Source organism: Nostoc sp. PCC 7524 (assembly GCF_000316645.1).
GTDB lineage: Bacteria > Cyanobacteriota > Cyanobacteriia > Cyanobacteriales > Nostocaceae > Trichormus.
On the sequence record NC_019684.1, the window covers coordinates 4557672 to 4615342 of the forward strand.

Here is a 57671-nt window from a genome sequence, read left to right on the forward strand (position 1 = left end):
ATGCTGGATGAGCGCACCTACAGAGGGCGAAATACTCCCAATAATCAGCCAGTACCAGGGCCAGACACCGATATGCTCGGTAGTAAACAAGTGCAATGGATAAAACGTCAATTGCTGACATCCAAAGCTACATGGAAAGTGATTTCTAGCGATATGCCATTAGGATTAATAGTTAGAGATGGCAGTAGAGACTTTGAAGCTTGGGCTAACGCAGATAATGGTGTACCTTTAGGCAGAGAATTAGAACTAGCTGACTTACTCCGATTTATTAAACAGAGAAATATCAAGAATGTTGTGTGGATAACTGCTGATGTCCACTACGCAGCCGCCCACTATTATGACCCCAACAAAGCACAGTTTCAAGATTTCAAACCTTTCTGGGAGTTTGTCGCAGGGCCTCTCAACGCTGGTACATTTGGGCCCAATCAATTAGAAAATACTTTTGGCCCACAGTTGATATTCCAAAGCTTACCTCCTGGTACAAGAGCAAATCGACCTCCAAGCGAAGGTTTACAATTCTTTGGTGCAGTCAAAATAAATGCTGCTACAAAAGTGATGACTGTATCATTGCGTAACTTGGTAGGAGAAACTGTTTACAGTATAGATTTGCCACCAGAAGCATAAATTGTTAAGCGTTGAGTAAATTTTCGCCAGTTAGATAGAGTAAGTCTGTCTACTGGCTTTGTTGTTTATTGGCTGGGATAATTAGAATTAATTCAGTAAGTGATATGAAGCGCAGAGTAAGGCGGAGGTTAGCGCAGAGGAACGCAGAGTTTTAGTTAAATGTGTGATTCGATGCGTTATGTTTTTATGCAATTTGTATTAATGTTATCTAAATAGAAAAATAACACTTTAGAGTTTTGGAGTGGGTTATGCTTAAGCAACTCATCCTGGAAAATTGGAAAAGTTTCCGTTATGCGGAACTTCCTCTTGACCCTTTGACGGTTCTGATTGGTACTAATGCTAGTGGTAAGTCTAATGTGGTTGAGGCTTTGGAGTTTTTACAAAGAATAGCTAAAGGTGAAAATATTGACGCAGCTTTAGCAGGAGATAAAACTCTTGCATCTATTCGTGGTGGTGTAGAGTGGGCTGCACGGAAACCTGAAACTGAATTTACATTAAAAGCATTAGTTCAGGGTGAGGATGAACAAACTGATTATTTGTATGTTATCAAAATACAAACAATACCTGAAGTAAGAGTTATACAGGAATATATTGAATATGAAAAATTCTATGAAAATAATGATAAACGCAAGAAAAAAATTAACCTTAAACACTATAGGTTTCCAACTAAAATTGGATTAAAAAGCTCAGGATATATTCTTGATGCAAATAACTTAGTAGAATTGAAAATAGAAGATAAAGAAATACAACCCGGTGTAAGTATTACTGAAATATTTAAAAATACAGTTTTCGCGGAGATAGATAAAGTTAAATCTTGTGTAATTTCAAATCTAGAAAATATTTTAATCTTAAATCCCATTGCTGCCAATATGCGTAATTACTCACCTCTTTCAGATACACTAGCAAATGATGCTTCAAACATAGGGGGTGTATTAGTAACGTTACCAGATGACCAAAAGGCAGAAGTGGAATTAAAACTCTCTACTTATATCAAAGATTTACCAGAAGGAGATATTAAAAAAGTATGGGCAGAAACAGTAGGTAGATTTGGCACAGATGCTATGCTTTACTGTCAGGAAGAATGGAAACCAGGTGAAATTACAGAAATTGATGCTAGAAGTATGTCAGATGGAACTTTACGGTTTCTAGCAATTCTGACAGCTTTACTCATCAGACCAGAGGGTAGTCAAATTGTCATCGAAGAAATAGACAATGGTTTGCACCCTTCCCGTGCTAAATTACTGGTGAAAATTTTACGTGAAATTGGCAGCCAAAGAAATATTGATATTTTATTGACTACTCATAACCCAGCTTTGCTTGATGCCTTAAGCCCTGAAATAGTACCATTTGTAGTTGTTGCACACCGTGATTCAGAAACAGGAGAAAGTAAACTTACACTGTTAGAAGATATTGATAATTTTCCTAAGTTGTTCGCATCCTATTCTTTAGGCGAAATGACAACTAAGGGCGCAATTGAAAGAAGTCTTTCTCATGGTGAATAGTTACTACTATGATGAAAGTGCTACTAATTGATACTTCGCTTTTATGTGTTTGGTTAAAAGTTCCAGGTAAAGAAATTGCTGGTAATGATGAGTGGAATTTTGAACTTGTAGATAAGAAAATACAAGAAGAAATTAACCAAGGAACAACGCTGGTACTTCCTCTAGCTACTGTTATAGAAACAGGTAATCACATTGCACAGGCTAAAACAAATACAAACAATAAGTATCCAACGGCTCAAAAGTTTGCTGAAATTATTACTTATGCTGCTGACGAAACAAGCCCTTGGGCTGCTTTCCGTGACCAAATTGTGCTTTGGGAGGCGGAAGAACTAAAAAAATTAGCGTCTCAATTTCCTACTCAAGCCATACAAGAGACTTCTATGGGTGATGCCAGTATTGTGACATTGGGCTTGTATTATCATCATAAGGGCTTCCATGTAGAGTTTCTCACTGATGATGATCAGTTGAAATCCCAGGAACCACCTCCACCATCACCACCTACACGCCGTAGTAGTCCCCGGAAAGCATAAAAAAATTGTAACAAGTCTAATTAGGCAAATAGGAGAAGCTAATGGATGGCAAAAGATTTATTCACAAATTGCGATTAAAAAACTTCCTTTCTTATGGAAGTGAAGGGGAAGAAATTGAACTACAACCATTAAATGTATTAATAGGGGCAAACACATCTGGTAAGTCAAATTTAATTGAGGCAATTGGAATTTTAAAAGCAACACCTACAGACTTACTTGCTCCATTTCGTCAAGGTGGAGGAGTTAGTGAGTTTCTTTGGAAAGGTGCTGAGGGAATTCCATTAGCAGAATTACAAGCTATTGTTGGTTATCCCAAAGGATTACAACCTCTACGCTATAAGTTAAATTTTACTGCATCTGCTCAAAGAGTTGAGATAGTAGATGAAGTTATAGAAAATCAATATCCAAATGAGGGAGAACGTGAAGCACATTTTTATTATCGTTTTGATGATGGTGGTCATCCAGTTTTTAGAGTTAGAGAAGAAGGTCCTTGGGCAGGAATATATAATGAATTTTGGACAACTGAATCACCTCGTATAAATCAATCTATACTATCTCAATTACAGGAAGCACGTATATATCCAGAAATAACTTATCTCCGCAATCAATTCGCCAATATTGCTCTATATAGAGATTTTCCTATGGGTCGCCACGGAAAATTAAGAGATATGCAAAAAGCTGATTTACCTGAACACCCTCTTTTAGAAGATGGAAGTAATTTAGGATTAGTTTTAAATAACTTACAATACCAAATAGGAAATAGACAAATTATTGAGACTCTCAAAAAATTTTATGATAATGCTGAAGAACTGAGTGTCAGAATATATGGCGGTACTGTACAAATATTTATTCGTGAAGCAAATCTTATTCAACCTATTCCCGTAAATCGTTTATCTGATGGTACGCTTCATTATTTATTTTTAATAGCTCTACTATTAGATCCAACTCCACCACCACTTATTTGTATTGAAGAACCAGAAATTGGTTTACATCCAGATATTTTACCTACTATTGCTGAAATGCTAATTGAAGCATCTCAGAGAACACAATTAATTGTCACAACTCATTCTGATGCTTTGGTTTCGGCTTTAAGCGAATATCCTGAATCAGTAATAGTTTGTGAACGAGATTCTAAAGGTAGCCATCTCCATCGTCAGGAACCTGATAGATTGAAAAAATGGTTAGAAAAGTATACTCTTGGCGATCTCTGGCGGATGGGACAAATTGGTGGAAATCGTTGGTGATGGATATTTATATTTACATTGAGGGTGCAGGAGATGAAGATGATATTGAACTGCTTCCTAGACAACGCCCTGGCTTTCGTAGTGGGATTAGAAGTGGAAAAGAAACTACCACTGGACTACGCGCTGGTTTTAGAAAGTTTTTTGAGGAACTATATAATATTGCTGGTGAAAACCATAAAATATTTCTAGTTATGTGTGGATCAAGGCGTGATGCTTATGAAGACTTTAAAACTGCTTTGGAGTCTCAACCAGAAGCTTTCAATGTTTTATTAATTGATTCTGAATCTCCCGTTTCTTCTACTATGACACCTTGGGAACATCTTAGAAATAGAACAGAAGATCAGCCTTGGATTTTAGATGCAATTAATTTCGATAATGAGCAGTGTCAATTAATGGTACAAACGATGGAAGCATGGTTTATCGCTGATATTGATGCTTTAAGAACATTTTATGGGCAGAAATTCAGAGAAGATACAATCCATCAAGGAATGGCGCGCTATTCTAGCGTAGAACAAGTGTCTAAAGGTACTTTGAGAGTATGGCTTAGTGCTGCTACTCGTCGTACAGAGAAGAAAACATATCATAAAACAAACCATGCTCCAAAGCTTCTAGAATTACTTGATGTCACTACTGTTCGTCAAGCTTCACCGTATTGCGATCGCCTATTCGCCACGCTACAAGATATCATAAAAAAACCTTGAGCGATCGCCCGGAAATTTCCACAGCACGTTATCATCGGATCTTGTGGCTATTCTGTGCGTAACTCTTAGCATCTATCCTATGACCGTTTCTCACTCTGACCTTCAGCCAACAGAACCCAATAATTCTACTGCGCCTCATACCGATACGCGACAGGTAGACCGCAGTAAGCTGAGTAAGATGTATCAGCATTATGTTGAGGTCAAAGATAAGCATCCTCATGCGCTGTTGCTGTATCGGGTGGGAGATTTCTTTGAAACGTTTTTTCAAGATGCGGTGACGGTAGCCAGAGAATTAGAATTAGTCCTCACCAGTAAACACGGCGGTGAAATTGGTCGTGTGGCTATGACTGGTGTACCCCACCACGCTTGGGAACGCTACACAACTCAACTGGTGGAAAAAGGCTATGCTGTGGTGATTTGCGACCAAGTGGAAGATGCTTCTGAGGCGGTGGGTTTGGTGCGTCGGGAGGTGACACGCATTCTTACCCCTGGGACTTTGCTAGAAGAAGGAATGCTTAAATCTAGTCGCAATAATTACTTGGCGGCTGTGGTAATTGCGGGGAATCATTGGGGTTTAGCTTATGCAGATATCTCCACGGGGGAATTTCTCACTACCCAAGATAGTGATTTAGAACATCTCACCCAGGAACTCATGCGTTTGCAGCCTTCTGAGGTGTTAGTTCCCACAAATGCGCCGGATTTGGGTAGTTTGCTGCGTCCAGGGGAGAGTTCGCCCCATTTACCAGAGTGTTTACCACCATCATTTTGTTATAGTTTGCGATCGCAAGTCCCCTTTTCTCAAGGTGAGGCTAGGAATAAATTATTGCAGACATTCAAAGTGCGATCGCTCGAAGGTTTGGGTTGTGACCATCTCCCCTTGGCTGTGCGGGCGGCTGGTGGGTTGTTGGAATATGTGGAAGATACCCAAAAAGAAAACCGCGTCTCTCTACAAAGACTCCGCACCTACACCATCACCGACTATTTAATTGTTGACCAGCAAACCCGCCGCAACTTAGAAATTACTCAAACCGTCCGTGATGGCACTTTTCATGGTTCGCTACTTTGGGCGTTAGATAGAACTAGCACCGCAATGGGTAGCCGTTCTTTGCGGCGATGGTTACTGCAACCGCTACTGGATATTAAAGGTATTCGCGCTCGCCAAGATACAATTCAAGAATTAGCTGAAAATACGCCTTTGCGTCAGGATTTGCGGCAATTATTACGGCAGATTTACGACTTAGAACGCCTCACAGGTAGAACCAGTTCCGGGACAGCTAACGCCAGAGATTTAGCAGCTTTGGCTGATTCTCTATCGCGCTTACCAGAATTAGCCCGCTTAGTTGCCGATGCGCGTTCGCCCTTCCTCAAAGCTTTGCAAAAAGTCCCGCCGATTTTGGAAGAATTGGCGCAGAATATTCACGCCCATATTGTAGAGTCACCACCGATACACCTCAAGGAAGGCGGCTTAATTCGTCCAGGGGTAAATCCCCAATTGGATGAGAGAAAGGCGACGGTGGAAGCAGACCAACAATGGATTGCTAATTTAGAAGTAGATGAAAGAGCTAGAACAGGTATCCCCACCCTCAAGGTAGGATTTAATAAAACCTTTGGTTACTATATTAGTATTTCCCGTGCTAAGGCTGACCAAGTACCCAATAATTACATCCGCAAGCAAACCCTCACCAATGAGGAAAGATACATCACCCCAGAACTGAAAGAACGGGAAGCGAGAATTCTGACAGCACGGGATGATTTGAATCAGTTGGAATATGAGGTGTTTGTTGCCCTACGGGAAGAAGTAGGAACACAGGCGGAAGTAATTCGTACCCTTTCTCGCGCCGTCGCTGCCGCCGATGTGTTGTGTGGTTTAGCTGAGTTGGCGGTACAGCAAGGTTATTGTCGCCCTGAGATGATACCCGGACGGGAAATCGAAATTATCGACGGTCGCCATCCTGTAGTAGAACAGTCTTTACCTGCGGGATTCTTCGTCCCCAACTCAACAGAATTAGGGAGTCGGGAATTGGGAGTCGGGAATAGTGAAACTCCCCCACTCCCCACTCCCCACTCCCCACTCCCTGACCTGATTATTTTGACTGGGCCAAACGCCAGTGGTAAAAGTTGCTACTTGCGTCAGGTAGGATTAATTCAGTTAATGGCGCAAATTGGGAGTTTTGTCCCAGCTAAATCAGCGAAGTTGGGAATATGCGATCGCATTTTCACCCGTGTTGGTGCAGTTGATGATCTAGCTACGGGTCAATCTACCTTCATGGTAGAAATGAATGAAACAGCCAATATTCTTAACCACGCCACCGCGAGATCCCTAGTTTTACTAGATGAAATCGGTCGAGGAACAGCTACCTTTGATGGACTTTCCATTGCTTGGGCGGTAGCAGAATATTTAGCCACAGAAATCACAGCCCGGACAATTTTTGCCACACATTATCATGAACTAAATGAATTAGCAGGAATGTTACCCAACGTTGCTAATTATCAAGTGACAGTGAAAGAATTACCCGACCAAATTATCTTTTTGCATCAAGTCCAACCGGGAGGCGCAGATAAATCCTACGGTATTGAAGCCGGAAGATTAGCCGGTTTACCGTCGGTAGTAATTCAACGAGCAAAGCAAGTCATGGGGCAAATTGAGAAACACAGTAAAATTGCCATTGGCTTAAAGAATTTGGAGGATGTTTGAAACGTCCCTATTGGTGTAGATCCCAATTCTCTGATGTAAATAAAATAAAGATGTACTCAAAACTGAGGAACGGGAAATCAATCATGCTAAATTACAATCCATTAGCTTGCTTGCCATCATCAGAGGAACTACCAGACTCAGACGATACCCCCGTGGATAATGAATTACAAGATTTGATTCCTGGTTTACTGAAGACGCTTTTGGCAATGGCATGGCCAGAGCGCATGGATTGGTTTTTTGGTGTAGATATGGGTATCTATTATGACCCAGACTTACCAGCGATCGTCCCAGATGGGTTTTTGAGTTTGGGTGTAGAACGATTCTACGATCAAAATCTCCGTCCTAGTTATGTGCTTTGGGAAGAAAAGAAACTACCAGTATTAGTGCTAGAGGTAGTATCTCAAACATATCGTGGCGAATATTCAACCAAAAAAGCAGAGTATGCCAAATTAGGAATTTTGTATTATGTGGTTTACAATCCATTGCGTCGCCGCAAGCCACGGTTAGAAGTATACAAATTAGTGAACAATGTTTATGAATTACATGATGGAAATCCGGTTTGGCTACCAGAAATCGGTTTAGGAATTGGTATAGAACAGGGAACTTATCTCGGTATTCCCCGTGAGTGGATGTATTGGTATAACCAAGAAGGGCAAAGGCTTTTAACACCACAAGAACAAGCACAACTTGCTCAACAACAAGCACAACTTGCTCAACAACAAGCACAGCAAGCACAGCAAGAAGTTCAATTATTACGAGAACGATTAAGATCGCTCGGCGTAGATCCTGATTCTCTAGACTGATTGTAAAATGCGATCGCCTCCAGTGGGACGGCGCATCTTACTGATTTTTGCAGTTAACTATGCAGCAAAGATGCGATCGCATTTTACCAGCACATCCTGAAAATGCTTTGGTAGAAGAGTTTCATCAATTACTATAATATTGACTAATTATAGTTAAATTTGCTTAGTTATACTTATGCGCGATCGCGGAATATGATGGTAAATGGTTGTCAAGACGCGATCAATTTCATCTTATTTTGTCAATATATTGCTTTTTATGTTGGAACAACAACCTGAGAATTTACGCCAGAAAGTGCAAGAGTTAGCATCTGAAGCTATTAATAAATCAGAACCAACAGCATGGTTTGAAGTGTTATATGCTTCAGCTAATGGTGATGCTGAACAAATCCCTTGGGCAAAGTTAACTCCACATCCCTATCTCCAAGATTGGTTAGATAATCATGAATTATCAACTGAAGGGAAAAAAGCTTTGGTAATTGGTTGTGGCTTGGGAGATGATGCGGAAGCTTTAGCTAAATTGGGATTTGATGTTACAGCTTTTGATATTTCTCCTACTGCTATTAATTGGTGTCAAAAGCGATTTCCTAATTCTCCAGTTAATTATCAAATTGCTGATTTGTTAGCTATTCCTCAGCAATGGTTTCAGGCTTTTGATTTTGTTTTTGAATGTCGCAATATCCAAGCTTTACCTTTGAGTCTACGCTCTGCGGTTATCGCCTCTGTTGCTTCGCTAGTTGCTCCTAGCGGCACTCTATTGTTAATTACTCGTGTGCGTGATACAGAAGCTGAACCATCTGGCCCTCCTTGGCCATTATCTCAATCGGAACTAGCACAGTTAGAAAGTTTAGGATTACAAAAAATCGAGGAGCTATTGTTTTTAGAATCCCAGGAAACAGACGTTAAACAAATGCGGATTGTGTATCAAAGAAAGGAGGAATAATAGCAGGTGATAGGTTACAGGTTACAGGTTACAGGTGATAGGTGATAGGTTGCACGGGGTATCCCTGAATATTGGATTATTGACGTAAATCAAGCTCGAACTACCCTGCTAACTCTGGCAGATTGTGTACACCGTAGAGGCTTTAACTTTTCCCCCTTCCCTAGTAGGGAATGGGGTTAGGGGGTTAGGTTTTGCATTAACTTTTCTACATGACGTGAAGTCAGGATTATCTACCGCGATCGCGTTCTAAATCATCAATAACTTTTTGCATATACCATTCTTCCGTCATCCCTGGGTAATAATCTTTTTTCTGTTCAATTAATCTTTGAGCTAGTTCCCAATATCCCCCAACTAGGCGTAAAAGTCGTTGACGCAAAATGTTAGATTTTTGCTGCTTGGCTTCAGGAACAGACTTCTGAATTAGTTTGAGGCTATCTAAAACTTGTTGATGATTTTCCCAGTCTTCTTGTTCACAAAAAATACTGATGGCTTTTTGATAATCTGCTACAGCATTTTGCATCTCTTCTAAAAAAGTATAAGTAATGCCGCGATTGTAGTAAGCTTGCCCATCATTGGGGTTAATTTGCAAAGCGTAGCCATAGTCAGCGATCGCACCAAGATAATTACCCATTGCTCGATAGGTGTTACCTCTGGCAACATAATTTAAAGCATCTTGGGGTTGCATTTGGATGGCTTGCTGAAAATCCGCGATCGCACCTTGATGATCCCCTAATAGCGAACGGGCTTTACCTCGGTTACGATACACAATGGCATCTTGAAAGTTTAATTGTAAGGCTTGGTTAAAATCTGCGATCGCTTCTCGATAATTGCCCATTTTGCACCGCACCACGCCCCGACAACAATAAGCCTGTGCATCCTGGGAGTCAGCTTGCAATATCCAATTTAAATCCGCCATAGCTTGGCGGGTGTCTCCTTTTTCGGCTTTTTCCAGTAATTGGCTAAAATATTCATTCACAGATATAATCGGCGCACTCTTCGCCACTACTGGCTGTGTAACTGGTTTTGGCGGTGGTTGTAGTTGCTTAATTCGTTCTAAGCACAGACGACAATTTTCTGTATCTTTTTGCTGTAAATATAAATCTGCGGCTTTTTTAAAACTAGCGATCGCATCTTGAATATACCCTTGTTTGCGCCGCACTATCCCCCGCAAATCATGGGCAGCCGCATAATTAAAATTTAAATAAATCGCCTTGTCTACATCTTCCAACGCCCCTGGTAAATTTTTCAGTGCTAACCTGGCTAATGCACGACAGTAGTATGTTTCTACACTCTCAGGATTTATCTTGAGAGCTTCCGTGTAATCTGAAATAGCCTGAAGAACTGCCCCTGAATCATAATATGCTAAACCCCGTTTTAAATAAGCTTCGGCATAATAAGGAGTTAGTTGTATCGCCCGGCTAAATTCCTCAATTGCTCCAGCGTAGTCTTTTTGTTTGGCTTTTTCTAGTCCCTGATTGTAAAAATCGTTATTCATTACTGTTGTTTACCCAACTCAGCTATTTCTTAGCCCTATATCTTAAATATTCACTGCGAATTGCAATTATTCCTAATCATTTAGAAACTTAAACTATGAAAATTAGAACCATCACTACAGGTATAACACTTGAATCACCGCAAGAAACAGACAAACTCAAAATAGCAGATGATTTTAATCAACAAGCGCAGATAATTTTTGAGCAACAAGGTTACGAAGTACAAACTACAAGAATTTCTACTAACTCCTGGGAAGAATATCTTGCAGGTTCTCAGTCTGAAATTATCAATCAGGTTAAAAATTTAGAAGAATTTTGTCAAAGTTTAAATATCAGCTTTTTTAATATTGGTTACGCTAGCACTCCTGAAACTGTAGATTTAATTCCTAACATCAACAAAAACACCTCCATAGTTTACTGCTCCAGTAAAATTGGCAATCATTTTGAAAATGCTCAAGCATCAGCCCAAGCGATTAAACGCATCTCCCAAGAGAGTGAAAATGGCTATGGTAATTTTCGCTTCTGTGCTGGTGCAAACTGTCAGTCAGGTATCCCATTTTTCCCGACATCTTACCATGTAGGCGAAACTTCTTTTGGGATTGGTTTAGAGTTGTCTGACTTGGTAATGCCAGCATTTACTGTGGCTGATAATATCCAAGATGCTGAAAAAAAGCTGCAAATAATTTTAGAGGAAGAAGTTAAGAAAGTTGAGGCGATCGCTAATCAAATTTCTAACCAATTTCAAATAAACTTTCATGGTATAGATACATCTCTTGCACCATCTTTAGATAAAGAAAATAGTATAGCTTTCGCCTACGAAAAATTACTAGATGGCAAATTTGGTAATCCTGGAACGTTAGCAATTTCTGGAATGCTAACGCGAGTTTTAAAAAGCATCCCCATCAAAACCTGTGGTTATTCTGGTTTGATGCTACCAGTTTGTGAAGATATCGGTTTAGCAACTAGAGCCAATGAGCAGACTTATGATCTTACAAATTTATTATTATATTCAGCCGTTTGTGGTTGTGGATTAGACACTGTACCGATTCCTGGCGATATTTCCATAGAAAAAATTACAGCCATATTAATAGATATGACAACATTAGCATTTAAGCTTAACAAACCTCTTTCCGCCCGGTTATTTCCTATCCCCAATAAAAAAGCAGGGGAAATGACTAATTTCAATTCCCCTTATCTTGTAGATTGTCAAATATTTGCAGTCAATTGATTGCTGTTAGCGAAAGCGGCGCGATGAGCCGTGTGATGAGTTCTGAGACTTTAATCAGTCAACAAACTAGGAGAAGTCAGCACAAACACATCCCTAAATCCTTGGGCTTCAGTTTGCGGTTTAATTGGCGTGGTAAAGTGGAAAAAATCATGGTCGTTGACTAACAACAATTCTCCTGAATGCAGAATCTTACTAAATACTGGCTTCTCTTTTTTAGCCGTATATAAATGTGTTTCTCCACCTTGAATATTGTCTCTATTCACAGAGAAGATACCAATAAAATCAGTACCGTCTTGATGGATACCTTCAGGTGCAGGATTACCAAAACTTTCAGGAGAACAAATCGTTCTGATTTGATGCACCCCAATTTCAGCTTCGGGATGCAGTTTACAAGAATCACTAAATGCCAAGATTAACTTTCTAAAACTATCAAGTTCAATCATGGCATCTTCTAATTCAGCAAACTCTCTTCTAACATCACCTAACAATGGATTATATTCTTTACTTTGAAAAAGATATCCATGAGGTAGTTTAATTAATTTCTCTCCCGTTACCGTAAACCGTGAAAGTCTTCTTAAACGATATTTGCCTTTAATATAAGGGTCAACGGGCAAATTATTAAAAAATGCTTTAAAATCTTCTACATTAATTGAATTTACCTTTCTCAAAGTAAACAGAAAGGCATATTCTAATTCTGTCATTCCCCCGACTTTTTGCATAGGAATTTTCTCCTTGCAGTGGTATTTCTCCCCATTTTTTCTTTGTGGGAAGCTTATACCACCGAGTATATGCTACTTTTTATTAAAGTGTCGTCAAAATAACTACAAAAATTGACAAATTGTGATAGAAGCTTGACCGAAGAAAGGCAGAGGGCAGGAGGCAGAAGGCAGTCCCAATGAAAAAATTTCATCACCATGAATGAAAATGTGGTAACTTCCAAGATAAGGCTGATACAAGCGAGGTTGTTTCCTTATTAGAGCATCAGAGCCTGAAGGGCAGTCTAACCTGGATATCGAGAGGAATTACCAATTGTCGCCACTGAGCAATTTTTTGGTTTTAGTGAGCACGCAAGTCAGAATCTACTATTTAGATATCCACGTATTAGCCCCCTATCAATTTTGAAAGTTGTAGTAGCTCAAGAGATATGCAGGTAGTCTACAATCGTTGTGCAGGACTAGATGTACACAAAAAGACGGTGGTAGCTTGTGTAATTACCCCGAAGTCTTCGTCCGGATGGCACAAGGAAATACGCACATTCACTACAATGACTCAGGACTTGTTAAAACTTTCTGACTGGTTAACAAGTCACAATTGTACTCATGTAGCAATGGAGAGTACTGGAGAGTACTGGCGACCTGTATTTAATATCCTAGAAGGAAACTTTGAAGTTATGTTAGTTAATGCCCGTCATATAAAAGCGGTGCCAGGACGCAAAACAGACATCAAAGATTCGCAGTGGATTGCCGAACTACTACAACATGGGTTGTTACGTGCGAGTTTTATTCCCCCTGTGGAGCAAAGAGATTTGCGCGATTTAACTCGTCATCGTAGCAATTTTATTCGCGAAAGAGTTAACTTAGTGAATCGAGTCCAAAAAGTGCTGGAAGCTGCTAATATCAAACTTGCCTCAGTTGCCAGTGACGTAATGGGTGTGTCAGGACGAGCAATGCTAGCTGCGATTGTTGAAGGTAGCGCTAGTCCTGAACTGATGGCGGACTTGGCAAAAGGAACCATGCGAAAAAAGCACGATTTACTGATTCAAGCACTTGAGGGTAGAGTTCGTCCTCATCAACGATTCATTCTTGCACAGCTACTGTGTCAAATTGATAGCATAGACGAAACAATTAAATGTTTTGACCAACAAATTGAGGAATATTGCCGCCCTTTCGACCAAGCGGTTGAGTTAGTTGACACCATACCTGGTGTTGCTCGTCGAACTGCTGAGATCATTGTCTCGGAAATTGGCACGGATATGAGTCGCTTCCCAAGTGCCGAACATTTGGCTGCTTGGGCTGGGGTTGCCCCTGGAAACTATGAAAGTGGCGGTAAGAAGCTTTGTGACGGCACTCGCAAAGGTAATCGAGTTTTACGAACTATTTTGGTTCAAGCTGCCCATGCTTTGGCTCGAACTAAAACTTACCTTGCTGCACAGTTTCGTCGTCTGTCGGCACGACGCGGAAAAAAACGCGCTGCGGTTGCTGTTGCACATTCTATTTTAACGATCGCTTACCATCTCATATCACGTCAAGAACCTTATAAAGATTTAGGAGCTGATTATTTCGACAAACATCGACATGTAAGTGTCAAGAAACGTTTGATTAAACGCCTAGAAAAACTTGGTTATCAAGTTAGTGTTGAACCTGTTCCGGTCGCAATTTAAACCTGTAATCAATATTTTGTTTCGGCTGTGTCGCCATTCAACGACAATAGCCACATACTTTCTTTAGTTTTTTACCAAAGTTTGATTTTCAAGTCAGAAGGAAAAAGCAAAAATAATTCTTTCCTCTGCCAAAAGGGTTGCAAGCCCACGCCAGTTTGCTCAAGTCGGGAAACCCGCCCACACAACTGGCTCCTAAATTTATTGATGAACAAAGAGAAAAAATGTATTTTGAGCCGCGCAGCGCAAAAAATACAGCGTCCTGATTAAATCCCTTCAATTTATTGATGGAGATTACCTCCTGCCTCCTTAAGTAAATTCTGTCTAATGATTTATCGAAAAGATTTATGGAGTGGGGTTAAGTGTATATTGAGGTTTCATCGACTTACTAACCAATCCCCGAAAAAATGACTGATTGGCTCTACCGTTACCCACCCCTATATCCTGGTATTCTACTCAAACGCTACAAACGCTTTTTTGCTGATGTGCAACTAGCTAGTGGGGAAGTAGTTACAGCCCATTGTCCCAATACTGGCCCCATGACTGGAGTATCAACCATTGGTAGTGCGGTACAACTTTCCAAAAGTGATAACCCTAACCGTAAATTAGCTTATACTCTAGAACTAATTCAAGTAAACGATAACCAACCGACATGGGTAGGAGTGAACACAGCTTTACCCAACCGGATAGTAAAGTTAGCCTTAGCAAAACAGTTATTTCCAGAATTGAGTAACTACAGCCAAATTAAAAGCGAAGTAGTTTACGGACAAGATAAAAAAAGCCGGGTAGATTTCTTGTTGACAGGGAACGATACAGAACGCCCAATTTATTTAGAAGTAAAAAATACCACTTGGTGTGACGGCACATTAGCACTATTCCCCGACACCGAAACCACCAGAGGGCAGAAACACCTACGAGAACTCATGGCATTATTACCCACAATGCGAGCAGTCATGCTGTACTTTATCAATCGTGGTGATTGTACCGAATTTGCCCCTGGCGATACTACTGATCCTATATATGGTAAATTATTGCGTGATGCGATCGCCCTAGGTTTAGAAGTCCTCCCCTGTCGCTTCGACATTTCCCCAGAAGGCATTCGTTATCTAGGTTTAGCCAAACTTAAAATTTAACCTCAGCGTACCTCAGCGTTACCTCAGCGTACCTCCGCGTTAAAAAAATGATTATTCTTGTCATGGGCGTATCCGGTGCCGGCAAAAGCACCATTGCCCAACTCCTAGCCGATTCCTTGCACTGGGAATTTCAAGACGCAGATGATTTCCACTCACCAGAAAACATCGAGAAAATGCGCCAAGGAATCCCCCTAGATGATACCGATAGAATACCTTGGCTACAAGAAATCAGAAATGCGATCGCGCAATGGTTGCAAGAAAATAAAAATGTAGTGTTAGCCTGTTCCGCCCTCAAAGCCAGCTATCGCCATTTTCTCGTACTAGATAACAGAGTCAAAATAGTTTATCTCCAAGGCTCATTTGACATCATTCAAAAACGCCTAAAAGAGCGACAAAACCACTTTATGACCGAAAAGCTCCTCAAAAGCCAATTCGATGCACTTGAGGAGCCTGATGACGCTGTATGCGTAGATGTTTCACAGCCATCTACAGATATTGTGCAAACCATTAAAACGGCTTTAGAACTTTAAGTGAGTCTATCAGGGAAATGTGCTAAGTAATAGTATCATGTAGTGATACTATATAATGGAACTTAACAGTAAACATCAAAAAACACTTGATGACATTTTTGAAAATCCTGTTAGATCAAATATCGCTTGGAGTGATATTGAGTCTATGCTGGTTGCCCTTGGTGCAGAAGTGTCAGAAGGAAAGGGGTCAAGAGTAAGAATAGCTCTTAATGGTGTCAGGGCGACTTTTCACAGACCACACCCAGAAAAAGAAACTGATAAAGGTGCGGTTAAGTCGATGCGGCGATTCTTAACAGAAGCCAATGTTAAAGAATACAAGCACACAGGAGGACTCAACGACAATGAAATATAAAGGATATGAAGCAGTCGTTGAATTTGATGATGAAGCTGAAATTTTTCATGGCGAAGTAATTAATATTCGAGATGTAATTACATTTCAAGGCGACAGCGTAAAAGAATTAAAGCAAGCCTTTTACGACTCAGTTGATGATTATTTAGAATTTTGTAAAGAACGTGGCGAAGAACCTGAAAAGCCATTTTCAGGTAAATTCATGCTCAGAATTAACCCTGAGTTACATAAAACAATCGCCATCAAAGCCAAGAAAGAAGGCCAAAGTCTTAATTCTTGGATAGAGAAATGCTTGAGTAGGTATGCGAGCTAATAGTAAGTTGCGTTTTACAAGAATAGTCAGAATTTATGCCATTTTCCAGTGAGGAGTATCAGCCAATTGTAGCCGATACTCCTACACAGTGTATTACCGCCTAAATTTAATGGGAAGCGAGAAAAGATTCAACTTCAGCTGGGGTAGGTTGAGAAGCGATCGCACCTGGTTTAATGGTAGTTAACGCCCCTACTGCACAAGCATAGGTAATAATCCTTTTGGCAGTGTCGGCATCATTCAAGCTGTGAATACCATGTTTACTGAGTTGGTGGATGAACCCTGCTAAAAAGCTGTCTCCTGCACCGGTGGTATCAGCCACTGAAACATTAAAAGCAGGTAACTTACCCTCATTCTCACCTAAGCAATAGGCACAGCCGTTTTCACCATCTGTCACCAACACCCCTTCAATCGAACCTAAACGGTAAGTGATAGCACCGGGGTCTGCGGTATCAAATAACCATTCTGCCTCTTCTTTCGAGAGTTTGAGAAAATCAACCCGCTTAAATATTTCCTGAATTTTTTGCCGTGCGATGTTTTCATCTTGCCAAAAAACAGGTCGCCAGTTGACATCTAGCACAATTTTCAAATCATACTGTTCTGCCAATTCCAGAGCGCGATGAGTCGCTTTTTCACTGTCGGGGTAGGCTAATTCCAAAGTCCCCAAAACCAGAAAATCTGCATCTTGAAACAGCAACTCTGGTAATTGCTTGGTTTGCAGATGAGTATCAGCAAACTCAGAAGTATCATACTGCCCAAAGCCAGCAAAATTGCGATCGCCTGCCAAATCCCGCACTACATAAACTTGCCGCGTTGGCGCAGTAGGATGACGTTGTACACCCGTTGTATCTACACCTACTTCTTGTAATAGCTTAACCAGCTGATTGCCTGGTTCATCTTCCCCCACCGCGCCAATAAACCCGGCGGGAGTCCCCAACTTCACCAAAGCACAAGCAACATTAGCTGGTGCGCCTCCTGGGTAGGGAGTCCAAGACTTCACCTCTTCCAACTTTAGCCCTAACTGGTCAGCTAAACAATCAAATAAAATTTCACCGAGACACAAAACACGGGGATTACTCATCTCATTTTTAGTCTTTCAGAGGGATGCTCATCCCATTTTAAATTTTTGCCTTGGGATTAGTAATCTAAAATTTCCCTATCACCCATCTTGAACAACAATTACATAGGAATTTTTGCTACACACCATCAGCTACAGAAGCTGATTTTCTACGTGTTATTTCTTTCCGAGTTTAAGTATATTCACTGGGTATGTAAAACTATATAATACCTAAAGCTTAAAATTAACCAAATTACTCTCAACTCATCAAAGAAAAAAAATATTGTCAATCGTATTGCAGGTAACACTTGAAATCCCTATAGACAGAAGAATCTTTGTAGAATTAAGAAAGTGATAAGTACATATACCAACGGAGGAGAAAAGAACTCATGGCTGGTGGCGAGTCTCAGACCCCTGTTAGTCTGTCAGACAGAGAACTGCAAATTATCGACTTAGTGGCCGCTGGCTTAACTAACCAAGAAATTGCAGCGAAACTGGAAATTAGCAAGCGCACCGTTGATAACCACATCAGCAACATTCTCGACAAGACCAGAACGGAAAACCGCGTTGCTCTTGTTCGCTGGGCTTTACAGTGGGGTAAAGTCTGCTTGAATGATGTTAATTGTTGTCCTCTACCCAACCAGAACGAATAAACCCTTTGCCAACGCGATTTCGCGCATCCCGCATCGTGATTAGTTTTTTCTGGTATGCAACACAAAACGGCTAATTTTGACGGTTTACTCATTGTTTACTCCTCACGCTTTTTTCATGGTGAACCTCTAGCGCAAATCTTACACGCGTCAAAATCAAGCAGAACGTAACTCTTGGCTGTTTAGTTATTGTGGGTCGCTATTTCCCCCGTTGATACAGTTTCTCCAAAACTGTATCAACAGTAAATTTCACAGAAGACGCGAAGGAGCTGATCCCTCAAAGGGGTGGTAGAACTCTCCTAACGCTGTTTTGGGTATAGGGTATGGGGAAGAAATACCATGCCCTATTCCCAGCCCACATCCTAAATTTCTTTTGTCTGTATTTCAATAAACAAAAATTAGCAACAATCCGTTGCCTCAAGCGTTACATTGGTAGGAAATCTCTATTGCTCCATCAGCTTGGAGAGCAGTGTTTCTATGAATACTTCTACTTCTTTTATTGATAACTCGTCTCCCTTTAATTTTTTTAATTTCGACTTGACAACACCCCAATCCACACAAGATGCTGATTTACTTAAGCAGCTATCTTTTGTACCTGGGTTGAAAGAAATTTTGATGCTGCGGCAAGTTCACGCCCTCGAACACGCTACTGTTTGGGTTTTGAGCGAAACTAGAAATACTCAATCTGCCACAGTTAGACCAAGCAAAATTCAAGTTGATAATGAATTACTGGGTGGCTTATCTACAGACCAAGGATTTTACCTCTATGGTGAAGTGAATATCAGTGATTTGCGCCGAGCTGTTAACCTGGCTTTACACCGCCTGACTCATGGTGAATGGGATTTAGCTGTACACCCCCGTTGCGGCACAAATTTATCAGTGGCCATGTTGTTGACGGCGGGAATGGCAGTAGGCGTGACGATGATGTTACCATTCCGCCCGATTGAGCAATTAATAGGCTTGGGATTAGCCGCCACCACCGCAGCTGAAATAGCCCCAGATTTAGGTTCGATCGCACAGCGATATGTTACTACTGCTATTCCTTTTAACCTAGCAGTGGAAAATATCACTATTTCCCGTGATGTTTGGGGTCGTCAGGGGCATTTTGTCAAGGTAAACTGGCGAGAAAATCATTCGTAATTAATCATGCGAAAACTTTACTTTTTAGTGCCAGGAACTGGTGGCAAATTTGCTTGTGGTGGTTTATGGGCTGAGTTAAAGGCGTTTAAATTGGCTCAACAAGTTTGTCATGCAGATGTGGTTACATATAAACAACGGGAAACAGATAAATCCTTTTTAGATGACTTACTGCAAAAACCAAATTTAGATGATGCTATTTTTGTGATTAGCTGGGGATTTGATATAGCTAAATTAGCGGTCAAACTCCAATCATATAATGTTGTTTATCATGCTCATAGCGCGGGTTATAAATTCCATTTACCTGCCAGTATTCCCATCATTACAGTCAGTCGCAACACAATGGGTTATTGGGGTCAAAAATCTCCCAACTCCTTGATTTATTATTTACCTAATGAAATTAGTCCCGATTTTAGGAATTTACATCTAGAACGAGATATTGATGTTTTAGTCCAGGCAAGAAAATCTTCTGATTATTTATTAAAACAATTAATCCCCGCTTTGCAGCAAAGATGTAAAGTAGAGGTGGTTAACTCCTATGTTGAGGATTTACCTGGATTATTTAATCGAGCCAAAGTTTATCTGTATGACTCTGCGGAATATTGGGCGCAGCAGAATGTCAGCGAGGGTTTTGGGTTGCAACCAATGGAAGCTATGGCTTGTGGTTGTCAGGTGTTTTCTAGTGTCAACGGCGGACTTTCCGATTACTTAGATCCTGGATTTAATTGTTATAAAATTGCCGGTTATTCCCAGGAATATGATGTGCAAAGGATTTTGAAGGTGATAGACTCTACCATATCACCTAGTTTATCGGAAGATTTCTTTGCTGAGTATCGCTCTGAAAATATTATTAAGCGTCTAGGAATAATTCTGGCAGAATTAAACGAGTTTTTTGACCACAAACAGCATCATCCGGGTAATATTTCCAGTTTGACAAGAGGGCGTTTATTGCAGTTATTTATACAGAAAATTAATAGTAAATTTCGCAAGAAATACTTTCAGGGTTTGTAGTGCGGTATTAAGAGACTAGCAGATAAAAGAATATCCAAAATGTAGGGTGCGTCAGTATGAATAATTTCTTGGTTTAGTTAGGTTTTATCGCACTGACGCACCCTACTAACTTGTTAACTTGAGATAATTTTACAGAGGGCTAAAGCCCTTACTACAAACTTTACCAGTTGGCGACAGCTTGCGCGATCGCTTCCTTAGCTGCGGTTAACGATTTTTGACGTGCATCGTCACCCATATTGAGGTTCTCAGCGTGGATAAAGGTAATATCTGTCAGTCCGATAAAACCTAAAATAGCGCGAAGATAGGGTTCTTGATAATCGTAAGCAGCCGCAGGGGTTCCTGGAGAAAAAGCACCACCACGAGAGGTAATAATTAATACTTTCTTATTGCTATCTACTAGACCTTTATAGCCATTCTCATCAACTGTAAAGGTACGTCCGACGCGCACAATTTGGTCGATGTAAGCTTTGAAAGTTGAGGGGATATTTAAATTATACATCGGTACGCCAAAAACATAGCGATCGGCGGCGAGAAATTCATCAATTAAGTTATCTGACAACTTAATTACTTCATTCAGTTCTGGTGTACGTGCATCTGGGGGCGAAAAAGCAGCAGCAATCCAAGATTCATCAACATGGGGAACAGGATTATGACCTAAATCCCGGTAAGTGACGATATCGCCAGGATGAGTATCTTTCCAAGTTGTAATAAATTCATAGGAGAGGGCGCGGGAAATCGAACGTTCACCACGAGGGCTAGTATCAATGTGCAGGATATTCGCCATAAAAAAATTCCCCAAATACAGGCATACAAAACAAATTTATGGTCAAGTAAAAAACACTTGCCGAATAGACTTTAAACTATGTAAAGTTAATATGAAAAGTACGCACTTAAAAGTAAGGTACTTACTAAAAAGTAACTATGAAAGCTGAAGCAGAAAAAGATGATAGGCTAACTTGTGAAGTTGAAACCACGTTAAAAGTCATTGGCGGACGCTGGAAGGTTTTGATAATCAGAGCATTAATGTCAGGTGTACAAAGGTTTGGAGAATTGCAGCGAGCCTTACCTGGAATTACACAAAAAATGCTGACACAACAATTGCGAGAATTAGAAGAAGATGGCATTATACATCGACAAGTTTATGCACAAATCCCCCCAAAGGTAGAATATTCATTAACACCCTTGGGAGAAAGTTTACAACCAATTCTTTATGCCATGCACGAATGGGCTGTGAAACATTTTTATCAAAATAGGGAATAGATTTGCACTAATTTGTTTCAAAAATAAAGAGAGGATCTGATATTTAAATTTAGGTTAACCAAACGTTAATTAGTTTGGTTGGTTTGTAAATATTCAATTGCTGCTTCTAGCTTAGAAGTATAGCTTTCAGCAAATCTTTCAAACCAAAGTCCTTCAGGAGAGAATGAATCTAATTTTGCTAGCCAGTCTTGCGCTTGCTTGGTTAAAGCTTCACGCTGTTTGGCTTTGATTTGTTCTTGTCGAATCCTCTGCTGTTCTATTTCCTGCTGTTTTCTCAACTCCTCAGCCGCATCTTGAGCCACAAAATCAGCTTGCACTTGTGAGAGTAAATTATCAATTGAAGATGCTGACTTGCTGACAGGTGAGCTGGATGGTTTAACCACATTTGGCTGTGGCTGTTGTGGTTGAGGTTGTTTGTTATCGTATTCAGTTTTAATTTGCGCTAACAATTTGTCAATAGCATCCATAATCAATAGTCATTACTCATTACTCATTGGTATTTTTTCCTACTCCCCATTCCCCAATCCCCACTCCCTATCCCTAATCATTAATGGCATTAAGTAGCACTTCCGAGAGGCTGAAGTCTTCCATATCTTCCATTGTAATGGTGTCGCAGATATCAAATTTTGCTCCAGCACTTTGTAGTTCATCATCCAAAACTTTGAGGAAGCGCATAGCTTGCGGATCTTTTCCTACTTGGATGAAAGAAATGGCTAGTTCTTCATCCCTATCCATACGGCGAGAAGCTTCAATAATGACCTTCATTACTGCTTTGCGATCGTCTGGTTCGCCATCAGTAACCACTAAAATAGTTTCACCATTGGGTTTATTTTGACCAGATGCTTTGCGTTGAAAATAGTCATCGGTGGCGTGTTTCAACACAGCTGCTAAATCGGTGGTTCCAGAAGGATCATTTTCTAAAAAAATTTGACTTACCTTAGCCGCAGTGACATTTTCATATCTTTTGAATCTGCCAGAAAAGACATACACAGTAATACCATCTGGATCAAACTGTTCGCACTTACTCGCCAAGGCTAAAGTAGATTCCTGAGCAGTTACCCATCTATTTCTACCACCCTTTTGATCTGGAGTAGCCATACTGCCACTTTTATCAATAATTAGGGTGTAATCACGATTTTCTAACATAATGTAATTTTACTAATGACTATTGACTAATCAGTAACTGCATTCATTAACACATCAGTAAGACTCATATCTTCTAAGTCATTTAAGGTGATGGTGTCGCAAATATCGAATTTAGCACCCACACCTTGTAACTGGTCATCTAAAGCTTTGAGAAACTTAGTAGCTTGAGGATCTGAACCTACTTGAATCATAGAAATGCCTAATTCTTCATCACGATCCATTTGGCGTGTAGCTTGGATAATGACTTCAAAAACTGCTTTGCGATCGTCTGGTTCACCGTCAGTAATGACTAAAATTGTCTCGCCGTTGGGCTTAGTTTTGCCGGACGCTTTGCGTTGAAAGTAATTATTTACGGCATCTTGCAGGACACCTGCTAAGTTCGTTGTTCCGGCTGGGTCATTTTCGAGAAATATTTGGGCGACTTTGGCTGAGGTAACATCGTCATAGCGTTTGAATCTGCCAGAAAAGACATAAACAGTAATTCCATCTGGGTCAAACTGTTCACATTTTCTCGCTAAAGCCAGAGTTGACTCTTGGGCAATCTCCCATCTACTTCTACCACCAACTTGGTCAGGGGTAGACATACTACCGCTTTTGTCGATGATTAGTGTGTAGTCGCGATCGCTCATCATAGGATTCCTTAAATTACTACCCTGTGGTTCTAGTCTAGTCTACGTGTCTCATGTCTACGCAAGAGTTTTAAGCTTTTGTATTAATTTTGCTACTCAAATGCTGCTCCAACGGCATTGTTTAACCGCCTTTTAACAAATACACGTAGGGTGGTCAAAGCCCACCAAAACCCAGATACAATGGACAAAGCCCACCCTAGTATCTTAGAAGAAGAAGTAGATTATTGAAAATTCTTCACATATAGGACTTCCATTTGATTTTTGCGAAGCTAGCTAGGTACAAATTGAATAACCCTATTTTCTATTGCCTGACGGAAGCCTGTAACTTCAACAATCAACTTGGATTGCTATAGGTTAATTGTAATTTTTCTCTTTCACACTTTAATAAAAATAATATTTATTAGCAGCACTGCCTCTATTATTAAAGTTATGACTTAAGTTTTATTGCCGATATTCATTATTAATAATATATCGATTGTAATTGTGATTACAAATTAATAATTGATGATTGTTGCTATTGCACATTTAAATAATTTATCTATGCAATATACTAAAATAGCTAGAGAAGATACATTATAAGCTGCTTATTTTTGCTAATCAAAGTATTTTCAAAAAAAACTTATAATTATTTTTGACAACTATTAAAAAAATCCTTAAGCTAATAGATAGGACTCACCAAATCAAAAAACGACAGCAATTTTGTTAGGTAAATTAAAAATCGCTGTTGTAGCGTATCAGTATGAACAAATGAATTAAACTCAATCATTGACTATAAATAATAGCCTCACCCAATTTGGCAACAACAGGCTATCACTGGCATAACCGGACTGCGCCACGCACCTCTCATCCACAAATTCCGGTCATGAGTGAATGCCTATCTTGATGTGAGTGAATGTCAATCATTGGAGTTTAGCTGAGGCGCGGTATATATGTCTAGGAGAGTAGAATGCTTGATTATCTTACATCATTGAATGACCACAATTTACCTTACCCGGATACGATTCATCCCATCGTTGTACACTTCGTAATTGCGATGGTGTTGTTTGCTTTTGTATGCGATTTAATTGGTTATTTCACTGGTAAAACTCGTCTTTTTGAAGTCGGCTGGTGGAATATGTTTGTGGCTACTATTGCCATTTTTGTGGCCATTATTTTCGGTCAGTTTGAAGCTGGTTTGTCCAAACCCTACGAAGTGGCTAAGTCAGTATTGAATTTGCATACACTTATTGGCTGGTCATTGTCTGGAATTATTGCAGCAATTACAGCTTGGCGCTATGTCATCCGCGCTCGTAACCCACAGAAATTACCCTTCCATTACTTAGGCGTAGGGCTAATTTTAGTCGCAATTGTGGGCTTGCAAGTATATCTCGGTGATGAGCTGGTTTGGGTATATGGACTGCATACAGTCCCAGTTGTTGAAGCTGTCAAGGATGGTATTCTGCCATGAACTCAGAACTGATTGAACAATTAAATGTCCAACTAGGAGCTAACGGGCTACCTTACACAATTCCGATTCATCCCAACCTCGTACACCTGACTCTGGGCTTGTTCATCATTGGGATTACCTTTGATATCGTGGGCGTGCTGTTTCCCTTCCAACAATGGGTATTCAAGTTTTTGGGGATTACAGTAGAGCGCGATAACTTATTTGATGTTGGTTGGTACAACATGGTAGCTTCCACCGTCATTACCTTTTTTACAGTGGGAGCAGGCTTTTACGAAATGTTTTTAGCCACCCCAACCCCTGACATCAAAAGTGCTTGGGGATTACAAGCTATGCAAACCATGTTATGGCATGGGGTAGGCGGTGTATTCCTCTTAGGTTTAATTGCCGTCATGACTCTATGGAGAGCATGGCAACGCTACGTTTGGTCTATAGATGAAGATAGACAAGTGCAATGGAGCTATCTACTAGCCGGCATAGCCATCATGTTCATTATGTACATCCACGGCACCCTAGGGGCGCAACTAGCTGCTGAGTTTGGTGTACACAACACCGCCGATAGCTTGCTGCGATTGGGTGAAGACCTCAACAATGTACTTAAGTAACCCAATCAAGGAAGGTAGGATTTGTCACCATGAAATTTGGGAAGGTTTTAGGAGTTTTGACATTGGTAGTAGGCGCGATCGCTATTTCTGCTACCAGTATGTGGGTTGGTAAACAGGCTTACTCCTGGTTGCCCCCCCAAGCTGCGGCTGAATCTCACTTAATTGATGATCTATTCAGCTTTTTGGTTACTCTAGGTGCATTTATCTTCCTGGGAGTGACTGCCGTTCTCATGTATTCTTTACTTTTTCATCGCGCAGAAAAAGACGACTGGAGTGATGGCCCCCACATCGAAGGTAATATCACCCTAGAAGTAGTTTGGACAGCTATCCCCATTCTGTTAGTGTTTTGGATTGCGGGTTATAGCTATCAAATCTACGAACAAATGGGCATTCAAGGGCCAGCCACATTGGTACACCTGCACAATCCTATGGGTATGGAATCAGCCTATGCTGCCACCGAAGATGAAACCGAAGCGGTTGTAGCAGCACCCACCGAAAAAATTGATGTCATCGCCAAACAATGGTCTTGGGTGTTCCATTATCCCGAAAAAGATGTCACCAGCACCGAATTGCATTTACCAAGCGATCGCCGGGTACAATTAGCGTTGCGCTCAGAAGACGTACTACACGGCTTTTACATCCCAGCTTTCCGCCTCAAACAAGACATCGTTCCCAACCACACCATCGACTTTGAATTTACCCCCATCCGCCAAGGTCAATATCGTCTGACCGACTCCCAATATAGCGGTACATACTTCGCCACCATGGAGGCGAACGTGGTTGTGGAATCTCCGGAAGAGTATCACAAATGGTTAACCACAGCCTCCTCCCACATACCCATACCCGCCTACAATCAAGCGGCTGCTGAATATCATCAAAAAGCTACTCAGTCAGTCAAAACAGGCTGGGAAACCGTTGCACCTGCCGCCGCACCTGTGGTTAATTACCCCGGTTAAAAGGAACCTCACCCATGACAAATATCCCTATTGAAAGGCTAAATCTGCCTCTGGAGAAGCCTCACCACCCATCCCCCGGTGGCTGGAAAGAGTATTTCAGCTTTAGTACCGATCACAAAGTTATCGGTATCCAATACCTCGTTACCTCTTTTATCTTCTTTCTTGTCGGTGGCATCTTTGCCATGATCCTGCGGGGAGAACTCATTACCCCCGAAGCAGACCTAATTGATCGCACCGTATATAACGGAATGTTCACCATGCACGGCACTGTGATGCTGTTCTTATGGACATTCCCTTCCTTAGTAGGTTTAGCTAACTATCTCGTACCCTTAATGATTGGGGCGCGGGATATGGCCTTTCCTCGCCTCAACGCCGCCGCCTTTTGGATGGTTCCCGTCGTCGGGATTCTGTTGATGGCCAGTTTCTTTGTCCCTGGTGGCCCAGCCCAAGCTGGTTGGTGGGCTTATCCTCCTGTGAGTCTACAAAACCCCACAGGGCGCTTAATTAATGGACAAGTTATTTGGCTATTAGCAGTGGCGATTTCTGGTGTTTCCTCCATTATGGGGGCGGTAAACTTTGTCACCACCATCGTCAAAATGCGTGCGCCAGGGATGGGCTTCTTCCGGATGCCTTTGTTTGTGTGGGCAGTATTTAGCGCCCAGATTATCCAATTGTTCGGCTTACCTGCCCTGACAGCCGGTGCAGTCATGCTGCTACTCGACCTCACCGTTGGTACTGGCTTTTTCAACCCCAGCAATGGGGGTAATCCGGTGATGTTCCAGCATTACTTCTGGTTCTACTCCCACCCTGCCGTTTATGTGATCATTCTGCCCATCTTCGGCGTTTTCTCAGAAATCTTTCCCGTCTATGCCCGTAAACCCCTATTTGGCTACAAAGTAGTTGCCCTCTCCTCAATGTTGATTGCTGTAGTCAGCGCCATTGTCTGGGTACATCATATGTATGTTAGTGGTACACCTGCTTGGATGCGGATGATTTTCATGATGACCACTATGTTGGTATCTGTACCCACTGGGATTAAAGTATTTGCTTGGGTAGCAACTATCTGGGGTGGCAAAATCCGCTTGACTACACCCATGTTGTTTGCCTTGGGTGGCTTAATTCTGTTCGTCTTCGCGGGTATCGTCGGCATCATGCTGTCTTCCGTACCTGTTGATGTTCACGTTAACAACACCTACTTCGTAGTCGGACACTTCCACTATGTCCTGTACGGCACAGTCACCATGGGGATGTATGCAGCCATCTATCATTGGTTCCCCAAAATGACCGGACGGATGTACTCCGAAGGCTGGGGTAAAGTCCATTTCTGGCTGGCATTTATTGGTACTAACCTTAACTTCTTCCCCATGCACCCATTAGGATTGCAAGGGATGTTACGCCGAGTCGCTTCCTATGCACCAGAGTATGAAGGCTGGAATATTGTTGCTAGCTTAGGTGCATTCTTACTGGGTATGTCCACTTTGCCCTTCATCTTCAATATGCTGGTTTCTTGGATGCAAGGTGAGAAAGCACCTGATAATCCTTGGCGAGCCATTGGTTTGGAGTGGTTGGTATCTTCTCCTCCACCAGTAGAGAACTTTGAAGAGATTCCTGTAGTGATTTCTGAACCCTACGGCTACGGTAAATCTGAACCGTTAGTTGCAGAAGCCCATAGTCATCAACACTAGGGGATGCACCACAGCAGACTAACCAGACAAAAATGTCTGGTGTGTCCCCATTGAGAACATTTCAGCAGTACACAATCAAGAATTCCACCAATGGACAGCTACATTGTTTCAGATGAGTTGCAACAACCTGTGCATCATGCAGGTGGCGAACATGGCCACGACGAAGAAGGCAATAAAATGTTTGGTTTTATTGTGTTTCTATTGTCTGAAAGTGTAATTTTCTTAAGCTTTTTCGCTGGCTATATTGTCTACAAACTCACCAATCCTAACTGGCTACCGCCTGGTATTTCTGGTTTAGAAGTTAAAGAACCGGCAATTAATACTGTGGTACTGGTTGCTAGTAGTTTTGTGATTTATTTGGCAGAAGCCGCTCTCAAACGCCAAGATTTACGATTATTCCGCATCTTCTTGCTCACAACAATGGTTATGGGTGGCTACTTTTTGGTAGGACAGGCCATTGAATGGAGCAACCTAGAATTTGGTTTTACTTCTGGCACTTTTGGCGGGATGTTCTACCTGTTAACAGGTTTCCACGGTTTACACGTTTTTACCGGGATCTTATTACAGCTGATTGTGCTGTTGCGATCGTTTATTCCTGGCAATTACGATACAGGTCACTTCGGCGTAAATGCAACTTCTTTATTTTGGCACTTCGTCGATGTTATCTGGATTGTTTTGTTTATCATGCTCTACATCTGGCAGTAAATCTGCTATTTATTAATAAGGGAATGTAGCTTTCACATTCCCTTATTTTTATCTTTATTAAGCATATAAAAATAATTGCTGATACTTTTTTAGAGGTTGTTTGAAAAGGGATTAGCTGTGATTTTAAAGACTTATTAATCCCCCCTACCCCCAAGGCAAAAGCATCTAAATATAATACATAAATACTAAGCAATGGATAAAGGCAGGGATATCTAACGGCAAGGTTAAATCTATATCGGTGGTAGGAAGGATAAGTAGCAAGACACATATGACTTGAAAGTGCGATCGCCTCTATTATTCTTTAAGCGACTTGAAAATTCTCTGCTTCTTCCATCGGCTCATAACCATGAGCTAACTGCTCAATGGCTCTATCAATCAAGTCTAAACCTTGCTGAACTGTTTCTATGACGCTTAATTGTCCACGCAATTCCGCCGCACCGACGAAGCCTTTAGCGTACCAAGTCATGTGCTTACGAGCTTGACGTACACCGCGATCGCCTTTATATTCCCATAAAGCTTGTAAATGATCTCTAGCGCATTCCAAACGTTGAATTGGGGTTGGTGCTGGTAATATCTCCCCAGTTTTCAGGAAATGGTCAATTTCTCCTACTAAAAACGGATAGCCTAAAGTACCACGAGAACACATCACACCATCTGCGCCAGTTTGCTCTAAGCATTTCACAGCCGCTTCCACTGAGAATATATCCCCATTGCCAATCACTGGAATGGAAAGTATTTCTTTAACACGGGCTATCCATTCCCAACGCGCATTGCCATTATATCCTTGTGCGCGGGTACGTCCATGTACAGTAATCATTTGCGCCCCGGCATCTTCCATGCGTTTGGCAAAGTCGAGAATGATGATTTCTTTGTCATTCCAGCCAATCCGGGTTTTAACTGTTACTGGTACATCAACAGCTTTCACAACTTCCCGAACAATCGCCTCTGCGACTTCCGGCTGTCTTAATAGGGAAGAACCACCGCCATTTTTAGTAATTTTATTTACTGGACACCCCATATTAATATCAACTGTATCCGCACCTTCTGCCACTGCTTTCACGGCTGCTTCGGCGAGGAAATCGGGGCGACAGTCAAATAACTGAATGCTGATTGGGCGTTCGTTGGGGTCTACCTCCATAATTTTAGGTAGTTGCTTGACGTAGTGCAACCCCGTCGCGTTTACCATTTCGGTGTACATCATCGAATCTGGAGCATAGCGACGCACTAGGCGACGAAACACCATGTCAGTCACTCCAGATAAGGGTGATTGTAGGACTCGACTTTTAACTGCAAATGAGCCAATTTTCAGGGGTTGAGAGAGTCTAGCTTTCAGGCTAGGAGACAGAGTAAGCATACGAACAATGCAAAATATAAAATTAATGATAGCTATTTATTAAATTTAGGTGTAAACGCAGCGATCGCCAAATATAATTTCCTTGCCATCAAAGCTAGCCCTGGTATTGGTACAATTCCCACTTGTTGCATTAAACTCAGTACGTCACTCTGTCCCCAATGTTCTACGAGTTTACCATCAACGAGGCGATCAATATGAAAAAAGGGTATGGTGATTTGTTTACCAGTAGGAGGAATACCTTGTAATTCTCCGCCATGAGTACCACGAAAAATTCCGCGTGTGACAACTTTATCGTCGGTAGAAATTACATCTTCAAATGTGTGACAACCATCAGGAAAAGCAGAACGAAATACCATCAGTACAGACTGGATAAAAGCTTCACCATTGATCGGGGTGGCTGTGCCAGGTACATGAGCTATAAAATTTGGGGCAAGAAATTCCTGTACTTGTAACAAATTACCCTCATCAAAGGATTTGTACATTTGCAGGACAATAGATTTGTTTTGTTCTGATAACATTACCCGAATTTACTCTTCTTGATTTAATGATTGTTTTTGTAATTCTTGCTGCACTTCCTCAACTGTCAAACTTAACTCATGTGCTGTTTCTTCTAAACTTAATCCCAATTTTCGCAACACAGGAATTAATCTCAACTTTTCTTGACGCGCACCTTCTTGTCTACCTTCTTGTTTTGCTTCTTGATAAATTTTTGTCTGCTTCAAATCACTTAAACTAAACATCCTCTCGATTTCCTCTCGACTCATATTTGGGAATTTATAAACCAAAATTGTCTCTATCAATTCTAATAACTGTCGTCTTGTAGTTTCAGGATTAATTTCTTGTCGGGTTCTATTTATTAATTCTCTAGCAGTAGTAATTGCTGTATCTTTATTTGCTATCACTAATTTTAGGGGCTGTTTTTTCACTACACTCCACACCCTACACCCCACACCCGCCCCGAAGGGGCTTGGTAAAAGATGCTGTCAGTTTTCACGCTGGCGGATGGTTGAGATTTGCCCCATTGTGATTTTACCGTGTGATGGATGTTGGTTAATTTAATCCCAAAGTTTGCCTAATGCTGTTAGTAGGTCGCGGTATTCGATACGAATTATCCAATCTTCTGGCCAGGCTGCCATCCCTAAATAAGCTCCAGCAAAAGCACCAGTTAAACAAGCAATTGAGTCGGAATCGCCTGCTGTGACTGCTGCACGACGCAGTGCTGCTAATGGTTGTTCTGGAAACAGCAGAAAGCATAAAAGTCCTGTAGCTAAGGCTTCTTCGGCTATCCAACCCTCACCTGTGGCTAAACAGGGGTCGGCATTGTAGTTGGGGTTGGCTAATGCCGTGTGCAGTCGGTCAAGTAGAGCTAAACATTCATCCCAACCACGACTAATAAATGCTTCTGGTGTATTAATATCGGGTTGTTGCCACAGATTACCTAACCAATCAGCATGATAGACTGAGCGTTGACTTAAAGCATAGTCATAAAGTTGATTGGGTAAGTCTTGAGGTTCGCATCCTTGAACAAGATATGCGATCGCAGTTGCAGTTAAATCTGAAGCTGCCAAGGCTGTAGGATGACCGTGAGTCAGTGCAGCTTGAAATTGAGCGATCGCAGCACGCTGTTTGGCATCCAATTGTAATAATCCTACAGGTGCAACCCGCATATTTGCACCACAACCCTTAGAGTTTTTTCTAGTTGCTTTTTGCCAAGGTATGCCTGTTTCTAAATCTTCACAAGCTTGCAAGCAAGTTATTCCAGGGGCGCGATTATTGTCTGGACTGTGCAACCACTCAACAAAATTACGTCTCAAAGCAGGTTCTAAGCTAACTACATCAAAAGTAGATGCACAAGCCTCAACCAATGCCTGTCCTACTGCTAGCGTCATCTGCGTGTCATCAGTCACTCGTGCTGGGTTGCCAACGATTTCCTGTGGGCCATGAGGCGGAAAACGACGGCAAATTTCTTCAAGTTGCATAAATTCTGTAGCAGCACCCAAGGCATCACCAAAAGCTAGACCAAATAAACATCCAGAGGCACGACGCGTCATAAATTCAAAGTGCAGAATTCAACATGAAAGACATTGAGAGTGAATTAATTTTGCCAAAAAATATCATTTTGAGATATTAACAGTGATTAAACAGAATTAATCGAGCGATCGCCTGATTTATTACCCGTTGATTCTCACTCACACTGGGGTTATTTACTCCTCAAGACGGCAAACACCACTTTAGCGTTACGGTTCACCCTAATTACTCAATGTATTAATTCTCATAAATTAGACAAAGTGAAAGCAGTTTAATCAATGAACCAACTAGCAACACCTTTTAAAATTAACCGTCCCATCCATTGTTCGGGAAACCACCCTTCATGGACTGGCTACACAAGATCAGTATATATATCAGCGTAACTTGGAGTTTCACCTCCAGGATAACCAAAACAAAGGTGATCGATGCTGAACTAACTGCTTTCTCTTAAATAGTTTGTTCAAAGATTAAGTCCTGTATATTCCCGTTCATTCATTTGTAGTTATACGGAGCCAGCACCGAAAATGGCAAAAGTAGTTGGAATTGACTTAGGTACAACTAACTCCTGCGTAGCAGTAATGGAAGGTGGTAAACCCACGGTTATTGCTAACGCAGAAGGTTTCCGCACCACCCCCTCAGTCGTAGCATTTGCGAAAAATGGCGATACTTTGGTAGGACAAATTGCCAAGCGCCAAGCGGTGATGAATCCAGAAAACACTTTCTACTCTGTAAAACGTTTTATTGGTCGTCGCTTTGATGAAGTTACCAACGAAGCTACAGAGGTTTCTTACAAAGTTCTCAGCAGTGGCGGTAACGTCAAGCTAGACTCCTCTGGTAAACAATTTGCACCAGAAGAAATTTCTGCTAAGGTTCTCCGCAAATTAGTTGAAGACGCTAGCAAGTATCTGGGCGAAACCGTCACCCAAGCAGTAATCACTGTTCCCGCCTACTTTAACGACTCCCAACGCCAAGCCACCAAGGACGCTGGTAAAATTGCCGGAATTGAAGTGCTGCGGATTATTAACGAACCTACCGCCGCTTCTCTGGCTTACGGTTTTGATAAGAAGAGCAACGAAACCATCCTGGTATTTGACTTGGGTGGTGGTACATTCGACGTATCTGTACTAGAAGTAGGCGACGGCGTATTTGAAGTATTGGCTACTTCTGGTGATACCCACCTTGGTGGTGACGACTTCGATAAAAAAATTGTTGATTTCTTAGCCGAACAGTTTAAAAAAGACGAAGGTATTGACCTCCGCAAAGATAAACAAGCACTGCAACGTTTAACAGAAGCCGCAGAAAAAGCCAAGATTGAGCTGTCTAGCGTTACCCAAGCGGAAATTAACCTGCCATTTATCACCGCTACCCAGGATGGCCCTAAACACCTGGATATGACGCTGACTCGTGCGAAGTTTGAAGAACTCTGCTCAGACTTAATTGACCGTTGCCGCGTGCCTGTAGAACAGGCGTTGCGCGATGCGAAGTTAAGCAAAAATGATATTGATGAAGTTGTGCTGGTGGGTGGTTCTACCCGTATCCCCGCAGTCCAACAAGTTGTGAAAAGTTTGTTGGGTAAAGACCCCAACCAAAGCGTAAACCCTGATGAAGTGGTAGCTGTTGGTGCAGCTATTCAAGCAGGTGTGTTGGCTGGTGATGTTACAGGTATCTTGTTGTTAGACGTAACACCATTATCCTTAGGTGTGGAAACCTTGGGTGGTGTGATGACCAAGATTATCCCCCGCAACACTACAATTCCCACCAAAAAATCAGAGGTCTTCTCCACCGCCGTAGATGGTCAAACCAACGTAGAAATTCACATCCTCCAAGGTGAGAGGGAATTTGCCAACGATAACAAGAGTTTAGGAACGTTTCGCCTCGATGGTATTCCTCCTGCACCCCGTGGCGTACCTCAAATTGAAGTAACTTTCGATATTGATGCTAACGGTATCCTCAACGTTACCGCTAAGGACAAAGGTACTGGTAAGGAACAATCTATTAGTATTACTGGTGCTTCTACCTTAGATAAGACCGACGTTGACCGGATGGTGCGTGAAGCTGAACAAAACGCTTCTGCTGACAAAGAACGTCGTGAAAAAATTGAACGCAAGAACCAAGCTGATTCTTTGGCATACCAAGCCGAGAAGCAGCTGCAAGAACTAGGTGATAAAGTTCCGGCTGCTGATAAAGAAAAGGTTGAGGGTTTGGTGAAAGAACTGCGGGAAGCTGTGGCTAAGGAAGATGACGAACAAATCAAGAAGTTGACTCCAGAACTACAGCAAGCACTGTTTGCAGTTGGTAGCAATATCTATCAACAAGCTGGTGGTGCTGCTCCTGGTGCTGCTCCTGGTGATGGCGGTGCTGCTCCCTCCGATGGCGGTGATGATGTAATTGATGCTGACTTTACTGAAAGTAAGTAGGGAATAGGGCGTTGATACCTCCTCATGAGGCAATCTGATCAAAAACCTGAGCCGCTTTTACTGGCTCAGGTTTTTCAGTAATTAATTTCAGGGGTAAACTCCTGATTATCAGTTGAAAGAGGCGATATTTTTCACAATTTATGTGGCAACCAATGGCTTTTACTCGTAAAATCGAAGGCAAGGTAAAGTTCAGTAGAACAACAGCCTTATATTAGGTTTACTTGAAAAATCAGGGTTGAAAAGCTATCACTAAATCTCCAATGGTAGATCGGATAAACGATATCGCTTGGCAAGCTCACCAAGGGAGTGTTGCTGCGATTATTCAAGTATTAAACGAAAAGCTAACTCAGTCTGGTGTCAGAATCAGGGCTGTGTTTGCCGATGGTGTCTTACAACTGTTGTGTGAAGCGGCTAAGGTAGAACAACTTGAGCAATCCAGCCTAGTAGAACAAATCCAGCAAGTTCTGGAGTCAATTGCACCGCGTAATATTCGTCGAGTCAATATTAATAGTCGTATCGTTCGGGAACAGCAATTGCTGTGGTTAACAGAGATTGAACGCGATCGCGAAAATCAATTACTGTGGTCACAGGAAATTACACTGCCTCAACCAAATATTGTCAAGCAAATAATTACAGATTTGCAAGCATCTCAAGCTGAAGGACAACTCAATTTACCTGAGTTTTCGTCACTGACTAACAAAGATAAACTCAAAAAAACACCCAAACTGAGATGGCAGTCAGCATTAGGTTTATGCTTGTTGCTAACGCTGGGTTGGATTGTTTATACGCAGTTTGGCGCACAATTGAAAAATGCGGTGCAACTAGAAAATACCGATTCTTCGGCTACAGCTAATACTAACCAGACACAACCAGCAGCTGATCAATCTGATGATCCATTTGCGGCAGCCGTGCGAATCGCTAACCAAGCCTCTGCTGCTGGAAAAACAGCTACAAGCTCAACTCAATGGTTAGAACTAGCTGCCATGTGGCAAAGAGCTTCTGATTTAATGGCAGCAGTACCACCAGAACATAGCCGCTATCAAGAAGCTACAATCCGCACTCAACTATATAAAAAATATAGTGAGACAGCGCAGAAAGAAGCAGCTAAAAGTAAGTTGTAAGATATTCCAACTGCATTACTTTTATCAGTAATGAAAATGTATTCTCTGGCTGAGTTTTTTCTTTCTTATTATTGCAGCCCAATACTCAGTAGCTGTTGCTCTCATAGACCGTATAGCCAACGAGAAATAGACGCAACTTGATGCTCCTCGTTCAAGTTGGCAGCATTACTAAGAGTCCCATTCTCTAGTTGACTCCAGATTTCACCAGCCATTCTTTTTGCGATCGCTGATCCTACGAAGAAAGTCAAAGGCGAATACCCAACTCTGGAAAATGCTTCACGTATGCGATTGAGTGCAGCCTGTGCGGTTTTCCAATGCTCATCTGCGCCTGCGGGATCGATTCCGCCTTTGAGTTCACCTAGTGCGATCGCATATGGTGCAACTACAGATGGATCAATTGCGCTGGATTGATTGGCTACCAACTCCTTCGGAGCAAGATTAAATAAACACAAATCCACATTACTTTTAACCAAAGGAACAGTTAGGTTGTAGATTAGTGTACGATTACCAAACTCACTCTCCCAAGTGATTCCACGTAAGGACAACTCAATATCTGTGTCATCATTTGTCATCGCTATCCATTTTTTCGTTTTTGAATGTTGCCATTGATATTTCTGACCAGCAATTGTCAAAGTCGAAAGGATAGCACGAGTTAGTTTTCTTTGTGCTAAAGCTCCTCCAATGTTACGCATTGAGCCACCCAGGGTATCACCACGAGTCAGCAAAAATCTAAAGACTAATTCTTCCACAAAATTTGTGCCTGCTGGCTCAAGAAAATTTCTGATGAGACCATTGATAGCTTCAATTTTATCCTCCGCCATCAAATGAGCCAGAGATTTTTCAGACAGTCCCGCCGCAGTTAATAATCCCATCTCAATCCCTTTCACGTTTAACAAATCAGCAGGTTTTTCGGCTTGACTAGCAGCCTCTTGAAGTATTCTGGCTTCTGCAACGTAAGGTGTAGCCCGTCGATTCTTTTCCAGGGCGAGTGCGATAAAACCCGCACGAGTCGCTTCATAAGTGGTTACAAGATCATCACTAGATTGAAGATGGTGACGGTGAGAACTCATAGATTCAAGTTATTGTTTTTTCCATACATAAACACATTTCCTCAAAGGCTCGCGTCCATGATTTCCCATTTGTTGACTACTATTGCCTTTATCACTTGGTAAAACGAGAATACTTTCAACTACAAAGCCTAACTTTTCAGCAAAGTCCGAGAGAATCATGTCTACTGAAATGCTTGCACCTGCATAACGCACATTGTCATTCACCATCAACAAAAATGCTCCAGGTTTAAGGACACGAAAGCATTCTTGAATCACGCAAGCCATTTCATAAAAGTATCCCCTCACCATTCTTGGGATACCTTTATTGTTTAATAAACCTTGCACATTTTGGTTGTCTAAATATTTTAAGATGGCTTGCAATAGAGTTTGTGAATCAGCAACTCTTAAAGCTAATTCCCAATCTTGATTAATAGCTAGTAAATCTTTGGGACGATTTTCAACTGTACAACTCAACATTTCCTGACGCAGATTAATTAATTCTTGTTCAGAAATGCCTAATAAAGCCAATTCTAAAGCATAGGTGCGAGTATAGTCATATCGATTACAGTAAGGTGGTGATGTAATAATCGCATCGTATACAGCATTGGGCAGACAAGGCATGATATTAAGACAAGATCCTTTGCGGAGATTGATTTGAACTTGACTTTTTTTGAATGAAAAAAGCTCTAACTGTTGTGTTGAGGGTTCTAAATCATTGATAATTTCGCTAATTTTATTAGTAATGGCATGATCAAATTCTAAAATAGTACCTTTATTGAAAGGTTTCTTTCCTTGTCCTCGACCAGAACGGTAATCCCAACGCAGGTATTGTCCATCTTTGCGGGTATAACTCACGGATTCCAAAACACAGAGTAAAGCAAAATGCAAAACTGATTTAACCCTATGATTTTCATGATTACAAGCTTCAAGATATTGCTCAATTGCCGTTTTAGTTGCTTGAGAATAAGCCCCTTTTGTAATTCTTAACTCTGGTAGAGTTACTTCTGTTTCAAATTGTTTCCATACCTGCAAATCCAACCAAGTTTTCAGCCGTGTGAAATCATCTGGTGTAAATTCTACATCTAAAATTTTTTTGGTATCAATTATTTGTTGACCAATAGGTAACAATTCAATACCATCAGCATCAATACCAATGTCAATAGTAGCAAACAAAGCAGTTCCACTACCTGCAAAGGGATCTAAAACCTTGCCTTGGGTAATTCCATATTTTTGGCATAAAAGCTCAACCAGAGAGGCGGAGAAAGCTTCCTTGTACTTGTACCACCGATAAATAGGTCTAGTTTTGTTAGCTTGAAAACTAACTAAAAGCCGGGTAAGTGAAGGCTGAATTACAAATTTGGTTTGAAAGTGAGATTGTAATTGCTTGTCAAGATGATCAATTTCCCTCAGTGCATTGCTTTCCACTTCAGAGGTGATGTTTGAGATACTTGACAAACTGACCACGGCTACAAATTCCTGGAGAATTAACTGGCCTCAATAGTATATCAGTCCAATATGTACATTGGTGTTGGTTTTAGTTGATTGTGGTTTCTCAACTACAAAATGTTTGCAAAAATTTAGCCTTCATACACTATCATAAGAGACGTGATCGCGCTAAATAATCCCCAAAAAACCTACTATTTCAGAACCTATTCTTTCACCATTCGGAAGATGTCCTTTTGGTGCATTTAGATTAAAGCAAAGCTTTTCATATGCAAGTGGTAGCTCTTTGATTCGCCATCCAACGATTTCACTAAACTTTTCCCAAACATCGTACTGGTAATTTAGGCTACCTCCTAAACTGGAATATATTTCTTTCTGTACACTAAAACCAAATAAATTTCGACTGTATTCACGCCATAATTTATCAATGATCAATAGATGATTACGCGGAAAATTTGCAATATCTGTTGGACGAAAATATCTATAGTAATCTCTACCAACTATTTTTATCATTGCATGAAATGTTATTTCATCTGCTTCCTGCCAACATCCTTCTTGTAGCAAAGTCTGAAGGATTCGATAATCAAATTTATCGGTAATGAGAGATGCTTCTAGTGAGTCTTTCGACTTTTTTGCCGATTGAAGTTTAAATTTATTTATAATAATAGGTAATTCTTTTGATGCTTTATTAATTTGTCCAACTTTCTCTAATTCAAGACTTAATTTTCTTATAAGTTCTTCCTGTTTTTTCATACGCTGTTCATAACTTTGGCGTTCTTCTCTCTCCATACGAAAAATATCTATTATGTCAAGTATTGGCTTCACTTGCTCTGACTCCCCACGTCCAGTTTTACACCAGTTTGCAAAGTGTTCACAGTTATTGAAAACTAAATGATATTCGCGCTCTCCTAATCTACTTTCTGCCAGCCAGATGACAATATCTGGAGAATAGCTATTCTCATAGTGGCGTTTATGAATTTCTTTACCTTGACTGAATTCGTGAAGAGCTACTCGAAAAATACCTTCTTCTGTATAGTGAATAACTATTCCATCTCCACAATCTATACCGTGGTGAGTATATGGAATCACTGTAAAGTATTCGTCATAGCGGTAAATGTGGTCGCCTCTTGCCATATCTAGGTGAATTACTCATTACATTCTCTCTTATGTAATAATTCCCACCTTGGCAACAAATTTAACAACACATAGAGACGCGAAGTTGTACTTTTCCTACACTAACGCGTCTCTTTGACCTAAACACTCATTTCTAACATCCGTTGAATTGGTCGCAAAGCCGCAACGCGGATATCCTCTGACATAGTAATTTCAGGGGTACGGTTTTTCATCGCCAAATAGAGTTTTTCTAAAGTATTCAACCGCATAAATGGACATTCGTTACAAGCACAGTTATTCACTGGTGGCGCAGGGATAAAGTGCTTGTTAGGAGCTAATTTTTGCATTTGGTGAATAATACCTGGCTCTGTAGCCACGATAAATTCTTGGCTAGGGCTGGTTTGGCAATATTTGAGTAAAGCGGCTGTAGAGCCGATAAAACTGGCGTGGCGTAAGACGCTACTTTCACATTCTGGGTGAGCGATCGCCTCTGCTTCTGGGTGAGCTATTTTTAGTTGGACAATCTTCTTCTCTGAGAAGGTTTCATGCACTATACAGCTACCTTGCCATAACACCAAATCCCGTCCGGTTTGTTCCATGACATACCTCCCTAAATTCTTGTCTGGAGCAAAAATAATTGGCTGTGCTTCGGGGATTTGCTGCACAATCTTCACAGCGTTGGAACTGGTGCAGATAATATCGCTCATCGCCTTAATTTCGGCAGAGCAATTAATATATGAAACTACTACATGATCGGGATGTGCCGCTTTAAAAGCAGCAAATTCTGCTGGTGGACAACTATCAGCTAAAGAACAACCAGCATTTAAATCCGGTAACAGTACCAACTTGTCTGGATTGAGTATCTTGGCTGTCTCAGCCATAAAGTGAACGCCAGCAAAGACAATCACATCTGCATTGGTTTTTTCTGCGGCTCTAGCTAGTTGTAATGAATCTCCAATAAAATCTGCAATATCCTGAATATCCGGCTCTTGATAATAATGTGCCAATATCACCGCATTGAGTTCTTTTTTGAGACTCTCAATAGCGGCAAATAAATCTAGTGGTAGTCCACCCGGTTGAGTTTGTTCGCGTTGAGCAAATGCAGTTGTAAACACAGTTAAGAGTTGCTTAAATTTGCAGGTTTTGAGCTTGTGAATTAATTATAGTAGTTTTTACCAAAAATAGGAGGTGGGGTAATAGCCCGAATTTATGTGCAAATGCGGCTGAGTTTCCTATGCTGGAAATATACGGCAAGGAAAGTGGCATGACCAGTCAAAAATCTCAATCAAAAACTCTCAAAATTGCTGTAGTGGGAGATGTTCACGACCAGTGGGAAACAGAAGATGGCATTGCACTTAAGCATCTGGGTGTTGATTTGGTGCTATTTGTGGGGGATTTTGGTAATGAGTCGGTGGAAGTGGTAAGAGCGATCGCTTCCCTGGATATTCCCAAAGCAGCAGTGATGGGCAACCATGATGCTTGGTACACTGCGACAGAATGGGGACGAAAGAAGTGTCCTTATGATCGCGCCAAGGAAGACTGGGTACAAGAACAACTTGATTTATTAGGTTCAGCCCATGTTGGTTACAGTAAGCTGGATTTTCCAGAGTGGAATTTAACTGTGGTGGGGGGTCGTCCTTTTAGCTGGGGTGGTCATGAATGGCGGTTTGCTGACATCTGTAAACAGCGTTATGGGGTGTCAACCTTAGAAGAGTCAGCAGCCAGAATCTTTGCATCAGTGAAAAGTGCAGCCAGTGACACGATCATTTTTCTCGGTCATAACGGGCCGAGTGGATTAGGCGATCGCCCTGAAGATCCCTGCGGTAAAGATTGGCATCCTGTAGGCGGCGATTTTGGCGATCCAGATTTAGCTGAGGCGATTTCTCAAACTATCACAGCTGGTAAACAAATTTCCTTGGTAGCATTTGGGCATATGCACCATGCTTTACGACACACCAAGAAAGAACTACGAAAAGCAGTCTTTAGAAGCCCAGAGGGGATAATTTACTTAAATGCCGCTAGTGTACCCAGGATTGTGGAGAAGGACGGCGAGAAACTGCGGAATTTTTCTCTGGTGTCCCTAGAGGCGGGTGTAGTGACGCAAGCTTCCTTAGTTTGGGTTGGCCAAGATTTTCAAGTAGCATCAGAAGAAATTTTTTATCAGCGATCGCATTCAGTAGTGCAACCTGCGTAGTGATAAGGTATATTAGAATCTGTCAGCTTGATTGCTAACCGACAAATGTAGGGTAAGCAATAGCTCGGCAGTTTATTGGAGAGGTGGCAGAGTGGTCGATTGCGTCCGACTTGAAATCGGATGAAGTGAAAGCTTCCGGGAGTTCGAATCTCCCCCTCTCCGTTGAATAATTTCTACATCAGCAAATACAGATGAACTCTCTGATTTCAGGTTAGACGACAGAGAGCCAATCAAAGTTATGTCGCACATAACAGTCTACTGTTGGATAGCTTTGTTATTATTCCGAATATCACTACTCAAATTTAGGTTTCAGCAATGGGGATGATTCGCTGAAATTCCAAAGCATGGTAGTGTGTAATAAATTTTATATACTTATTTCTCACTAAGTTGTACCAAATGAATCATGAAAGTAAAAATTGCTAATTTAGGTGTTATAGAACAAGCTGAGATAGATTTAAAACCCCTCACTGTTTTTATTGGCAGAAATGGTACAGGTAAAACTTGGACGGCTTACACCTTAGCATCTATATTTGGTGAACATGGGTTTGATAGATACTGTAAAAGTTATATTGATGGGAAGACTCTGCAAAAATATCCAACAATAGATAATGCAATTGAGCAGTTTTTGCAAGAAGGCAGTGTTGAGTTTGACATAGTTAAATTTGTTGAAGAATATGCAGAAATCTATATTAATGATTTATCCAGCATGGTACATAACTGGATGAAAACATTTATGGGTACAGAACGTGTTTTTTTTGAAAAAACGGAAGTCAAGTTTAATTTAGCAGCAGCAAAAACAGGGATATGTGAGTATATTAAAAAATTATATATAGATGAAGCTATTTATTTTGGTACTACAAAAAAAAATATAATTCATACACTTAAAGAAGCAGATAAAAATAACATTTACTTTTATATAACTTCAGAAGATAATTTTCTAAATAAGATGCCCAAACGAAGTTTCAAAAGTTTCCTGGTTCAAGGAATATTTGAAATTTTACATAGGGCTTTTTATTCTTATGTATATATATTTCCTACAGAAAGAACTACTTTCATAACATTTTCAGCGAAAAAAGAAATAATTAGAAGAGAAAATATAGTAAATGAAGATAATGTTGTAGAAAGAAATTTGTCTGAAGAAAGAAAAGTGCAACCCAGTGTGGCAGTCCAAAGTCTACTGGAAATATTAATAACAGCATACGAAAAAAAATCTGGTCAAAGAGAAGAAGAACTGCAAAATAATCCTAAAATTGCTGACTATATTCAATTGGCTGATTTAATAGAAAAAGAAATTTTAGAGGGAAAAGTAGTTTTTGATGAACATATATATAGTAGAGAATTACTTTTCCAACCAGCAGAAAATATACAGTTAGAAATGAGAGTTGCTTCTTCAATGGTTAAAGAACTAGCTCTTTTAGTTCTGTGCTTGCGCTATTTAGCTGAACCTGATGAGTTACTGATTATTGATGAACCAGAAATGAATTTACATCCAGCAGTCCAAGTAGAAATTACAGAATTGTTAGCCATGTTAGTTCAAGCTGGTTTAAAAGTATTAATTACAACTCATAGCCCTTATATTGTTGAGCATCTAGGTAATTTGATGGAAGCAGCTAAACGTAAAGATAAAGATGATATTAAAAAACGTTTTTACTTAGAGAGAACAGAAGCTTTTATTCCTAAAGAGAAGGTTTCAATATATTTGTTTGAAGATGGTACAGCCAAGAATATTTTAAATGAAGAAGGGCGTATTGATTGGGGTACATTTGGGGATGTGTCTGATGATATATCTCACATTTTTCCATAATCACTCTTAAGTTGAGGAGTGATGTAATAATGCCTTTCAACACATTATTGTTATCAGGTTGTTTACTACCAGGGAAAACCAGTCATAGAGAAGATGGAGTAGAAATCAGGGTAGAACCTGCTAGTGGTGAGACAGTTCTCTTTTTTTCAATAGACTCTGACAAAAATCCTAAATGTAAATTACGCCAAATTTTAGGATTAGATCAATCAGGTATGAAAAGTTGTGACCTCATTGTATTTTATGCAAGAGAGAACGAAAACATAATTTGTTTTGTCGAACTGAAGGGTAGTAAAATAGAAAATGCAAAAGAACAAGTGATAAATACATATATTTATTTCAGTAAGGTATTTAAAAAATCCGATCCATCATTAAATTTTGTTCCAAAAGCCTATATTAAATCTGACAGTTCTTTACCTAGAGAACTGGATAAATATAAGCAGGAATTAAAAGCAACATTTGGTGAGGGTAACTATGACATTAACAGAGATTCAGATTTAGGTAAATTTTTACGAGGTGTTCCGTATCAATCCAAGGGCAAGAGGAAAAAGGGTAAATAGTTAACTTTCCTTGCCTTCATCTTGCTGAATTCTAATCTGGCAAAACCCTTATAGATTCAGAACATAGGCAACTGAAGACAAAATCTCCCAAGAGTTTTAGGGTAAATTTCTATTTATTACAGCAACTATGACCTCAATGGATGATAAACCTTGCCCAAGGTACGATCGCTCTGAATCTCAATTACTAAATCAACATTAGCCGCAGATTCAACCAGGGGTTTGATAAATAATTCTGGGTGTAGCGATCGCCAGAAATAATTGACAAAATATTCAATTTGTGCATCAGTCATCCCAGTTTTACCAGCCGCAATCATTTGGTGTTCTGCTTGTTTGCGCCATTCTACAGAGCAACGATAATCAGTGGGACATAACACAACTAAACTATCTAATCGCTCCCATAGTGGTAAATATTCCCTGAGTCGATGATTCATATCACGGGCAAATGCCTGATCTGCATCGGTGACAATGGGTGGCGGTGCTTGATCGAAGACATCGGGATTGATGGGACGCACACCCACAAACCAACCTTCAAATAGTAGGATATCAACACTTTCTACAATTTCTGGATGGGTGCGATCGCCTGCACCACCATAAGCAGATTTATCAAAGCGGGGAACAATCACGGGACTTTGTGACTGGCGAATTTGCTCTAATAACTCTAAGCCTAAATCTACATCATGAGTTCCTGGGGGGCCACGCCAAATTAGACGGGGATCAACTTGGGTTAAAGCCAGGCGATCGCTATAGGTTTTATATAAGTCATCTAAAGACAAACTCACACTTTGATATCCCAACTCCTGAAGAATTAAACCCAGAACTTGGCACATCGTAGTTTTACCTGTTCCTTGTCCCCCCAATATTCCCTGGATGAAAGGGCGCTGTAACTGTTGGTGTTGTGATGCTATCTTCATACCCAAAGGTAGCCACACATCCCACAACACTGGCAACATTTTCTCTACTGGCGTATGTAGGCGACTTTGACAGAATTGTCTAAATACTGGTAATACAGATTGCAAAAGCTGCGATCGCTCTTGAATTACTTGCTCTACATTTGCCGATGTAATGCCAAAAGCTTTAGCTCTGATAGGATTTGCTAAGGCTGCTGATTGTGCGGCTTGCTGCCAAGTTTCCGTCTCGATTCCTTGTAACCAACTGTTCATCGTCTCTCTACTCGACTTATGAACCTAGTTTAAAAGCTTCAATAAACAAGCTATAGATAAAACCTACTTTCAAAAGATTGAGGGATTCTACCCACAGTTCGCGTCTGGCAAAAAAGCTCCGACTATAAAATATCCTGCTAGTAACTTCAGTCAACACCACTAAAAAACCAGCGATCATAATATCTAATGTGCCTCTTTGTCCCGCTATAGTAGAGATTGCCGTTCCCAGAAAGAAACCAAACAGAAAACTAATTACCAGTAGTGACAGCCGCCGCCAAGGATTTAAAAACCATAGTCCCAAATTTCTGGCAATGGCATCGAATAAGTTGTTAAGACGGGTGTTTTGCATCACTCAAGGGTTTAGCTAAAAGTCACAATTTGATGATGGTTTGCTCCAGAGAATGTCTGTTGCATAGTCTTATAGGACTTACGCACTGAAGGACAAAACCCTGATCCCCCCTCACCCCCTTAAAAAGGGAGGAATGTCTAAAGCCCCCTTTTGAATCAGGCTTGGGCGATCTGAGTGCGTAAGTTCTAGCTCATATAACGGCTTTGGCAATTAGAAGTAAATTTTATACATTTTACTATCCTGGCGTATTGCCATAAAGCTACTCTCAGCATACTATCTGGTTGACTTCAGCTGATTGGGGAAGTGTCTAATAGACAAATATTAAGAAATGTGAATAATATTCTGTGGCTGTATCTAGTGGTTTGAGCAAAGCTACCTTGTGACTCAAATTACTTGTCCTCAGAAAATTTCTCAGGGACTTACTCGGAGGAAATACATGATTTATGTATCATATTTGGCAATCTTACTTCATAATGCTAGATATCAAATTCGACATTATCTGGCTTTTACCTATTTTTTCATTCACTATCTCAAGTAATGATTCATGTTGATGGTTTTCACAAAAATTGCAATTTATGATACATAGCATGATCGAATTCTACGTGAGTTTATAGTAGGTGTGTAGAAAACTTTCCTTGGATACAGTTAGTGATAATAGGCTAGTATTTGGTCAAGCCTAAACAAATAATTATTTCTAAATCAATATCAATATGAAGTCTTCCGTGTATCGTAACGCTGCGGTTACAGCTTGCTCTTTGGGACTGCTGGGGTTACTGGTAGGTTGCTTGGAGATGAGTGTGTCTTTTGAAGCTGCAAATCCAGATACATCTTCACCTTCATCTACTGATGTGCCAGAAGTACGTCAAGATGCAGTATTATCTGTTGCACCATCAGACGGAAATTCTACGTTGATTTCAGATCCAGTATCAACACCTAGTAACAAATCAGAACAAAATACTCATGAAACTGGCTCTATACTGGTATCTCGCCAGTCATTAACCAGCAATACCAAATCTCAAGGAACTCTACGCATGAGCAATCAGACAGATCAGCCTGTACGATTGGCTCTCTTAGCTCGACAGCCTGGTAAAAAAAGCTCGATCAAGGAAAAAGCTGATATTCCCGCTCACTGGGATTTTGATCCCCAGGAAGGTAGTGAACAAGGTTTGATTCTGTCCCTACCCAATGGGAATCTCAAAATCGAGAAAGGAGATATTTTAGTCGCCTTTGCTCAAGATGGTTCCCGTCGCTACTGGGGGCCTTATGTGGTAGGAGAAACATCTTCACCCAAATGGAATTCTCAACAGCAAGAATGGGTATTGGTACTTACTCAATAGCTGATAGTCTTGATTAGTATTAGTCTTTAGTCAAGAGAAAGCAGACATGATAACGAACAAAACTTAGCTAGCCAACGACTATTAAATAACGACTCTTATAAAGACGAGATGAATCACATCTCTACTAATGACTATTGACTAATAACTCATGAGGTTGAAATTGAGCGTTCCCCACGCTGTTGAGCAGTGGTTAAACAATATCGTGAAGCGTCCAGCCCTTGCTGTGACTGTAGTAATACTGTGGTTGAGTGTGGTTGGTTGGTTAGCCTACGGATGGAATTTAGGCAATGTGGGCTTAGTTGATGAAACTGAGCCATTATTTGCGGAAGCTTCCCGTCAAATGTTAGTTACGGGGGATTGGATCACACCCTATTTCAATGGTGAAACTCGGTTTGATAAACCAGCTTTAATTTATTGGTGTCAAGCGATCGCCTATGCTCTAATAGGAGTTAACGAGTGGGCAGTACGTCTTCCCTCAGCCCTAGCTGCAATAGGAGTTATGGCTTTGGTGTTTTACATTGTTCAGTGGTATTTCGCTCAAAAAGAGGAATTAGAGCAAGTTTCATCACCGACACGCCGCTATTTAACCGCCGCTATAGCCGCAGCCGTCACAGCACTCAATCCGGAAATGATCATCTGGGGTAGAACTGGTGTCTCAGATATGCTCCTTACAGGGTGTATCGCTTCCGCTTTATTGTGCTTTTTCCGGGGATATGGGGGAGCGGGGACTGGGGGTAATTCGTTGCGATCCCTCCTGCCTAACAACTGGTATTTGGCGTTTTATGTTCTCATTGCTGGGGGAATTTTGACTAAAGGCCCGGTAGGAATTGTTTTACCGGGGATTATTATTGGGGCGTTTTTGCTGTATGTGGGACAACTGCTAACAGTCATACGGGAAATGCGCCTGTTGTTAGGGTTGGTAATTATTTTTGCCTTATCAGCGCCTTGGTATGTGTTAGTTACTTTGCGTAATGGCCAGAGTTATATCAACTCCTTTTTTGGTTATCACAATATAGAGCGGTTCACAGAAGTAGTAAATGGACACTCAGCACCCTGGTATTTTTACTTTGTGATTGTGCTGCTATTGTTTGCGCCATACTCAGTTTACCTACCATTGGCAATGGTCAGGCTGAAGTTTTGGCAGCGATCGCACTGGCAGAAGCAAACGAGATCGCAGCAATTCGGTTTATTTGCCTTTGTTTGGTTTATTAGTATCTTTAGCTTTTTTACGATTGCTGTCACCAAACTACCTAGTTATGTCTTACCTTTAATGCCAGCCGCCGCTATTTTAGTGGCGCTATTATGGAGTGATTTTTTCCTAACTCACGAACCAAATACCAACAGCACAGTTGTTACTTATCCCTTGTCTTTTTTACAAGTCAGTAGTTGGATTAGCGTAGGATTTTTATCAGTAGTATCAGTTGCACTTTTTCACCTACCCCAATTATTAGGTAGGGATCAAGCAGCACCCAATTTTAATCAAGTTCTTCAAGATTCCGGTATACCTGCAATAGGTGGTTGGCTTTGGCTATTGTTTGCTGTCATCATTGCCTTTTTAATTTTACGTCACTACTGGCACTTAATTATTGGGGCTAATTTAGTGGGTTTTGCGGCATTTTTAATCATTGTATTAATGCCCGCTTTATTGTTGATGGATCAAGAACGTCAACTACCTTTAAGAGAATTATCGGCTGCGGTTGTACAATTCCAACAACCGAAGGAAGAAATAGTTATGGTTGGCTTTAAAAAGCCCAGTATAGTTTTTTATAGCCACAAACAGATAAAATTTATCAAATTAACAAAAGATGGTGTAGATTACATTCAAAACCTAGCTAATGAACAGAATCATCCATCTTCATTACTCCTTCTGACTGAAAAACGCAACTTTTTTAACATGGATTTGCAGCCAGATAACTATGAGAATTTAGCTATGAAAGGCGCTTATCAATTAACTCGAATTAATTTCAAGAAAATGAAAAACGAAAAAGAGAAGTTGAAGATATCATAGGCAATAGGCACTCTTGCAATAGGCAATAGGCAAAAAGATTCTGTTCTTTCGCGTTCAAACCATTCCCTAGTCCCCAATACCCAATCCCCGATTTTTATTGCTGAACTTTGATGGTTAAAGCTTGATTAATTTGACTTAATAGTTCTTCCATTGAGATGGAACGCGGTAAGATTTGAGTAGCGATCGCCTTTAAAACAGTAGTAATTGATTCCAATTCTTTCTTTTTACTATGTCCACTATTTTCTTGAGTTGTTTTATTTTGATAATTGGCAGGATTACGATTTAATCGTTGATCAATTACCAAAATTGGTGGCAAATTTAAGGGCAAATCCTCCAAGGCTTTGAGGGCTTTAATAATTTCTTGGTGAATAGCAGAAGCACCTAAACAAATCAGTAGTAAATCTACACTTTGATGACGAATCTGTTGTAAAACTTCTGCCCAACAACGCGCCATTGTTGACTTCAATCCAGCAGTTTGCAAATACTGAACTAACGCTTGGAACCACTCAGTTCCGCGTTCGATGGTTTCACCAGTGTTTTTTTCATTTCCATAACCCTTTACTTTTTTCCGTCTAGCCTGGGGTAAGTCTTGCAACATGGTCAAATCTACTACCAAAATGTTTGGTGGGTAGCAGACTCCAGAAGCAATTTGTAGGACTGACATCAAGGGATCGGTTTGATTGCTATGGCTGTTGTTTTCTTGATTCAGTGGTGTTAAACAAGGAAAGACAGATAAACCCGGTATTTGAGATGCTTTTAAAGTGGTGACTACATCACAGGTAACTAAAGGTAAAGCTGCCAAGCGCGGATACTGAGTTAATTGTTGTAGATAATTTTGTGCTAACGAGCTTTCGACATCCAACAAAACTACATCAAATTGCCAAACCCTGGTCAATAGTTCAGCTTGATCTAAATCATCAACTTCGATGACTCGATGTTCTTGCAGTGAGGGGTGGGGATTAATTGATGCTAATTCAGTATCAACCAATCTCAAAATTCGTAATGGTTTGTGTGGTGGAGTCGTGGCACTATTGTCTACACTCTGCGGCACTAACGATTTAGCGCATAATTTTTCTAATAGTGGTACTAATGATTGTTGTTCTACGGGTAAGTTTAAAAAACCATCAGCGCGGTTAGCAAATGCTTGCTCTTTTTCTGCACCGGTGGCTGTAACAACTACGGGAATATGGCGTGTGGCGATATCAGATTTGAGTAAGGTCAGCACATCCCACCCTGATAATAAGGGTAATAAGGGATTTAAAAAGATGGCTTTGGGTTGTAAGCGCCGGGCTTTTTCTACTGCTTCTGTTCCGGAACGAGCAATTACTACTCGATAACCTAAACCTTTGAGCTGGTCGGTTAAATCTTCAATATATCGAGCTACGGCTTCGACTACCAACACTAACCGTTGAGAGTTTTGGGGGTGATGTTGTCCACCACTGCTGACTAAATGCAGTGCATTGGCGGTTGTGATATCGCTCAGTTGTGTTGTTTCCGAGTCTGACTCAGTAAAGCCTGTGGGTGGTGGACTAGGTGGTAAAAGCAGTGTAAATTGACTACCTTTACCTTCTCTAGACAAGAAGCTGACATCACCACCGTGGAGACGAGCCAATGCCCTGGTTAAGACTAGCCCTAAACCAGTACCTTCAAACTGACGGGTAAGGGGATTTTCTAGTTGTTGGAACTTTTGAAAAATTAAGTGTTGCTGATGTTCGGGAATGCCAATCCCTGTGTCCCAAACTGTAAAGGCAATCCATCCTTCCCAATGGTTAACCTTTAAACCAATTTCACCAGATATTTCAGTAAATTTAAAGGCATTAGATAATAGATGTACCAGCATCTGACGCAAGCGCAATTCATCGGCCACAATCTGTTCTAACCCAGGTGCAATTGTGAGGGTGAATTCGGGAGATGATGGGTGTCTAGTTGCTGGTTGGTTATTGAGTGTAGTTTTACTGGTTTGATTGTGGACGGCTTTGGCTTCCGATAGGGCGCGATCGCAGACAGATTTTATACTGACTGGTGTCAAGGTCAGTTCCATCTGTCCTGTTTCCATGCGGGTTAAGTCCAAAATATCATTCACCACGCTCATCAGGTGGCGACCACTTTGATGAATTAATCCAGCATAACGGGCTTGACGTTCATTCAGTTTTCCCAACTGTTGATCTACCAATAACCGCGATAGTCCCAACACCGCAGTTAAGGGGGTCTTTAGTTCATGACTAATACAAGCTAAAAACTCATCTTTTAACCGATTTAATTGCACCAAGTCAGCATTTTTAGCGGCTAGTTCTTTACACAATTGCTGCTGTTCCGTTACATCAGTCGCTAACACTAACCATAAGTCATCGCTGTTGAGTCTCGCTGCTGAGTCAGGATTGGGTAATTTTAAATCTGGACTATCTAAAGGTATTTTCGCAAACTGCCAAATTCGCTCTTGACCGCTTTGAATTTCTACAACACAGGTACAAGTACCCATTTGGCTATCGAGAAAGCAACGACTGGAGCTAGATTTGGCATATTCTAGAGGTTCTGACTGATATGGTGATATGGGTAGTAACCCTGTGGGTGGTAGAGTTGCATAACTATCATGCTCATTACCTCTACCAAGAGCAAAAGCTGTGACTGGTTGTTTGATGCGGGTAGCTGCCAGAATTGCTTCTACTTGCCGTCTCACTCCTTCGGGATCTTTTAAAGCTCCTAGTTGTTGCCACCAAGCTGGGTTTTGTGACAATATCTGGCCGGTACTTGTTTGCAACATTAAAGGCCAAGGCAGTTGTGCCAACAACTTTACCAATGGTTGGTATTCTGGAGATGGCAGTTGATTGAGCCTAGGCGATCGCCTGAGACTGGCATCACCTATACTAGAGGTGTCTGGTTCTGGAGTTGATGATTTGAGGAAAGTTGAGTATTGAGTTTCCACATCCCTATCGCTCACTTGCTCTTGGGCTAGCAATATCAACAGGCGAACATGATTCAATAGTCCTAAAAATTTGCCCTCAGCATCAACTACAGCCCACTCTAAATGATGCGGCTTTGGCTGTTGTTGATAACGCCAAAACCAAATTAATTGCTCTACACGATGAGTGGCTGGTAATATCTGTATTGGCTCAATGATATCTTGACCCAAGCTGGAAAGTGGTTGTTGTAAATTTAAAAATTGCTCATCTCCTCTAGCTGCCAAAAATTTTTGTGTTAGCTTTGCAGAGTAAAGCAACCCAATGGGACAGTGCTGGTAATTTACCACTACCAGGCGATCGCATTGCTCTTGTTCAAACATCTCCAGCACCACTGCTAGAGTGTTCGTTTCTGAGCAACTATTTACAGTTGCTAGAAAATCAGAAAGCGGATACTGTAGCATTGACATAGGACTGTGGGGGTCATTCTTCCCGTGAACACCTCTGGCTCCACCATCAGCACTGGGGCAAATAGGGGTTACACCTGAGACCATATCCTTCAAGAAGACTCATATAAGCGATCTGGTACAGCCTGAACGCTATTGAATGAATCTACAGATTTGGGTTTCTCCAAACTAGGTGTTTTATTTCAATAGCTAGCAAAACTGCGACATTTTCCTTCACCACGTTGAACTTCTCTCAGTAAATCCACACCAGTTTCCTACTGATGTCGAAATTGTGCATTTATAGTGACAGCTATAACAATTATGGCTCCAATGATTCGCTTTAGAACCTTGAGGAATTATAATGATTTAAAATGCGACAATACTTTAACTTGGTTTAAGTATCTTATCAAGGAGCTAAATAAAAAATCTCTATCTAGATAGATATACATAATGCAAATCATTAATTAACTAACGTGTTCTCGACAATGTAACAGCCAACAAAATCCTCATACCCATTCAATATCCCATGAGGGAGCTTGAAATGCCAGTTGTGTATACATATTGTGACCTAAAGTATTCCTTGGGTATGGAATTGTGAACTTTCAACACACCCACTATTTAGCTGTAGCTATCAGTTAACTAAGTAATCAGCCATTGTGATTAACAAAATATATAAATTATGTAAATGCTACTACCAATATTAATTATCCGAACAGATGTTAAAAAAAATTTAGATACTTCCAAACACCCAGCTATCAACCCAAAATTAAGCAGGTGGATGTGGAGATTGAGGCGTTTTCCTCTTCCCCTATTGTGCCTTGTGTCTCTAGTTGCTGCTACCACTGCTGCAATCTACGATTTACTGCAATGGTTACAGCCAAGTATTAAGGAAAACCTGAAGAGTAAATATTCCTATGCCTTTGCAGAACCAAGACAAAAGCCACAGCAGGTTGGTCAGAACATGACTCAAGAAGTTGATCGGCGACTATTATTGCAGCAACTTAAATCAGATTATCGGCAGATTCTTATAGATTACTTTACTACAGAAAAAGGACTAAAAGAAAAAATTGATAAATTTATCAATGCAGTATTTTGTGCTAATATTCCTGTGCCACAAATTATAGAAATTCATATGGAACTAATTGAAGAATTTTCTAAGAATCTAAAATTAGAAGGAAGGAGCGATGAAGCATTACTTGATTACCGCTTGACACTAATAGACATCTTAGCTCATTTGTGTGAAGTCTATAGATGTGCGATTTTTAAATAAGGCAAGAAATTCATCACCATTGCAGTAGTCACAAGTCTCGGCAGTGATGAATCTGACTGCATAAATACATTCAAAATATTTCCACCTTAAACTTTAGCCTTTCTCTTTATGAATAAAGCCAGAAAGACTTATGTTCTCAAGCTTTATGTTGCAGGGAACACCCCTAATTCAGTCAGGGCGCTCAAAACACTCAAAAATATTTTAGAACAGGAATTTAAAGGTGTTTATGCGTTGAAAGTAATTGATGTGCTGAAAAATCCTCAACTAGCAGAGGAAGATAAAATATTAGCTACACCGACATTATCTAAAATTTTGCCGCCGCCAGTCCGCAAAATTATCGGTGATCTTTCTGATCGGGAAAGAGTATTAATTGGATTGGATTTGCTTTATGAAGAATTAACTGAAGAAGATTGGCAGAATCAAAGTGAGCTTTAATTCATAAAAAACAATTACAAATTACCAACTTTAGTAATAGAAAAACTGGGTTTAGTACCCACCTACAAACAAAAATGAGCGATAACGAGCAACAGGAACAACAAAACACATCCGGTGGTGTAGAAAAAATTCGTACAATGATTGAGGGCTTTGACGATATTAGTCATGGTGGTTTACCAGTTGGTAGAACTACCTTAGTCAGTGGCACCTCTGGGACAGGTAAAACTTTATTATCTCTTCAGTTCCTCTATAACGGTATTACATACTTTGATGAATCGGGAGTATTCGTAACCTTTGAAGAATCTCCAAGTGATATTATTAAAAATGCCCATATTTTTGGCTGGAATTTACAACGTTTAATCGATGAGGGCAAATTGTTTATTCTGGATGCGTCTCCCGATCCTGAAGGTCAAGATATTGTTGGGAATTTTGACCTTTCAGCCTTGATTGAACGCTTACAATACGCCATTCGTAAATATAAAGCCAATAGAGTTTCCATTGACTCCATCACAGCCGTATTTCAACAGTATGAAGCGGTGGGGGTAGTAAGAAGGGAAATTTTTCGCTTAGTAGCACGCCTCAAGCAACTAAACGTTACTACTATAATTACCACAGAACGCAGTGAAGAATATGGGCCAGTCGCTTCTTTTGGTGTAGAAGAATTTGTTTCTGATAATGTAGTCATTGTCCGCAACGTTTTAGAAGGAGAGCGTCGCCGCCGCACCATTGAAATTCTCAAATTGCGCGGGACTACTCATATGAAAGGTGAGTATCCTTTTACAATTACCAATCAAGGAGTAAATATCTTTCCTCTGGGTGCAATGCGCCTAACTCAGAGATCCTCTAATATCCGAGTTTCTTCTGGTGTCAAAACCCTAGATGAGATGTGTGGTGGTGGTTTCTTCAAAGATTCGATTATTTTGGCCACAGGAGCCACAGGTACTGGTAAAACACTGCTAGTCAGTAAGTTTTTACAAGACGGCTGCATTCATGGCGAACGCGCTATATTATTTGCCTATGAAGAATCACGCGCCCAACTATCTCGGAATGCTTACTCTTGGGGAATTGATTTTGAAGAATTAGAACATCAAGGATTGCTCAAAATTATTTGTACGTATCCAGAATCAACAGGTTTAGAAGATCACCTACAAATTATTAAATCAGAAATTGCTGAATTTAAACCAGCACGGATTGCGATTGATTCTCTTTCAGCCATGGCTAGGGGAGTCAGTAATAATGCCTTCCGTCAATTTGTGATTGGTGTGACTGGCTATGCTAAACAAGAAGAAATTACTGGTTTTTTTACTAACACCACAGATCAATTTATGGGATCACACTCAATTACCGATTCCCATATTTCCACAATTACAGATACGATTTTGATGCTACAATACGTCGAAATTCGTGGAGAAATGTCACGGGCGATCAACGTATTTAAGATGAGGGGTTCCTGGCATGATAAAGGTATCCGTGAGTACAATATCACCGCCGATGGTCCCGACATTAAAGATTCTTTCCGTAACTATGAAAGAATTGTTAGTGGTGCTCCTACCCGCGTTAGTATCGATGAAAAGGCAGAACTTTCTCGCATAGTCAGGCGTTTTGAAGACAAACAGGGTTCCGATTCCTAAATTTGGTATCGTACTATATTCCTACCTTTATTTAGTATCGTGCTATATTCTGTGGTGAAGAAAAGTTTTCTGCCGCTAGATTGATTTTCGTGTGAGGGGATGCGGTGAAAGGACAACAATTATTTTATAGTTTCTTACCTGGTGTAACAGCAGCCGTATTGACAACTCAGCCAGCTGTGGCCCAGGCCATGAAGGTAAGTAGTGTACAACTAGCGTCTTCTCCTAGTGTCTTGACTGCTAACGATAGTCAAACATTGGTAGGAGACAATATCCAGCCACAATTACCTCAGACTACAGCCCAAGTTTTTCCAGACATTATTACAAATTCTGATTCGTCTGTGGTGAATTCCCAGATTTTAAGTAGTACAAGTAATCCAGTTATCTTGACAGATAATACTGGTATTGCTAAAGAACAAAAATTTCAAAAAAATGAAATTAAAGTTGTCAGTCTAGCATCCCAGCGAAATCTTGTACAAAAGCTGAAGCAGCAGCGTTTGAGCAGTAATCAAAAACCTAGTTCTGAACCAGAATTAGTCAAGACAGTAGTGCCTATGACTACTAGCAAATCCCAGTTATCTGCCAACCAAACTGTTGCTTTATCTTCTCTACAGCATTCAGTACCACAGCAAAGTCCCAAAACTCAGTTACCAATAGCTGTACAAACTGCTGTCAAAGGTGCAGGAGCAGCAAATCTATTAGCAGTAAACAGTTGCTCCTTAGCGCAGCAGAATCGGACTTCTTTGCTGGTAACTTCACCAGCCTGTAGCAAGTCCTATTTGATAAGCCAGCAGGTAAGCCAAACTACTGCCCCCACAGGCGAAACCACCTCAACCGCAGAAGTTGTGGAATTCGCACAGGATGCCCCTGCACCTGTGGAAACAGCACCAACTCCTACTGAGCCAGCAACAGTAACTCCTGTACCTGGTGGTGCTGTCCAGGTTCCAGAAAACCTCATTCCCAATCCCAACCCCCTGCAATTTCCTACCAAAACAGAGGAAGTAACAGTACAGGGAAATCAGCCGATTAGTTTGGCGCAGGCACTGGAACTAGCAAAGCGTAATAACCGGGATTTACAAGTGGCTGTGTTGGAACTAGAACGCGCTCAAGCGTCTCTGCGGGAAGCACAAGCAGCGTTGTATCCCAATCTTTCTATCAACACTGATATTAGCCGTAGCCAGTCTGCTGTTAGTCAACTCCAGGATGAACAAAGCCGCAGACAAGGTTTCCCCTCTAATAACGACGAACCTAGTACAGCCTTCAATGGTCAAGCAGAGTTGCGCTATGACCTTTTCACCTCCGGCAGACGGCGAGCTAGCATCAAGGAGGCTGAGGAACAGGTACGGTTTAGTGAGCTAGCTGTAGAAAGCCAGTCCGAAGATATCCGGCGGAATGTGTCCAGGGAATATTACGACTTACAAGAGGCAGATGAACGGGTACGAATTGCTCAATCAGCCGTGGAAAATTCCCAAGCTAGTTTACGAGATGCCGAAGCATTAGAAAGGGCTGGGGTAGGGACACGGTTCGACGTATTGCGATCGCAAGTTAATTTAGCCAATGCTCAACAAGAACTAACCAATGCTCTGTCTCGGCAGCAAATTTTCCGCCGCACCTTAGCAACGCGGTTGAGCTTGCCCCAGACAGTTAACATCAGTGCCGCAGATCCCGTACAATTAGCAGGTCTTTGGCAGCAGTCCCTAGAGCAAAGTGTCATATTAGCCTATCAAAATCGTCCCGAACTACAACAACAACTAGCGCAACGTAACATTAGCGAGCAGCAAAGACGGCAAGCATTATCCAATCTCGGCCCACAAGTCAGCTTCATCGCCAATTACAACCTGCTAGATCAGTTTGATGACGGTATCAGCCTGACAGATGGTTATTCTGTGGGAGTGAGGGCGAGTTTGAATTTGTTCGATGGTGGCGCAGCTAGAGCTAGAGCAACCCAGGCTAAGAAAAATATTGCGATCTTTGAAACCCGATTTGCCGAACAGCGCAACCAAATCCGTTTTCAAGTAGAGCAAGCCTTTTTTACACAGCAAGCTAACCTAGAAAACGTCCAAACTGCCAACACTGCCTTAGAGCAAGCTAGAGAATCACTACGCCTAGCGCGGTTGCGATTCCAAGCTGGTGTAGGTACTCAAACAGATGTGATCAACGCAGAAAATGAGTTGACTAGAGCTGAGGGTAATCGCATCACAGCGATTCTGGAGTACAACCGAGCTTTGGCTGATTTACAACGAGCTGTTACCTCTAGAGCATTGCTTTAGTTAGGCAATAGGCAATAGTTTAAGAGGCAATAGGCATTGGATATTCT

The 57671-nt window shown here is 41.0% G+C and carries 52 protein-coding genes and 1 tRNA gene (1 of these 53 only partly in view); 35 read left to right on the forward strand and 18 right to left on the reverse strand.

Going from position 1 to position 57671, the window contains the following annotated elements; genetic code table 11:
• From NOS7524_RS18200 to NOS7524_RS18235, 8 genes are all read left to right on the forward strand, one after another.
• A protein-coding gene (locus tag NOS7524_RS18200) for an alkaline phosphatase D family protein (protein WP_015139955.1) crosses the window boundary here: on the forward strand, positions 1–624 show its 3' end. It extends 978 nt beyond the left edge of the window; 624 of the gene's 1602 nt are visible here — the last part of the coding sequence; the start codon falls outside the window, past its left edge; its stop codon occupies positions 622–624.
• 248 nt (positions 625–872) lie between these two features.
• Positions 873–2126, forward strand: coding sequence for an AAA family ATPase (locus NOS7524_RS18205; RefSeq protein WP_015139956.1), 1254 nt, complete (start codon positions 873–875; stop codon positions 2124–2126).
• Positions 2127–2134: 8 nt separating this feature from the next.
• Positions 2135–2656 carry a hypothetical protein gene (locus NOS7524_RS18210; RefSeq protein WP_015139957.1) on the forward strand — a complete coding sequence of 174 codons (522 nt, stop codon included), beginning with the start codon at positions 2135–2137 and terminating at the stop codon, positions 2654–2656.
• Positions 2657–2697: 41 nt separating this feature from the next.
• Positions 2698–3900 carry an AAA family ATPase gene (locus tag NOS7524_RS18215; protein WP_015139958.1) on the forward strand — a complete coding sequence of 401 codons (1203 nt, stop codon included), beginning with the start codon at positions 2698–2700 and terminating at the stop codon, positions 3898–3900.
• Positions 3834–4601: a DUF4276 family protein gene (locus NOS7524_RS18220; protein WP_235622364.1), complete on the forward strand. Its 768-nt coding sequence runs from the start codon at positions 3834–3836 to the stop codon at positions 4599–4601. Before NOS7524_RS18215 ends, NOS7524_RS18220 begins: the two co-directional genes overlap by 67 nt.
• 79 nt (positions 4602–4680) lie before the next feature.
• Complete coding sequence (gene mutS, locus NOS7524_RS18225) at positions 4681–7296, forward strand: DNA mismatch repair protein MutS (RefSeq protein WP_015139960.1); 2616 nt, start codon at positions 4681–4683, stop codon at positions 7294–7296.
• 83 nt (positions 7297–7379) lie between these two features.
• The gene (locus tag NOS7524_RS18230; protein ID WP_015139961.1) at positions 7380–8099 is read left to right on the forward strand and encodes a Uma2 family endonuclease; all 720 of its coding nucleotides are present in this window, start codon (positions 7380–7382) and stop codon (positions 8097–8099) included.
• 256 nt (positions 8100–8355) lie between these two features.
• Positions 8356–9039 carry a class I SAM-dependent methyltransferase gene (locus NOS7524_RS18235; RefSeq protein ID WP_015139962.1) on the forward strand — a complete coding sequence of 228 codons (684 nt, stop codon included), beginning with the start codon at positions 8356–8358 and terminating at the stop codon, positions 9037–9039.
• A 226-nt stretch (positions 9040–9265) separates the two neighbouring features.
• Here the strand turns inward: NOS7524_RS18235 and NOS7524_RS18240 are convergent, their stop codons facing one another.
• Positions 9266–10534, reverse strand: coding sequence for a tetratricopeptide repeat protein (locus NOS7524_RS18240; protein WP_015139963.1), 1269 nt, complete (start codon positions 10532–10534; stop codon positions 9266–9268).
• Between the two features lie 95 nt (positions 10535–10629).
• Between NOS7524_RS18240 and NOS7524_RS18245 the strand changes: the two genes are divergently transcribed.
• Positions 10630–11760, forward strand: a complete 1131-nt coding sequence (locus NOS7524_RS18245) for a DUF711 family protein (protein WP_015139964.1) — start codon at positions 10630–10632, stop codon at positions 11758–11760.
• 50 nt (positions 11761–11810) lie between these two features.
• On the opposite strand, the gene NOS7524_RS18250 is transcribed toward NOS7524_RS18245, so the two are convergent.
• Positions 11811–12479: a 2OG-Fe dioxygenase family protein gene (locus NOS7524_RS18250; protein WP_015139965.1), complete on the reverse strand. Its 669-nt coding sequence runs from the start codon at positions 12477–12479 to the stop codon at positions 11811–11813.
• Positions 12480–12904: 425 nt separating this feature from the next.
• Between NOS7524_RS18250 and NOS7524_RS18255 the strand changes: the two genes are divergently transcribed.
• From NOS7524_RS18255 to NOS7524_RS18275, 5 genes are all read left to right on the forward strand, one after another.
• The gene (locus tag NOS7524_RS18255; protein ID WP_015136751.1) at positions 12905–14140 is read left to right on the forward strand and encodes an IS110 family transposase; all 1236 of its coding nucleotides are present in this window, start codon (positions 12905–12907) and stop codon (positions 14138–14140) included.
• Between the two features lie 404 nt (positions 14141–14544).
• A complete protein-coding gene (gene sfsA, locus NOS7524_RS18260; protein WP_015139966.1) occupies positions 14545–15270 on the forward strand; it encodes a DNA/RNA nuclease SfsA in 726 nt (241 codons plus the stop codon).
• Positions 15271–15317: 47 nt separating this feature from the next.
• The gene (locus NOS7524_RS18265) at positions 15318–15800 is read left to right on the forward strand and encodes a gluconokinase (protein WP_015139967.1); all 483 of its coding nucleotides are present in this window, start codon (positions 15318–15320) and stop codon (positions 15798–15800) included.
• Between the two features lie 55 nt (positions 15801–15855).
• The gene (locus tag NOS7524_RS18270; RefSeq protein WP_015139968.1) at positions 15856–16152 is read left to right on the forward strand and encodes a type II toxin-antitoxin system HicA family toxin; all 297 of its coding nucleotides are present in this window, start codon (positions 15856–15858) and stop codon (positions 16150–16152) included.
• A complete protein-coding gene (locus NOS7524_RS18275; RefSeq protein ID WP_015139969.1) occupies positions 16142–16462 on the forward strand; it encodes a type II toxin-antitoxin system HicB family antitoxin in 321 nt (106 codons plus the stop codon). The genes NOS7524_RS18270 and NOS7524_RS18275 overlap by 11 nt, the downstream gene beginning before the upstream one ends.
• Positions 16463–16568: 106 nt before the next feature.
• Here NOS7524_RS18275 and NOS7524_RS18280 read toward each other — a convergent pair whose 3' ends face one another.
• Positions 16569–17540, reverse strand: coding sequence for a carbohydrate kinase family protein (locus NOS7524_RS18280; protein ID WP_015139970.1), 972 nt, complete (start codon positions 17538–17540; stop codon positions 16569–16571).
• 365 nt (positions 17541–17905) lie between these two features.
• Between NOS7524_RS18280 and NOS7524_RS18285 the strand changes: the two genes are divergently transcribed.
• The 3 genes from NOS7524_RS18285 to NOS7524_RS18295 all read left to right on the forward strand — a co-directional run bounded on the left by NOS7524_RS18285 (position 17906) and on the right by NOS7524_RS18295 (position 20314).
• On the forward strand, positions 17906–18169 hold the full coding sequence (locus NOS7524_RS18285; protein ID WP_015139971.1) for a helix-turn-helix domain-containing protein: 264 nt from the start codon (positions 17906–17908) through the stop codon (positions 18167–18169).
• Between the two features lie 474 nt (positions 18170–18643).
• Positions 18644–19306 carry a DUF6391 domain-containing protein gene (locus NOS7524_RS18290; protein ID WP_015139972.1) on the forward strand — a complete coding sequence of 221 codons (663 nt, stop codon included), beginning with the start codon at positions 18644–18646 and terminating at the stop codon, positions 19304–19306.
• Positions 19307–19312: 6 nt separating this feature from the next.
• Positions 19313–20314, forward strand: coding sequence for a glycosyltransferase (locus tag NOS7524_RS18295; protein ID WP_015139973.1), 1002 nt, complete (start codon positions 19313–19315; stop codon positions 20312–20314).
• A 160-nt stretch (positions 20315–20474) separates the two neighbouring features.
• Here the strand turns inward: NOS7524_RS18295 and NOS7524_RS18300 are convergent, their stop codons facing one another.
• A complete protein-coding gene (locus tag NOS7524_RS18300) occupies positions 20475–21098 on the reverse strand; it encodes an FMN-dependent NADH-azoreductase (protein ID WP_015139974.1) in 624 nt (207 codons plus the stop codon).
• 137 nt (positions 21099–21235) lie between these two features.
• On the opposite strand from NOS7524_RS18300, the gene NOS7524_RS18305 reads away from it, so the two are divergent.
• Complete coding sequence (locus NOS7524_RS18305; protein WP_015139975.1) at positions 21236–21574, forward strand: winged helix-turn-helix transcriptional regulator; 339 nt, start codon at positions 21236–21238, stop codon at positions 21572–21574.
• A gap of 65 nt (positions 21575–21639) precedes the next feature.
• On the opposite strand, the gene NOS7524_RS18310 is transcribed toward NOS7524_RS18305, so the two are convergent.
• The 3 genes from NOS7524_RS18310 to NOS7524_RS18320 form a co-directional block, all read right to left on the reverse strand.
• Entirely contained in the window at positions 21640–22041 is a 402-nt protein-coding gene (locus tag NOS7524_RS18310) for a salt stress protein, Slr1339 family (RefSeq protein WP_015139976.1), read from the reverse strand.
• Between the two features lie 73 nt (positions 22042–22114).
• Positions 22115–22720, reverse strand: coding sequence for a vWA domain-containing protein (locus tag NOS7524_RS18315; RefSeq protein WP_015139977.1), 606 nt, complete (start codon positions 22718–22720; stop codon positions 22115–22117).
• A gap of 26 nt (positions 22721–22746) precedes the next feature.
• Positions 22747–23352, reverse strand: a complete 606-nt coding sequence (locus tag NOS7524_RS18320; RefSeq protein WP_015139978.1) for a vWA domain-containing protein — start codon at positions 23350–23352, stop codon at positions 22747–22749.
• Between the two features lie 943 nt (positions 23353–24295).
• Between NOS7524_RS18320 and NOS7524_RS18325 the strand changes: the two genes are divergently transcribed.
• The 5 genes from NOS7524_RS18325 (at position 24296) to NOS7524_RS18345 (ending at position 28744) form a co-directional block, all read left to right on the forward strand.
• A complete protein-coding gene (locus NOS7524_RS18325; protein ID WP_015139979.1) occupies positions 24296–24796 on the forward strand; it encodes a DUF2231 domain-containing protein in 501 nt (166 codons plus the stop codon).
• Entirely contained in the window at positions 24793–25398 is a 606-nt protein-coding gene (locus NOS7524_RS18330; RefSeq protein WP_015139980.1) for a DUF2231 domain-containing protein, read from the forward strand. The genes NOS7524_RS18325 and NOS7524_RS18330 overlap by 4 nt, the downstream gene beginning before the upstream one ends.
• Positions 25399–25427: 29 nt before the next feature.
• On the forward strand, positions 25428–26354 hold the full coding sequence (locus NOS7524_RS18335) for a cytochrome c oxidase subunit II (RefSeq protein ID WP_015139981.1): 927 nt from the start codon (positions 25428–25430) through the stop codon (positions 26352–26354).
• Between the two features lie 14 nt (positions 26355–26368).
• Positions 26369–28039, forward strand: a complete 1671-nt coding sequence (gene ctaD / locus NOS7524_RS18340; protein ID WP_015139982.1) for a cytochrome c oxidase subunit I — start codon at positions 26369–26371, stop codon at positions 28037–28039.
• Positions 28040–28129: 90 nt separating this feature from the next.
• A complete protein-coding gene (locus NOS7524_RS18345; protein ID WP_015139983.1) occupies positions 28130–28744 on the forward strand; it encodes a cytochrome c oxidase subunit 3 in 615 nt (204 codons plus the stop codon).
• 301 nt (positions 28745–29045) lie between these two features.
• On the opposite strand, the gene dusB is transcribed toward NOS7524_RS18345, so the two are convergent.
• From dusB to NOS7524_RS18365, 4 genes are all read right to left on the reverse strand, one after another.
• On the reverse strand, positions 29046–30098 hold the full coding sequence (gene dusB / locus NOS7524_RS18350; protein WP_015139984.1) for a tRNA dihydrouridine synthase DusB: 1053 nt from the start codon (positions 30096–30098) through the stop codon (positions 29046–29048).
• A 32-nt stretch (positions 30099–30130) separates the two neighbouring features.
• Positions 30131–30616: an ester cyclase gene (locus NOS7524_RS18355; RefSeq protein ID WP_015139985.1), complete on the reverse strand. Its 486-nt coding sequence runs from the start codon at positions 30614–30616 to the stop codon at positions 30131–30133.
• Positions 30617–30625: 9 nt separating this feature from the next.
• Positions 30626–31024 carry an Rpn family recombination-promoting nuclease/putative transposase gene (locus NOS7524_RS18360; protein WP_235622365.1) on the reverse strand — a complete coding sequence of 133 codons (399 nt, stop codon included), beginning with the start codon at positions 31022–31024 and terminating at the stop codon, positions 30626–30628.
• A 129-nt stretch (positions 31025–31153) separates the two neighbouring features.
• Positions 31154–32149: an ADP-ribosylglycohydrolase family protein gene (locus tag NOS7524_RS18365; RefSeq protein ID WP_015139987.1), complete on the reverse strand. Its 996-nt coding sequence runs from the start codon at positions 32147–32149 to the stop codon at positions 31154–31156.
• A gap of 501 nt (positions 32150–32650) precedes the next feature.
• On the opposite strand from NOS7524_RS18365, the gene dnaK reads away from it, so the two are divergent.
• Positions 32651–34543: a molecular chaperone DnaK gene (dnaK, locus tag NOS7524_RS18370; RefSeq protein ID WP_015139988.1), complete on the forward strand. Its 1893-nt coding sequence runs from the start codon at positions 32651–32653 to the stop codon at positions 34541–34543.
• 260 nt (positions 34544–34803) lie between these two features.
• On the forward strand, positions 34804–35664 hold the full coding sequence (locus NOS7524_RS18375; RefSeq protein WP_015139989.1) for a hypothetical protein: 861 nt from the start codon (positions 34804–34806) through the stop codon (positions 35662–35664).
• A gap of 101 nt (positions 35665–35765) precedes the next feature.
• On the opposite strand, the gene NOS7524_RS18380 is transcribed toward NOS7524_RS18375, so the two are convergent.
• From NOS7524_RS18380 to nadA, 4 genes are all read right to left on the reverse strand, one after another.
• Positions 35766–36734, reverse strand: a complete 969-nt coding sequence (locus NOS7524_RS18380) for a type II restriction endonuclease (RefSeq protein WP_015139990.1) — start codon at positions 36732–36734, stop codon at positions 35766–35768.
• A 9-nt stretch (positions 36735–36743) separates the two neighbouring features.
• A complete protein-coding gene (locus NOS7524_RS18385) occupies positions 36744–38177 on the reverse strand; it encodes a DNA modification methylase (protein ID WP_015139991.1) in 1434 nt (477 codons plus the stop codon).
• Positions 38178–38327: 150 nt separating this feature from the next.
• On the reverse strand, positions 38328–39290 hold the full coding sequence (locus NOS7524_RS18390) for a GUN4 domain-containing protein (RefSeq protein WP_015139992.1): 963 nt from the start codon (positions 39288–39290) through the stop codon (positions 38328–38330).
• A gap of 119 nt (positions 39291–39409) precedes the next feature.
• Entirely contained in the window at positions 39410–40384 is a 975-nt protein-coding gene (gene nadA, locus NOS7524_RS18395; RefSeq protein WP_015139993.1) for a quinolinate synthase NadA, read from the reverse strand.
• Positions 40385–40503: 119 nt separating this feature from the next.
• Between nadA and NOS7524_RS18400 the strand changes: the two genes are divergently transcribed.
• The 4 genes from NOS7524_RS18400 to NOS7524_RS18415 all read left to right on the forward strand — a co-directional run bounded on the left by NOS7524_RS18400 (position 40504) and on the right by NOS7524_RS18415 (position 43824).
• On the forward strand, positions 40504–41463 hold the full coding sequence (locus tag NOS7524_RS18400) for a TIGR04168 family protein (RefSeq protein WP_015139994.1): 960 nt from the start codon (positions 40504–40506) through the stop codon (positions 41461–41463).
• A 77-nt stretch (positions 41464–41540) separates the two neighbouring features.
• A tRNA-Ser gene (locus tag NOS7524_RS18405) sits at positions 41541–41625 on the forward strand.
• Between the two features lie 241 nt (positions 41626–41866).
• On the forward strand, positions 41867–43267 hold the full coding sequence (locus NOS7524_RS18410; RefSeq protein WP_015139995.1) for an AAA family ATPase: 1401 nt from the start codon (positions 41867–41869) through the stop codon (positions 43265–43267).
• Positions 43268–43296: 29 nt separating this feature from the next.
• Positions 43297–43824 (forward strand): hypothetical protein, encoded by a 528-nt coding sequence (locus NOS7524_RS18415; RefSeq protein WP_015139996.1) that lies wholly within the window; start codon positions 43297–43299, stop codon positions 43822–43824.
• A gap of 125 nt (positions 43825–43949) precedes the next feature.
• Here the strand turns inward: NOS7524_RS18415 and NOS7524_RS18420 are convergent, their stop codons facing one another.
• Positions 43950–44984 (reverse strand): kinase, encoded by a 1035-nt coding sequence (locus NOS7524_RS18420; RefSeq protein ID WP_015139997.1) that lies wholly within the window; start codon positions 44982–44984, stop codon positions 43950–43952.
• Positions 44985–45000: 16 nt separating this feature from the next.
• Positions 45001–45333 (reverse strand): DUF565 domain-containing protein, encoded by a 333-nt coding sequence (locus NOS7524_RS18425; RefSeq protein WP_015139998.1) that lies wholly within the window; start codon positions 45331–45333, stop codon positions 45001–45003.
• A 710-nt stretch (positions 45334–46043) separates the two neighbouring features.
• Between NOS7524_RS18425 and NOS7524_RS18430 the strand changes: the two genes are divergently transcribed.
• Both NOS7524_RS18430 and NOS7524_RS18435 read left to right on the forward strand, forming a co-directional pair.
• The gene (locus NOS7524_RS18430; protein WP_015139999.1) at positions 46044–46670 is read left to right on the forward strand and encodes a hypothetical protein; all 627 of its coding nucleotides are present in this window, start codon (positions 46044–46046) and stop codon (positions 46668–46670) included.
• 148 nt (positions 46671–46818) lie between these two features.
• Positions 46819–48678, forward strand: coding sequence for an ArnT family glycosyltransferase (locus NOS7524_RS18435; RefSeq protein WP_015140000.1), 1860 nt, complete (start codon positions 46819–46821; stop codon positions 48676–48678).
• 94 nt (positions 48679–48772) lie between these two features.
• Here NOS7524_RS18435 and NOS7524_RS18440 read toward each other — a convergent pair whose 3' ends face one another.
• Entirely contained in the window at positions 48773–52129 is a 3357-nt protein-coding gene (locus tag NOS7524_RS18440; protein ID WP_015140001.1) for an ATP-binding response regulator, read from the reverse strand.
• Between the two features lie 577 nt (positions 52130–52706).
• On the opposite strand from NOS7524_RS18440, the gene NOS7524_RS28040 reads away from it, so the two are divergent.
• The 4 genes from NOS7524_RS28040 (at position 52707) to NOS7524_RS18460 (ending at position 57624) form a co-directional block, all read left to right on the forward strand.
• Positions 52707–53291 carry a KaiA domain-containing protein gene (locus NOS7524_RS28040; RefSeq protein ID WP_015140002.1) on the forward strand — a complete coding sequence of 195 codons (585 nt, stop codon included), beginning with the start codon at positions 52707–52709 and terminating at the stop codon, positions 53289–53291.
• Between the two features lie 108 nt (positions 53292–53399).
• Entirely contained in the window at positions 53400–53726 is a 327-nt protein-coding gene (kaiB, locus tag NOS7524_RS18450; RefSeq protein ID WP_015140003.1) for a circadian clock protein KaiB, read from the forward strand.
• A 74-nt stretch (positions 53727–53800) separates the two neighbouring features.
• Positions 53801–55357 (forward strand): circadian clock protein KaiC, encoded by a 1557-nt coding sequence (gene kaiC, locus NOS7524_RS18455; protein WP_015140004.1) that lies wholly within the window; start codon positions 53801–53803, stop codon positions 55355–55357.
• 104 nt (positions 55358–55461) lie between these two features.
• On the forward strand, positions 55462–57624 hold the full coding sequence (locus tag NOS7524_RS18460) for a TolC family protein (RefSeq protein WP_015140005.1): 2163 nt from the start codon (positions 55462–55464) through the stop codon (positions 57622–57624).
• Positions 57625–57671 lie beyond the last annotated feature (47 nt).

Bases quoted from the DNA above. Each gene is read 5' to 3' on its own strand.
- NOS7524_RS18205 (WP_015139956.1), top strand. From the start codon at position 873: ATGCTTAAGCAACTCATCCTGGAAAATTGGAAAAGTTTCCGTTATGCG.
- NOS7524_RS18210 (WP_015139957.1), top strand. From the start codon at position 2,135: ATGATGAAAGTGCTACTAATTGATACTTCGCTTTTATGTGTTTGGTTA.
- NOS7524_RS18215 (WP_015139958.1), top strand. From the start codon at position 2,698: ATGGATGGCAAAAGATTTATTCACAAATTGCGATTAAAAAACTTCCTT.
- NOS7524_RS18220 (WP_235622364.1), top strand. From the start codon at position 3,834: ATGGTTAGAAAAGTATACTCTTGGCGATCTCTGGCGGATGGGACAAAT.
- mutS (WP_015139960.1), top strand. From the start codon at position 4,681: ATGACCGTTTCTCACTCTGACCTTCAGCCAACAGAACCCAATAATTCT.
- NOS7524_RS18230 (WP_015139961.1), top strand. From the start codon at position 7,380: ATGCTAAATTACAATCCATTAGCTTGCTTGCCATCATCAGAGGAACTA.
- NOS7524_RS18235 (WP_015139962.1), top strand. From the start codon at position 8,356: ATGTTGGAACAACAACCTGAGAATTTACGCCAGAAAGTGCAAGAGTTA.
- NOS7524_RS18240 (WP_015139963.1), bottom strand. From the start codon at position 10,534: ATGAATAACGATTTTTACAATCAGGGACTAGAAAAAGCCAAACAAAAA.
- NOS7524_RS18245 (WP_015139964.1), top strand. From the start codon at position 10,630: ATGAAAATTAGAACCATCACTACAGGTATAACACTTGAATCACCGCAA.
- NOS7524_RS18250 (WP_015139965.1), bottom strand. From the start codon at position 12,479: ATGCAAAAAGTCGGGGGAATGACAGAATTAGAATATGCCTTTCTGTTT.
- NOS7524_RS18255 (WP_015136751.1), top strand. From the start codon at position 12,905: ATGCAGGTAGTCTACAATCGTTGTGCAGGACTAGATGTACACAAAAAG.
- sfsA (WP_015139966.1), top strand. From the start codon at position 14,545: ATGACTGATTGGCTCTACCGTTACCCACCCCTATATCCTGGTATTCTA.
- NOS7524_RS18265 (WP_015139967.1), top strand. From the start codon at position 15,318: ATGATTATTCTTGTCATGGGCGTATCCGGTGCCGGCAAAAGCACCATT.
- NOS7524_RS18270 (WP_015139968.1), top strand. From the start codon at position 15,856: ATGGAACTTAACAGTAAACATCAAAAAACACTTGATGACATTTTTGAA.
- NOS7524_RS18275 (WP_015139969.1), top strand. From the start codon at position 16,142: ATGAAATATAAAGGATATGAAGCAGTCGTTGAATTTGATGATGAAGCT.
- NOS7524_RS18280 (WP_015139970.1), bottom strand. From the start codon at position 17,540: ATGAGTAATCCCCGTGTTTTGTGTCTCGGTGAAATTTTATTTGATTGT.
- NOS7524_RS18285 (WP_015139971.1), top strand. From the start codon at position 17,906: ATGGCTGGTGGCGAGTCTCAGACCCCTGTTAGTCTGTCAGACAGAGAA.
- NOS7524_RS18290 (WP_015139972.1), top strand. From the start codon at position 18,644: ATGAATACTTCTACTTCTTTTATTGATAACTCGTCTCCCTTTAATTTT.
- NOS7524_RS18295 (WP_015139973.1), top strand. From the start codon at position 19,313: ATGCGAAAACTTTACTTTTTAGTGCCAGGAACTGGTGGCAAATTTGCT.
- NOS7524_RS18300 (WP_015139974.1), bottom strand. From the start codon at position 21,098: ATGGCGAATATCCTGCACATTGATACTAGCCCTCGTGGTGAACGTTCG.
- NOS7524_RS18305 (WP_015139975.1), top strand. From the start codon at position 21,236: ATGAAAGCTGAAGCAGAAAAAGATGATAGGCTAACTTGTGAAGTTGAA.
- NOS7524_RS18310 (WP_015139976.1), bottom strand. From the start codon at position 22,041: ATGGATGCTATTGACAAATTGTTAGCGCAAATTAAAACTGAATACGAT.
- NOS7524_RS18315 (WP_015139977.1), bottom strand. From the start codon at position 22,720: ATGTTAGAAAATCGTGATTACACCCTAATTATTGATAAAAGTGGCAGT.
- NOS7524_RS18320 (WP_015139978.1), bottom strand. From the start codon at position 23,352: ATGATGAGCGATCGCGACTACACACTAATCATCGACAAAAGCGGTAGT.
- NOS7524_RS18325 (WP_015139979.1), top strand. From the start codon at position 24,296: ATGCTTGATTATCTTACATCATTGAATGACCACAATTTACCTTACCCG.
- NOS7524_RS18330 (WP_015139980.1), top strand. From the start codon at position 24,793: ATGAACTCAGAACTGATTGAACAATTAAATGTCCAACTAGGAGCTAAC.
- NOS7524_RS18335 (WP_015139981.1), top strand. From the start codon at position 25,428: ATGAAATTTGGGAAGGTTTTAGGAGTTTTGACATTGGTAGTAGGCGCG.
- ctaD (WP_015139982.1), top strand. From the start codon at position 26,369: ATGACAAATATCCCTATTGAAAGGCTAAATCTGCCTCTGGAGAAGCCT.
- NOS7524_RS18345 (WP_015139983.1), top strand. From the start codon at position 28,130: ATGGACAGCTACATTGTTTCAGATGAGTTGCAACAACCTGTGCATCAT.
- dusB (WP_015139984.1), bottom strand. From the start codon at position 30,098: ATGCTTACTCTGTCTCCTAGCCTGAAAGCTAGACTCTCTCAACCCCTG.
- NOS7524_RS18355 (WP_015139985.1), bottom strand. From the start codon at position 30,616: ATGTTATCAGAACAAAACAAATCTATTGTCCTGCAAATGTACAAATCC.
- NOS7524_RS18365 (WP_015139987.1), bottom strand. From the start codon at position 32,149: ATGACGCGTCGTGCCTCTGGATGTTTATTTGGTCTAGCTTTTGGTGAT.
- dnaK (WP_015139988.1), top strand. From the start codon at position 32,651: ATGGCAAAAGTAGTTGGAATTGACTTAGGTACAACTAACTCCTGCGTA.
- NOS7524_RS18375 (WP_015139989.1), top strand. From the start codon at position 34,804: ATGGTAGATCGGATAAACGATATCGCTTGGCAAGCTCACCAAGGGAGT.
- NOS7524_RS18380 (WP_015139990.1), bottom strand. From the start codon at position 36,734: ATGAGTTCTCACCGTCACCATCTTCAATCTAGTGATGATCTTGTAACC.
- NOS7524_RS18390 (WP_015139992.1), bottom strand. From the start codon at position 39,290: ATGGCAAGAGGCGACCACATTTACCGCTATGACGAATACTTTACAGTG.
- NOS7524_RS18400 (WP_015139994.1), top strand. From the start codon at position 40,504: ATGCTGGAAATATACGGCAAGGAAAGTGGCATGACCAGTCAAAAATCT.
- NOS7524_RS18410 (WP_015139995.1), top strand. From the start codon at position 41,867: ATGAAAGTAAAAATTGCTAATTTAGGTGTTATAGAACAAGCTGAGATA.
- NOS7524_RS18415 (WP_015139996.1), top strand. From the start codon at position 43,297: ATGCCTTTCAACACATTATTGTTATCAGGTTGTTTACTACCAGGGAAA.
- NOS7524_RS18420 (WP_015139997.1), bottom strand. From the start codon at position 44,984: ATGAACAGTTGGTTACAAGGAATCGAGACGGAAACTTGGCAGCAAGCC.
- NOS7524_RS18425 (WP_015139998.1), bottom strand. From the start codon at position 45,333: ATGCAAAACACCCGTCTTAACAACTTATTCGATGCCATTGCCAGAAAT.
- NOS7524_RS18430 (WP_015139999.1), top strand. From the start codon at position 46,044: ATGAAGTCTTCCGTGTATCGTAACGCTGCGGTTACAGCTTGCTCTTTG.
- NOS7524_RS18435 (WP_015140000.1), top strand. From the start codon at position 46,819: ATGAGGTTGAAATTGAGCGTTCCCCACGCTGTTGAGCAGTGGTTAAAC.
- NOS7524_RS18440 (WP_015140001.1), bottom strand. From the start codon at position 52,129: ATGGTCTCAGGTGTAACCCCTATTTGCCCCAGTGCTGATGGTGGAGCC.
- NOS7524_RS28040 (WP_015140002.1), top strand. From the start codon at position 52,707: ATGCTACTACCAATATTAATTATCCGAACAGATGTTAAAAAAAATTTA.
- kaiB (WP_015140003.1), top strand. From the start codon at position 53,400: ATGAATAAAGCCAGAAAGACTTATGTTCTCAAGCTTTATGTTGCAGGG.
- kaiC (WP_015140004.1), top strand. From the start codon at position 53,801: ATGAGCGATAACGAGCAACAGGAACAACAAAACACATCCGGTGGTGTA.